Below are 56,766 nucleotides of genomic sequence, written 5' to 3'. Positions count from 1 at the left end.
CGACGTCGAGCACCCGCGCGACGCCGACGTGGTTGAACGTGCTCGCGTGCATCGCGCGTTCCAGCGTGCGGCGCGCGTTGCCGGAGGCCTCGGAGTCGGCACGATCACCGACCAGGATCGTCAGCGCGACGTCCCGGCCGAGGACACCGTCCTTCGCGCGCCAGAGCTGCGCGTCACATCTGGGATCGGTGCCGACCTTTGCGAGCAGCCGATAACGCCCATGGTCCAACACGGAACCGGGAGTGAGGCCCTGTTCTTTGGAACCCTCGCTCCCGGCGAACTCGTCGCGTTCCGGCGCTACCTGCTCGGTCGGTTTGCTGGTCACCTTCCCTCTCCCGCTCCTTCCGGTCCAGCCGGGGGCACCAGACACCCCCTCCCCCACGAAAGGAGACTTCCCGTTCGAGGGTACGTGACGCCGAACTTATCGACGACGCAGCAAACCCGTAAGCCGCCCGATCGCGGGCTGGAGTTCGGAAACCCGCAGCAAGGACATCAGTCCGAAGATCGCGACGAGACCGATAGCACTCCCGGCGACCGCCTGCATCCAGCCGGTTCCGGGCCCGGCGGCACCCGGCATGACGGCGTCGACGCCGAGCGCGACCAGCCACGCCAGCAGTCCACCGCCCGCCGAGGCGAGCAGCGTTTTGCCCAGCGTCACCATGAAACGGCGGCTGCGCAGCGGCCCGAGCCTGCTCCGCAGCCAGATCTCGCCGACCAGCCAGCCCAGCACGAAGCTCACCGAATTGATGACGCTGAGCGCGCAGAGCACCTGCAGCGGTGTCTCGAGGTTCGCCGCCAGCAACGACAGCGGAACCTTGAAGACCGTCATCAGCACCATGATCAGCGTCGGGGTGCGCGCGTCCTTCATGGCGTAGAACACGCGCATCTGCATCATCGTGACCGCGTAGGGCAGGACGCCGAACGCCGAGAGCGTCAGGGCGATGCCGATCTTGCCGACGTCGGTCGCGCTCTCGCCGAAACCGAGCAGTGCCAGCGTGATCGGAGTGCCGAGCGCGGTCATCACCGCGCTGATCGGCAGCAGGGTCACCGCCGAGAGCCGGTTGCCCAGCGACAGGTCGTCGATCACGCGCTTGTGGTCGCCGTCGGCGGCGGCGCCGCTCATCCGAGGCAGGATGGCGGTCATCACGGAGAAGCCGATCACGCCGTACGGGAGCTGGAGCAGCATCCAGACGATGTTGTACATCGCCCACGCACCGGCGCTGGTGCCCGCGCGGCTCATCGCCATCAGGCCGAGCTGGCTGATGCCGACGTAGGCGATCATCCACAGCGCGAGCCCGCCGAACTCGCTGAGCCGGGAGTCCCAGCCCCACCGCCACCGGAACCGGATGCCGGTGTGGCGCAGCGCCGGCAGCTGGATCAGCGCCTGCGCGACCACGCCGAGGGTGACGCCGATGCCCAGGGTCATCAGGTGCGCGTCGGTCATCCGCACCGGGTCGATGACGATCTCGCCCGGCAGCATCGCGTACACGCCGATGGTGGCGATGACCACCAGGTTGTTGACCACCGGGGCCCACGCGGGCGGGCTGAAGATCTCCTTGGACTGCAGGATCGCGCTGACCAGCGCGCTGACGCCGTAGAAGAAGATCTGCGGCAGCAGGAAGTAGGCGAAGGCGGTCGCCAGCTCCGGATTGCCCTTGTCCTCGCCGGAGGCGTATGCCCAGACCAGCCACGACGCGCCGACCACCGACAGCACGGTGCCGACGCCGAGCACCACGACGGACAGGCTCAGCAGCCGCTGCACGTATGCCTCGCCGCCGTCGTCGTCGGTCTTGGCGGCGCGCACCAGCACCGGCACGATGACGCTGGTCAGGATGCCGCCGATGAGGAACTCGAAGACGCTGTTCGGCAGGTTGTTGGCGACGGTGAACGAGTCGTTGACCACGCCGGTGCCGACCATCCAGGCCAGCATCACCTTCCACAGGAAGCCGGTGATGCGGCTGATCAGGGTGGCGATGGCCATCGAGCCGCTGGCCCGCAGCAGCGACGGCTTGCCCGGCGCGACCGGCCGGATGACCTGGGTCTGCTCGAGCGCCTGCTCGGCGGCCTGGTCCATGCCGGGCTCCGGCACCACCGTCGGGATCGGCTCGGTCGGCGCCGCGTGCCAGCCGCGCTGGGGCGGTCGCTGCGCGGTGGCGCCCTGCGGTGCGGGACGCTGCGGGGCTGGGACCTGCTGGGTCGGGGCCGAGTGCCCGGGACCGTGCGGTCCCGGGGCCTGCCTGCGCTGGAGCGGACGGGTCGGCTGCTCCGACGGGGGCGCGGTCGGTCGCGTGCCGGGCACGTGGCCGGGCCGGGCCGGCTCCCTGTCTCGGTTCACCAACTCAAATCCTCCGCTCACCGGGTTCACCCCTGGCTCCGAACGGGGCGTCACCCGAACAGGATGTCAGCCCGGGCTGCGGTCACTTTCGGTGGTCGTGAGCGGAGTGGTCTGCGACTCGGTACCCGTCTGCCCGTTGCTCGACTGTCCGGTACTCGACTGTTCGGTACTCGGTGATTCGGTGTCCGGCTGCTCGGAAGCCTGGGACGCGGCGTCCGGCTGGTCGGCCACGGCGGCGTTGGCCTCGGCCACCCGGTGGACGCGGTTGCGGAAGCGGCGGTAGACCCGGAACGCCGAGAGCACGATCAGCAGCGAGGCCGCGATGATCGTCAGCACCAGGATGACCGGGCCGTACGCCCCGGACTCCAGCCGCAGCCGCTTCGGCGGGCCGAGCTCGGTGCCCGACGGTGTGGCCAGCGAGATGTCGAGGGTGAACTGGCCGGAGCGGTGCACCGTGGTGGGCAGGAAGAAGCTGCGCCTGCCCTGCGCCGGGATCCGCAGCACACCGAGGTCCTTGGTCTCGAGCCCGGGCGTGCGCGGGATGCGGAACACCACCGAGACCGTGACCGGCAGGTCGTTGGCGACGGTCAGCGGGATGTAGTTGTCGGACTCGCCCCCGAGGGTGAGCTTTCCGTTGGGCTCCTCCAGCCGGACCCGCGAGAACTCCAGGTCAAGCGCCCTGTGCCCGGCGTTGACCCAGTACCGGGCCGCATCGGGGTTGCCGCGCCAGGCGCTGGACGCGCCCCGCAGCAGGGCGTTGCGCATCGGGTTGGTGACGTCGGCTTCCTGGACGTTGACCGCTGGCTCGCGGTCGGCGGCGCGGAACAGGTCGCCGACCCGGTAGTTCTGCGCCGCGAGCTCGTTGAGCACCCGGCGCGGGATCTCCCGCCCCGCGGCGTCGACCGGGTAGCTCAGGTCGACCTCGGGCAGCTTCGCCGCGTCCGGCTCCGGCAGCGACGTCGGCTGCACCAGGCCCGCGGCCGCGAGCTGGTCCATGCCGGTCAGCAGCGCGCGGACGTCCTCGCCGCTGACGTTCCACCGCCGCGGCGGCGCGACCAGCACCGAGCCGCCGGGAGCGGAGCCGGTGTTGGCGCGGAAGGCCAGCGCGCCGAGCGCGTTCTGCGCGGCGACGACGCCGTCACCGGTCTGCGGGGAGAGCTCGGTCGTCTCGCGCGCGGTGTCGCGCAGCGGGTCCAGCGCCGAGGCGACCAGCGGGTCGATGCTCAGCGCGGCGATGCCGCTGCCGCGGACCCGCGCGGGCGCCGGACCGGAGATCGCCTCGGGGCGCAGCAGAGCCGTGGTGATGCCGGGGCCGTCGGGCGCCTGGGCGGCGACCTGGCCCGCGGCGGGTTCGTCGATGGCGCCCTCGACCGGCCACAGGACGTCCTTGCGCGGCTCGACGCCGAGGGTCTCCTGCACGAGCTGCCTGCTGCTGGTGTCGAGCGCGCCCCTGATCACGTCGGGCAGTCCGGCCCGGCCCAGCGCCACCACGTCCGCGTCGCTGTAGGGCAGCGGGATCACGCAGCGGCCGGCGGTGGCCTCCTTCAGCTTGCTCAGCCACAGCCGGGCGGTACCGGCGCCGATGCCCTCCACCGTGCCGCCGCTGGGCTGCTGCACCAGGTAGCCGGTCTGCATCGCGCGAACCGTGGCGAGCAGGTCGGGGTCGATGGCGAAGCACAGCGAGTTGCCCAGCCGCGAGCCGGGCCCAGCCGTCTCGCCGACGGCGCGCACCAGCTCGTAGAGCCTGCCGCCGGGCGCGAGCGACTCCGACAGCAGGTCGTCCATGAGCACCGGTCGCGAGCCGGGCACCGGCCCGCGGGACAGGCGCGGGTAGTCGACGATCGGGACGAGCATCGTCGTAGGGGCGGGCTTGGGCGGTGCCGAGGGCGGCGCGCCGGGCGCCGCGAGGACCGGCAGCAGGAAGTGCGCCTCGTCGATGCGGGCGCGGGCGCCGCCCGCCGGCCTGCCGTTGACGTTGACCAGCAGCGGGTAGACGCCGGGCGAGGTGACCTGCAGCGAGTTGGGTCCGGTGAACGGGATCCTCAGCTCGAACGGCACCCGCTGACCTGGGGCGAGGCTGCCGGTGATCGAGGTGAAGTTCTGTTCGGCGACCGTCTGCGAGCCGTCGCGCACGGCCCGCTGAGCGGCGGCCTCGGTGGCCGCGGGCTCGCCGCGCTGGATGCGGGCCTCCACGTCGTGGATGGCGCGGGAGCTGGTGTTGGTCAGCGTGCCGCTGACGGTCACCTCCGGCGGCGCGCCCGCACCCGCGACCGAAGGTGTGATCTTCGACACTTCCAGTCGGGCGTGCGGATCGTCGTTCTGCGCGGTCGCCTGCGGTACCGGGACCGCGCCGAGCAGCAACACCGCGATCACGGCCGCTAGCACAAACCTCACGCCGGCTCCGTCCCACTGCCCCGGGCCGGTCGGGAACCGGCCGCGATGTCCGATGCGCCGTCGAGCAACGTCAGCGCCCGCCGCACCAGCCTCCGCTCGTCTGCGTAGGCCAGCACCTGCTCCAGTTCACCAAGCGGCACCCACGCCACCTCGGTGACCTCCACGTCCTCGTCGGAAAGCTCACCGCGCACCGCCTCCAGCAGGAAGTGGTGCACGGTCTTGTGCACGCGGCGGTTGCCCGCCACGAACCAGTAGTCGATCATGCCGATCGCCGAGACCACGCGGCCGGTTATGCCCGTCTCCTCGGCGACCTCCCGCACGGCGGTCTGCTCCGGGGTCTCACCCTGCTCGATGTGGCCCTTGGGCAGCGACCACAGCAGCCGGCCCTTGCGGTCCAGCCTCCCGATGATCGCAGCGAGCTCCCGGCCGTCGTCGACCACCAGCCCGCCGGCCGAGGTCTCGTCGACCGTCCGCAGCCGGCGGCGCCGGCGCCGGTTCCGACGCCCCGGCTGGGTACCGCCGGAGCGGCCGGGCGTCGGAGGCATGCCGCCGATGGTAGTGCCGACGGGGTGCGAGTCGGCGTCGTACCGCGTACGGCACGCGGGCGTGCCGACCGGTCGCGAAGGGCCCACCGCGTTGCTCCGGCAGGCACTCGCCGCGCCCCCGCTGAGCAGTCGATATCCTGGTTCGCCGTGTCCACCTCGCACCACGAACCCGCCGCCGCACCCGCCGACGACCAGGCCAGGGAGCGCGACGCACAACGCAACGCGGTCGTGGAGCTGGTGCGCACCGCACCGGTCGCCGAAGAGCTGGCCGAGCGCTTCGCCGCCGCGGGCCACCGGCTGTACCTGGTCGGCGGCAGCGTGCGCGACGCCCTGCTGGGGCGCCTTGGCACCGACCTCGACTTCACCACCGACGCCCGGCCGGAGCAGGTCCGGGTCCTGCTCGACGACTGGGCCGAGACGGTGTGGGACACCGGCATCCAGTTCGGCACGCTCGGCGCCTACCGGCATGGCACGACGGTGGAGGTCACGACGTTCCGCGCCGACACCTACGACCGGGTCACCCGCAACCCGGAGGTCGCCTTCGGCGACACCATCGAGGGTGACCTGCTGCGCCGCGACTTCACCGTGAACGCGATGGCCATCGAGCTGCCGAAGCGGGCGTTCGTCGACCTGCACGGCGGGATGGCCGACCTGGTCGCCCGGCGGCTGGACACCCCGGCCACGCCGCAGGAGTCCTTCGCCGACGACCCGCTGCGGATGCTGCGCGCCGCCCGGTTCGTCTCGCAGCTCGGCTTCACCCCCGCGCCGCGCGTGGTCGACGCGATGCGGGAGATGGCCGGTGAGCTCCTGCGGATCACCCCGGAACGGATTCAGGCCGAGCTGTCCAAGCTGCTGTGCGGGCGCCACCCGCGCGAGGGCGTCGAGCTGCTGGTGGACACCGGGCTGGCCGAGCACGTGCTGCCCGAGCTGCCCGCGATGAAGCTGGAGATCGACGAGCACCACCAGCACAAGGACGTCTACCGGCACTCGCTGGTGGTCCTGGACCAGGCCATCGACCTGGAGCGCGCCGAGGACCCCGACGGCGAGCCCGACCTGGTGCTGCGGCTCGCGGCGCTGCTGCACGACATCGGCAAGCCCGACACCCGCCGGTTCGAGCCGGGCGGCGGGGTCAGCTTCCACCACCACGAGGTGGTCGGGGCGAAGATGACCCGCAAGCGGCTGCGGGCGCTGCGCTACTCCAAGGACGTCATCAACGACGTCTCCGGGCTGGTGTACCTGCACCTGCGCTTCCACGGCTACGGCGAGGGCCAGTGGACCGACTCGGCGGTGCGCCGCTACGTCAACGACGCAGGCCACCTGCTGTCCCAGCTGCACAAGCTGGTGCGCGCCGACTGCACCACGCGCAACCGCCGCAAGGCCGCCGCGCTCCAGCGCTCCTACGACGACCTGGAAGCGCGGATCGCGCGCATCGCGGCGGAGGAGGACCTGGCCAAGGTCCGCCCGGACCTGGACGGCAACGAGATCATGCGGCTGCTCGGCGTGGACCCGGGGCCGGTGGTCGGCAAGGCGTGGAAGCACCTCAAGGACCTCCGGCTGGACCGGGGGCCGATGGACCACGACGAGGCCGTCGCCGAGCTGTTCCGGTGGGCCCGGGAACAGGGCATCGACGTGCCTGAGGACCGCTGAGCAGGCATTTCGCCGCAGCGCTATTAATAGTGGTTGTTGAACAGTGAATAGTGTTGCCGAGCAGTAACGCTCAGCGGTTGGTCTCTCGGACTACTAGTCCGTGGCCACTCCATGCGGGGGCGCCGTTCTGAGATCATGCGGATGTGGGAACGGACACCGACGTCGAACCCGGGATGCTGCTGGTGGCGGCCCCGCAGCTGCTCGACCAGAACTTCCGCCGCACGGTGGTGTACATCATCCACCACCGTGCGGAGGGCACCCTCGGAGTCGTGCTGAACCGGCCGAGCGAGGTCTCGGTCGACGACGTGCTGCCCAGGTGGGGGCCGCATGCCAGTGAGCCGCAGTCGCTGTTCGTCGGAGGCCCGGTCGAGCAGCGCACCGCCATCTGCCTGGCCGCGCTGCGCACCGGGGTCGACGTCGCATCGGTGTCGGGCATGATCGGCGTTCGCGGCCCGATAGGTCTCGTCGATCTCGACGGCGATCCCGCCGACCTGGTCCCGCGCGCGAGGGGGCTGCGCTTCTTCGCCGGTTACGCGGGCTGGGACGCGGACCAGCTGGCCGGGGAGATCGACCGCGGCGACTGGCTCGTCGTCCCCGCCCTGCCCGACGACGTCATAGCCGCGCCGGGACCCGAGCTGTGGGGCCGGGTGCTGCGCAGGCAGGGGCCGCCGCTGGCGTTCCTGGCCACGCACCCCGGGGATGTGAAGGTGAACTAGCGAATGTTCCGGCAGTGGTTCGCGTAGCGGTGCGAGCTGGGGCCCGCACCGCAAGCCGCTTGTGGAGCAGGCCCTAGCTGCTCTGCTGGAGCGCGCTGCAGCAGCCGCCCGCGCAGCCGCCGCAGCCTGCCGCCGGAGCGGGCTCGGGCATGGCCTCCGCCGCCCGGTTGCCGAAGACACCGCCCACGACCTGCAGGCCGAAGGCGCCGACGACGCCGATGACCGCGACGAGCACGACGCTGAAGGTCGTGGCCAGCGCGGGCAGCGCGGCGCCCGCGAGGACGCCGGTCGCACCGGCCGCCAGGTAGGCGGGGGCGGCGGCGCGGTTGGCGAGCTCGAACGCCTCCTCGCTGCGCAGGGTCGCGGGCGTGCGCACTCCGGCGTAGCGGTTGCGGGCGAGCTGCCCGCGCAAACCGCGCCATCCGACGAACAGCAGTGCCGCGCCACCGAGCACCAGCACCGCGCAGAGGATCACCTGAACAGCGAGCGTCACCAGAACAGGGTAAGGCTCCATCTGGTCGATACCCGCCGGACACCCGCGTCGGGTGTGCTGTAGCTCATGGTGAACAGACACGCGGTGACCGGAGTCGTGGCGGTCGCCCTGGCACTGACGGCCGCGGTGCCCGCGCACGCCGCCGATCGGGTGCGCCTGCTGGGCGAGCGCACGCTGCCGCACGCGATGGACTTCCAGGGCACCACCGTGGGCGGCCTCTCAGGCATCGACTACGACCCGCGCACCGGCGCATACGTGCTGATCAGCGACGACCGCTCGGAGCGGCAGCCTGCGCGCGGCTACCTCGCCGACATCCCGGTCACCGCCGGCGGGCTCGGTCCGGTGGCCCTGACGGCGACCCGGCCGCTTCTGCGCCCCGACGGCACGACCTACCCGGCGGGCAGCCTCGACCCCGAGGACGTCCGGTGGGATCCCCGCAGCGGTGAGGTCTGGTGGACCAGCGAGGGCGAGCGGCAGAAGGGGCTGATCGACCCGTCGGTCCGCAGCGCCACCCTCGACGGTTCGGCCACCGGTGAGCTGCCGCTCCCGCCGAACCTGGTCATGCGCCCCGACAGCGGTCCGAAGCAGAACGAGGCGCTGGAGGGCCTGACCTTCGCCGCCGACGGGTCGCTGCTGGTCAGCGCCATGGAAGGGCCGCTGGTGCAGGACGGCGAGTCGCCGACGTTCGAGCACGGCGCCCTGAGCAGACTCACCGCCCAGGACCGCTCCGGGGCCGTCGTCGCGCAGGTCGCCTACCCGCTCGACAAGGTGTTCGCGCAGTCGCCGACCGGCGGGTTCGCCAACAACGGCGTCACGGCGATCCTGGCCGACGGCGACGACCCGTTCCGCTACCTGGTGATGGAGCGCTCGTTCGTCGACGGCGTCGGCAACTCCATCCGGATCTACGAGGTCGACGCCAGGGACGCCACCGACGTCCGGGACGTCGCATCGCTGGCGGGCGCCGACGTGACCCCGGTGCGCAAGACGCTGCTGGCCGACCTGTCGGAGCTCGGGCTGAGCACCGTCGACAACGTCGAGGGCATGACCTGGGGGCCCGTCCTGCCCGGTGGCGAGCGCAGCCTGGTCCTCGTCAGCGACGACAACTTCTCCGCGCAGCAGACCACGCAGGTGATCGCGCTGGGCGTCAAGTGATCTCTGTTACTCTTGACAACGTGAGCAACGCTCGACTTCTTGCGAGACCGCGTTGAACGTCCGCTGACGACGCTTCGACGCGGTGACCCCTCACGCCCGGTAGGTCTGGGGGGTTTCGCTTTTTCCGGGGACGGCACACTTAGAGGGCACGATCCGCGCGTTCGGGCGAGAAGGCAGGGAAAGGTACGCAGACCATGAGTGGCCAGGCAGAGGGCTCGACGAACACCGAAGAGGTCCCGCGGTTCCGCTACACCGCGCAGACCGCAGCCGAGATCGAGCAGCGCTGGCAGCGGCGCTGGGAGGAGCTCGGCACCTTCCACGCGCCCAACCCGGCCGGCTCGCTGAAGGGCGAGGTCAGCGACGAGAAGCTGTTCGTCCAGGACATGTTCCCGTACCCGTCGGGGTCGGGCCTGCACGTCGGGCACCCGCTGGGCTTCATCGGCACCGACGTCTACGCCCGCTTCAACCGGATGCTGGGTAAGAACGTCCTCCACACGATGGGCTTCGACTCCTTCGGCCTGCCCGCCGAGCAGTACGCGGTGCAGACCGGGACCCACCCGCGCACCACGACCGAGAAGAACATCGAGCGGTACCTGACCCAGATCCGCAGGCTGGGGCTGGGCCACGACGAGCGCCGCCGGGTCGCCACCACCGACATCCCGTTCTACCGGTGGACGCAGTGGATCTTCCTGCAGATCTTCCACTCCTGGTACGACACCGACGCCGACCGCGCGCGCCCGATCAGCGAGCTGGAGGCGCAGTTCTCCTCCGGTGAGCGCGCGACGCCCGACGGCCGCCCGTGGGAGGAGCTGCCGCGCGCCGAGCAGCGCCGGATCATCGACTCGTACCGGCTGGTCTACCTGTCGGAGGCGCCGGTGAACTGGGCGCCGGGCCTGGGCACCGTGGTCGCCAACGAGGAGGTCACCGCCGACGGGCTGACCGAGCGCGGCAACTTCCCGGTGTTCCGCCGCAACCTAAAGCAGTGGATGATGCGGATCACCGCCTACGCCGACCGCCTGGTCGACGACCTGGACCGGCTGGACTGGCCGGACAAGGTCAAGACGATGCAGCGGAACTGGATCGGCCGCTCGCAGGGCGCCAACGTGGTGTTCCCGCTGGACGGCTCGGCGGGCAGCATCGAGGTCTTCACCACCCGGCCCGACACCCTGTTCGGCACGACCTACCTGGTGCTGGCGCCGGAGCACCCGCTGGTCGACGAGCTGACCGCGGCCCAGTGGCCGCAGGACCCGGACCTGCGCTGGACCGGCGGCGCGGCGACGCCTGCCGAGGCGGTCGCGCAGTACCGCCACGCGGCGTCGATGAAGTCCGACCTGGACCGCCAGGAGAACAAGGAGAAGACCGGCGTCTTCACCGGTGCCTGGGCCACCAACCCGGTCAACGGCGAGCAGGTGCCGGTGTTCATCGCCGACTATGTGCTGATGGGCTACGGCACCGGCGCGATCATGGCGGTGCCCGGCGAGGACCAGCGCGACTTCGACTTCGCCGAGGCGTTCGGCCTGCCGGTGGTGCGCACCGTGCAGCCATCGGAGGGCTTCGAGGGCGGGGCCTACAGCGGTGAGGGACCGCGGATCAACTCCGCGAACCCCGACGTCGGGCTGGACCTCAACGGCATGCACCTGGCCGAGGCCAAGAAGACCGTCATCGAGTGGCTGGAGTCGCACAAGCACGGCTCGGGCACCGTCCAGTACAAGCTGCGCGACTGGCTGTTCGCGCGGCAGCGCTACTGGGGCGAGCCGTTCCCGGTCGTCTACGACTCCGACGGCATCCCGCTGGGGCTGCCGGAGTCGGAGCTGCCGGTCGTGCTGCCCGACGTCGAGGACTACTCGCCGCGCACCTTCGACCCCGAGGACGCCGACAGCAGGCCCGAGCCGCCGCTGGCCAAGGCGACCGACTGGGCCGAGGTGGAGCTGGACCTGGGCGACGGGCTCAGGCAGTACCACCGCGACACCAACGTGATGCCGCAGTGGGCGGGCTCGTGCTGGTACCAGCTGCGCTACATCGACCCGGACAACGACGAGCGGTTCGTCGACCCGGAGAACGAGCGCTACTGGATGGGCAAGCGCCAGCAGCAGCACGGTCCGGACGACCCGGGCGGGCTGGACCTCTACGTCGGCGGCGTGGAGCACGCGGTGCTGCACCTGCTGTACTCGCGGTTCTGGCACAAGGTGCTCTACGACCTGGGCCACCTGTCCTCGGAGGAGCCCTACCGCCGCCTGTACAACCAGGGCTACATCCAGGCGTACGCCTACACCGACTCGCGGGGCGTCTACGTCCCGGCCGAGCACGTCGAGGAGCGCGACGGGAAGTTCTTCTTCGAGGGTGAGGAAGTCCGGCGCGAGTACGGGAAGATGGGCAAGAGCCTGAAGAACTCCGTCTCCCCGGACGAGATGGCCGACGCCTACGGCGCGGACACGCTGCGGCTGTACGAGATGGCGATGGGTCCGCTGGACACGTCGCGGCCGTGGGCGACCAAGGACGTCGTCGGCTCGCACCGGTTCCTGCAGCGGCTGTGGCGCAACGTCGTCGACGAGAACACCGGCGAGCTGCGCGTCACCGACGCCGAACCCGCCGTCGAGGTGCTGCGCGCGCTGCACAAGACGATCGCCGGGGTCCGCGAGGACTACCGCGAGCTGCGGTTCAACACCGCGGTGGCCAAGCTGATCGAGCTGAACAACCTGCTGACCAAGGAGTACTCGGCGACGGGCGCGCCGCGTCGGGTGGTCGAGCCGCTGGTGCTGATGGTCGCTCCGCTGGCGCCGCACATGGCCGAGGAGCTGTGGTCGAAGCTGGGCCACGGCGGGAGCCTGGCGCACGGTCCGTTCCCGGAGGCCGAAGAGCAGTACCTGGTCGAGGACACCGTCGAGTACCCGATCCAGTTCAACGGCAAGGTCCGCTCGCGGATCGTCGTCCCGGCCTCCGCGGGCCAGGACGAGGTGAAGGCGGCGGCGCTGGCCGACGAGAAGGTGGTCGCGGCGCTGGACGGCCGCGAGCCACGCAAGGTCATCGTGGTGCCGGGCCGGCTGGTCAACGTCGTCGGCTGAGCATCGGCCGCACAACGCCGGGTCATCCTCGGATGACCCGGCGTTGTCGTTCTTGAGCCCCTTTCGCGGTAGACAGGGGGCCGACGCTGATTGCCGCGCGGCGCGTGCGGCATCACATAGCGAGGTTACCGACGGGTAACTACGCTCGGCGGTGTCGACGCCTACCTTTGGAGGGCACATGGACGTCCCGAAGACCCCGGCCGCCTTCGACCGCGCCGAGCTCGCCGAACTGCTCGACGGGCGATGGGCGCAGGTGCGGACCCACGTGCGGCGGGCACTGGCCGGCGTCGACCTCTCCCCCGGCGACCACCTCGACACCGAGTCCCACCGCGCGCGGACGCTGGAGCAGCTGCACCTGCTGGTCGAGAGCGGGATCACCGGACTGGGCTTCCCGCTCTCGCACGGCGGCCAGGGCGACACCGGCGGTTCGGTCGTCTCGCTGGAGATGCTGTCCGGCAACCTGTCGCTCATGGTCAAGGCCGGTGTGCAGTGGGGCCTGTTCGGCGGCGCGGTCGTCGCGCTCGGCACCGACCGCCACCACGACCGCTACCTGGCCCAGATCATGAACCTGGAGCTGCCCGGCTGCTTCGCGATGACCGAGACCGGCCACGGCTCCGACGTCCAGCACCTTCGCACGACCGCCACCTACGACCCGGCGACCGAGGAGTTCGTCGTCCACACCCCGCACGAGGCGGCGCGCAAGGAGTACATCGGCAACGCCGCCCGCGACGGCCGGATGGCGGTGGTGTTCGCACAGCTGATCACCGGAGGCGACCGCCACGGCGTGCACGCGCTGCTGGTGCCGCTCCGGGACGAGCGGGGAAATCCGCTGCCGGGCGTGCACATCGAGGACTGCGGCCGCAAGGCCGGCCTCAACGGCGTCGACAACGGGCGCATCACCTTCGACCACGTGCGCGTCCCGCGCGAGGCGCTGCTCAACCGCTACGGCGACGTCGAAGCGGACGGCACCTACGCCAGCCCGATCGCCAACGAGAGCAAGCGGTTCTTCACCATGCTCGGCACCCTGATCCGCGGCCGGATCTCGGTGGCGGGCACCGCGGGCGGTGCCGCCAAGCTCGCGCTGCGAATCGCCCTGCGCTACGCCGGCGTGCGCCGCCAGTTCGAGCGGCCCGGCACCGGCGAGGAGACCGTCGTCCTGGACTACCTGGCCCACCAGCGCAAGCTGCTGCCCGCGCTGGCGAAGTCGTTCGCGCTGCACTTCGCGCAGGAGGAGCTGGTCAGCACCCTGCACGACATGCAGAGCTCCGACGACGCCCGCGCGCAGCGGGAGCTGGAGTCGCGGGCGGCCGGGCTCAAGGCGGTCACCACCTGGCACGCCACGCACACCATCCAGACCTGCCGCGAGGCCTGCGGCGGGGCAGGTTACCTGGCGGAGAACCAGCTCCCGCAGCTCAAGGCCGACACCGACGTCTTCACCACCTTCGAGGGCGACAACACGGTCCTGCTGCAACTGGTCGCCAAGGGGCTGCTCACCAACTACAAGGACCAGTTCGACGACATCGGCACGCTGGGCATGGCCCGGTTCGTCGCCGACCAGTTCGTCGGCGCGGTCATCGAGCGCACCGCGGCGCGACCGCTGGTGCAGCGGCTCGCCGACGCCGCGCCGGGCAGGGACGACGAGAACGTCATCTTCGACCGGGGCTGGCAGCTGCGGCTGTTCGACGACCGCGAGAAGCACGTGCTCGACGGACTGGCGCGCCGGCTGCGGCGGGCGACGGGCAAGGACGCCGACCCGTTCGAGGTGTTCAACAACGCCCAGGACCACGTGCTGCGGGCCGCGCGCGTGCACGTCGACCGGGTCGTGCTGGAAGCGTTCGTCGCAGGCATCGAGCGGTGCCGCGACCGCGACACGGCGGCGGTGCTGGAACGGCTCTGCGACCTGTACGTGCTGTCCACGGTCGAGGAGGACCGAGCCTGGTTCCTGGAGCACGAGCGCCTGAACTCGCGCCGGGCCAAGTCGGTCACCGAGGCGGTCAACGCGCTGTGCGGCCGGCTGCGGCCGCACGCGGTGGACCTCGTCGAGTCCTTCGGCATCCCGGAGCAGTGGCTGACCGCCCCGATCGCCACCGGCGCGGAGGCCCGCCGCCAGCAGGCGCAGCGGGCGCACGACGAGGGCTGACGCGCCGGCGGCCTGGCTACTGGAGGCCGATCTCCCGGGCGAGTTCCGACAGCATCGAGTCGAACAGCATGTCGGCGTGGTTGAGGTCGAACGGGAAGCGCCCGAACACCTCCAGCGCGACGTGCCCGTAGAGGCGGACCCACCAGCGCAGCAGCGCGTAGACGGCCTCCGGGAGCAGCGCCTCTGGCGGGACCTCGATGCCCTTGGCGGCGAACGCCTCGGCGAGTTCCCGCTGCTCGCGCGAGAAGTCGAGGTGACCTGCGTCGGGGACCGACGCCAGGCTGTCGTGCGACACGCCTTCGGCCATCAGCGGGCCCACGAACCGGAGGAAGACACCGGCGAACTGGTCCTGCCCGGAGCGGCGGTCGGTCTCGGCCGGCGGGCTGCCGAACACCAGGGAGAACTCCTGCGGGTGCTCCAGCGCCCACTGCCGGAACGCCCGGCACACCGCGAACACCCGCTCGCGGTAGTCGGCGTCGGCGGGTTCGAGGCCGGCCGAGAGCACCGCGGCCAGGTCGGTGCAGATGTCGTCGCAGAGGGTGCGCAGCAGGTCCTCGCGCGAGTCGTAGTAGCGGTAGAGCGCAGGAGCGGTGATGCCGAGCTCGCGGGCGATGGCGCGCAGGGTGACCGCGTCGCGGCCGCGGCCGACGAGAAGCGCGCGCGCGTGGTGGCGGATCTCCTGATCGGTCGCCGCCCGCATCCGCTCGCGCCGGGTGACCTCGGTCATCTGCCGCTCCATCGTCTCGGTGTCCGTGCCGGGTGGCTACAGTAGCGAACGGCCCCGGTTAACGATGTTCACAAAGTTGACGGCATTAATGGCAGGGCCGGTGCGAGCATCCCGCCCACCGGGCGCTGGAATATCCCTCTGCGCCGGGCCGTTGGCCCACCGGACGCGCAAGCAGGCAGAGAAGAGGAGAGCCGTGTCGCAGGAAGTCGTCGTCTACACCCGCCCGGGCTGCCCGTTCTGCACGTCGCTGCGCGCCGGGCTCCGGCGTGAGGGCCTGGAGTTCACCGAGGTCGACATCTGGCAGGAACCCGAAGCGGCGGCTGTGGTGCGCTCGATCGCCGACGGCAACGAGACGGTGCCGACCGTGGTGGTCGGGTCGTGGTCGGCGGTGAACCCGCAGGCGCGGGCGGTGCTGGAGGCCGTCGCGGAACACGCCCCGGAACTGCTGCCGGAGCAGAGGCCCTCGGTGGTGCGCGGAGCGCTCAACGCGCTGGGATTCTCCAAGTCCAAGGACAGCACTCACGGCTGAGAGAGCCGCGCCGCGAGCGCAATCCACTGCGGCGCCCGGAGAACTACCAGGGGCCGACCGCACGGGGGGCGTTGCGGTCGGCTCCCGGCTTTGTTGAGATCGTCGATGGCGCGATACCGACGAGCATCAACTAATAGAGTCTGACGCTCAACGGGGCCGAAAAGATGCGGGGTGCCCGCAAATTACCCTCGAACGGGTGGACGCGAACGGCTGTCCCGCGTCTCCGGAGCGAAAGGTGTCCGGTGGGTGGGACGCCCACCTCACCGGACACGATCCTCCACAGTGGTCCCCTGATGTGCTGATTCGCTCGAAACCCCCCGGTCCGAGCTACATCAGGCCATCACGAGAACGGGGCCGGTGCGGCCGTAGGAGGCGTGGAACCTCCTGCTGCGGCGGTGTTCCTCCTCGGCCTCGTGGAACGGGTCGGCGGTCTGGCGCTGGTCGGCGAAGCTCGTGTCGACCGGTTCTCCTGGAATGGGCACGTGCATCTGCGGTACCTCATCTCTGGTCGGCGGAAGTTCGTCCTGTGCGTTGGTTCTGTGCTCCCGGGTGGTTCGCGGATCCGGTCTGTCCGGCTCCGCGGAGCCCCCGGTCTGACTCATCACCGCGAGCATCGCGGTGATGCGGTCGATCTCACCGGTGATCGAGTTCGGGGTCGGTTCGGCGATCGCGGCTGGTGCTCCGTGGTGCTGTGCCATGACCCAAGATTGCTGCTTCCGGGTGGCCCCGGGGATCCGTACGGCTACTCATGCGTTACTCATCGGTAATGCATGCCTTGCTCTGTACGAGTGACGTAAGAACCACTGACGTCGTAGCGAATGCGCAGCGTGTTGGTCGCGCGCGGGCCGAACGGTTGATGCGTGCCTACGATCGTCCCAAGGTGGAACACTGGAAGGTATGGTCTAGACCATGTCTCGTTTGAGTGGTGTCGGAGTCAGCTCCGGCCGCGCCTCCGGACCGGTCGCCAGGGTGAGCGAGCCGCTGCCGGAACCCGCCTCCGGACCCGCGCCGGCGGACCCCGCGGCCGAGGCCGCCCGCATCCGCCCCGCCGCCGACGCCGTCGGCGAACGTCTCTTCCAGCGCGCTTCGCGCGTCGACGGCGACGCCAAGGCGATCCTGGAAACCACCGCCGCCATGGCGATGGACCCCGCGCTGACCAGCCAGGCCGAGCAGCTCGTCATCAACCGCTCGCTGCCCGCGGCGCGCGCGGTCCACGAAGCCGCGGGAGGCTTCGCCGACGCGCTGCGCTCGGCGGGCGGGTACATGGCCGAGCGCGCCCGCGACGTCCAGGACGTGCGCGACCGGATCGTCGCCGAGCTTCTCGGCATCACGCCTCCCGGCGTTCCGGAGCTGGAGGAGCCGAGCATCCTCCTCGCCCACGACCTCGCGCCCGCCGACACCGCCGACCTCGACCCGGCCATGGTCCTCGCGCTGGTCACCGAGGAAGGCGGGCCGACCAGCCACACCGCGATCCTCGCGCGGGCGCTGGAGATCCCCGCCGTGGTCGCCGTGCGCGGGCTGTTCGACGACACCCGGTTCGCCGGCGCGGTCGTCGACGGTGACACCGGCGAGGTCGAGACGCTCGACGAGGCGGTGCCCGCCGAAGCCGCCCAGCGGGGCGCACCCACCGAGTGGGACGGCGCCGGTGCCACCGCCGACGGCCACGTGGTGAAGATCGTGGCCAACGTCGGGTCGGTCGCAGATGCCCGCACCGCCGTCGAGGCAGGGGCGCAGGGCGTCGGCCTGTTCCGCACCGAGTTCTGCTACCTCGCTGCCGACGACGAGCCGCCGGTGGCGACCCAGCGCTCGGCCTACGCCGCGATCCTCGCACCGTTCGCGGGTAAGCCGGTCGTGGTGCGCACCCTCGACGCCGGGGCGGACAAGCCGCTGGCGTTCCTCGACATGGGCGTGGAGCCCAACCCGGCGCTCGGCGTGCGCGGTGTGCGAGTGTCCTTCGACCGCCAGGGCGTGCTCGACCGCCAGCTCGAGGCGATCGCCGGTGCCGCCGCCGACTCCGGAGCCGACGTGTCGGTGATGGCGCCGATGGTCGCCACCGCCTCGGAAGCGTCGTGGTTCGCCGGGCGGGTGCGCGCCGCCGGTCTCGGCCGGGCCGGGGTCATGATCGAGGTCCCCGCCGCCGCGCTCAGCGCGCGGGAGATCCTCGAGGTCGTCGACTTCGTCAGCATCGGCACCAACGACCTGGCCCAGTACGTCTTCGCCGCCGACCGGATGGCGGGCGCGCTGGCCGCGCTCAACGACCCGTGGCAGCCGGCGTTGCTGCGGCTCGTCGGGATGGTCGGCGAGGCAGGTGCAGAGCTGGGCAAGCCGGTCGGCGTCTGCGGGGAGGCCGCCGCCGACCCGCTGCTCGCCCGCGTGCTGGTGGGACTCGGCGTCACCAGCCTGTCGATGGTCCCGGCGGCGGTGACCGGTGTCGGAGCAGCCGTCGCCGGCGGTTCGCTGGACGCCTGCCGGCGGGCGGCCGAGGCGGCGCTGGGCGCTTCCGACCCGGCGGGCGCCCGGCAGCGGGCGCGGGCGGCGCTCGGCTGACGGGGCGGGCCGCCGGCGGCCCGCGCACCCTCACCGCTGGTCCGGGTCGGCCTCCTGGTCGAGGCCGTGCTCGATCGCGTAGCGCGCGAGCTCCACCCTGTTGTGCAGCTGGAGCTTGCGCAGCGTGGACTGCACGTGGTTCTCCACCGTCCGGTGCGAGATCACCAGCTTGTTGGCGATCTGGCGGGCGGTCAGGCCCTTGGCGACCTGCCGCAGCACCTCGGTCTCGCGGTCGGTCAGCTGCGGCGCGCGGTCGCCGGAGTCCGGGGTGACCGCCATCCGCCGGTACTCGCCCAGCACCAGGCCGGCCAGCCCCGCCGTGAACACCGCGTCCCCGGCCGCGGTCCGCTGCACCGCGTCGACCAGCTCGTCCACCGACGCGGACTTGACCAGGTAGCCCGAGGCGCCGGCCTTCACCGCCTCCAGGACGTCGCTGTGCTCGCCGCTCGCCGAGAGCACCAGCACCCTCGTACCGGGGATCTCCTGGGTGATCTGGCGGGAAGCCTCGACCCCGGAGGTGTCCCCGAGGTTGAGGTCCATGAGCACCACGTCCGGTTTCACGGTGCGCGCGATCCGCAGCGCCGAGACGGCGTCCCCGCTGGTCGCGCGCACCTCGAAGCCGCGCTCCTGGAGATCCCTCGCCACTCCGTCACGCCACATCGGGTGATCGTCGACCACCATCACGGAGACGTGCGGCTCGGTCATCGTTGTCCTCCTTCGCGGCGCTTGGCAGGGCCCGCGCCGTCGCCGCGAGGGACCCGTACCTCCCATTCCGTGCCCTCTCCAGGGGCAGTGTCGAGCGTGATCGTGCCACCGAGGCTGTGTATCCGGCCGCGGATCGACTGGGCGACACCCATCCGGCCCTCAGCGGCGGCCTCGTCGAGCCTGCCGTCCGGGATGCCGGGTCCGTCGTCGCGGATGCTGAGCACGATCTGCTCCGGCAGGTCCTCCAGCAGCACCCACGCCTTGGCGTCCTCACCGGCGTGCCGTTCGACGTTGGCCAGCGCCTCCCGCACCACGGCGTAGAGGTCGGCGCCGACCTGCTCGGGCAGCATGACCTGCGTCGCGGGCACCGACACCTGCACCTTGCCGGTGCGCAGCACCTGGAGCTGCGCGGCGAAGTCGGTCTCGCCGTCCTCGGTGGGTTCCGGGGGCGTCGTCGCGATCAGCGAACGCAGCGCGATCTCCTGCTCCCCGGCGAGCTTGCCCAGCTCGGCGGCCTCCCCGCCGAGCTCGTTGCCGCGCTTGCGAACCCGCGCGAGCACCTGCAGCACGCTGTCGTGGATGGAGCGCGCGAGCCGTTCCCGCTCGGCGGTGGCGGCCTCCGCGCGCAGCGCGCGGGCCAGCCGCTCGGTCGACCGGCGGGCGGTGTCCGACGCCATCCCGAGCAGCAGGCCGGTGCCCACCATCAGGAGGGTGTCCATCCACATCGCCGGGGTGGCGGTCCACCGGATGAGGAAGTTGCAGCCCGAGGCGACGACACCCGAGATCCCGCCGCCGACCAGGCCCCACTGGGCGGCCGCCGCGGTGATCGCCGTCGCGTGCCAGACGCTGACGACGGAGGGGTCGGCGTCCTGCATCGACTGCTCCGACATCACGAACTCGCAGAGCAGCACCAGAGCCGTGACCAGCACCTGGTCCGCGAACACCAGCGCGTTCGTGCGGCCGGAGCGCTTCCGGTAGCGCCAGATCGTGAAGATCGTCCACAGCAACATCACCGCGAGGATCGCCACCGCGAGCCAGGGCCGGACGTAGTCCCGGTACTGCACGGCGAACCACACGCACGCGTACAGGAACGTAACCACCCGAAATGCGTTGTGCGCACGCCAGATGGGTGAGCGGCCGTCGGCGACGCGGGGCTGCGGCGACGACTGCGGGTGCTCCGGCGTGGGAGATGTGTGCGCTGTGGACACGGCTTCGGCTCCTTCCAACTGCAACATCCTGCCTCACTGCGCGTGAGTACCGAGACCGCCGGAATGGGCACTCTGCGTGTTTGTGATCACCGTCCGGCTCAACCCGAATGGCCCCGGTTCGTGCCCTTCTGCCGGATGAGGTGCTGTGCCAAGCTCGCCTGGGGGGAGGTGAGACGGCTTCATGGGGGAATGGCTGTTGTGGAGACTTCGTCCACCGGCACTTGTCTACGTACTTCTCGTGCAGGCATCGGCACTCGGTCTGGTCGTCCCGGTCCTGGCCACCTCGCGGCCACCGCAGCAACGCGACCTCATCATGTTCACGATGCTGGCGATCACCGCGGGTACCGTCATCGTGGCCACCTCGGTGTCGATCACCATTCGTCACCAGGTGCGCCGCAACCCGTGGACGATCCACATCACGTACCTGGCCGCCGGTGTGCTGACGCTGCCGCCGAACCTGCTGGTCCTGCTGCTGCTCGGGCCCGCGCTGCACGGAGTGCTCGACGTCCGGCCGGAGCTGCACCGCTGGATGTTCACCACCGCCGCGACCACCATCGCGGTGTTCTCGGCCCGCTGGGTCGCGGGCTGGGAGCACCCCGGCTGGTCGCCGGTGCAGTTCGTGCTGGTCGGTGCCGTTCTGCTGGTGGTGCGGGCGCTGGTGGTGGCGATCGGGTTGCGGCTGCGCAACCCGGCGGCGCCGCGCCAGGAAGTGCTGGGGGACCCGATCGACGTGCTGCTGGGGATCGTCGCGGCGAGTCTCGGCGGGCTGCTGGCCATCGCGCTGGTCGCCGAACCGGCCAGCGCGCTGCTGGCGGGTCCGCCGCTGGCGCTGCTCGACCTGGCCAGCCAGCTGCCGCAGTGGCGGCGCTCGGCGCAGCGGGACGGCAAGACCGGGCTCGCCAACGCGATGCACTGGGACCGGCTGGCCCGCGTGGAGCTGGCCCGCGCCCGCGCGCGCTCGCACCCGACCGCGGTGCTGCTGCTCGACCTGGACCACTTCAAACGCGTCAACGACGAGATAGGCCACATGGCAGGCGACGCCGTGCTCGCGGCGGTCGCGCTGATGCTGCGGGGCAGCGTGCGGCGCGAGGACGTCGTCGGGCGGTTCGGCGGTGAGGAGTTCGTGGTCCTGCTGCCGGGCGCCAACTCCGAGATCGCGTGCACGGTCGCCAACCGGGTGCGCATCTCCACCGCGTCGCTGTCGGTACCGGCGCGCGACATCAAGGGCAACTACCGCGAGCTCAACGACCTGACCGTCAGCATCGGCGTCGCGACGACCTCGCGGTTCGGCTACGAGCTGGCGGACCTGCTGGTCGCCGCGGACGCGGCGCTGCTGGCGGCCAAGGCGGCCGGGCGCAACGCCGTCACGATGGCCTGACGAGCCACGACTTCCGCGGTCAGGACGGCTTGTCCTCGGACTCCGGCGGTTCCTCCGTGCCCTCCGGCTCGGCCTCGTCCTCGGACTCCGGCGGCGGGAGCACGCCCTCGACCTCGTCGGAGGTCAGCGACCGGATGGCGGAGTTCAGCACGGCCACCAGCGGCACGGCCAGCAGCGCGCCGATGATGCCGGAGATGACCACGCCGACGCTGATCGCCAGCACCACCGCGAGCGCGTGCAGTTGCACGGCCCGGCCGAGCAGCAGCGGCTGCAGCACGTTGCCCTCGATCTGCTGGACCGCGAGCACCACGCCCAGCACGATCAGCGCCGCGATCCAGCCCTTGGTCACCAGCGCGACGAGCACCGCGACCGCGCCGGAGGCCACCGCGCCGACGATCGGCACGAACCCGCCGAGGAACACCAGCGCGGCCAGCGGCACCGCGAGCGGCACCCCGACGGCGACCAGGCCGATCCAGATGCCCACCGCGTCGACGACGGCCACCAGCGCGGTCGCCCGCACGTAGCCGACCAGCGAGGCGAAGCCGCGGCTTCCCGCGCGGTCGACGCGGTCGCGGTTGTCCGCGGGCGCGATCCGGATGACGAACAGCCACACCCGGCGGCCGTCGTAGAGGAAGAAGATCAGCGTGAACAGCGCCAGCAGCAGGCCGGTCAGGAAGTTGCCGAAGGTGCCCGCGGTGGTGAGCACACCGCTGGTGACGCCCTGGGTCAGGGTCGCCTGGTTGTTCTTCAACCACTCCTCGGCCTGCTCGACGTAGGTCGTGATCTGCTGGTCGTTGAGGTGCAGCGGACCGGTCGACAGCCAGTCCCGGATGCCGTTGAGGCTCAGCACGACCTGCGCCTGCAGCTGCGGGAAACCCTCGATGAAGGCGTTGATCACGAAGGTGAGGACCCCGCCGACCACGCCGAGCCCGCCGACGAGGACCACCGCGGTAGACAGCGCCCGCGGCACGCGGTAGCGCGCGAGGGTGCCCACCGCCGGTGCCAGCAGCGCCGCCAACAGCAGCGCGATGGCCACCGGGATGACCACGACGAACAGCCGCGACACGATCATGCCGAGCACGTAGAGGGCGCCGAGGATCACCAGCAGCCGCCAGCTCAGCGCCGCGCCGACCCGCAGTGGGCGGGGGATCGCGCCGGCCGCGTCGTCCGGACCCGTGATCTTGAAATCGCTCACCCCGCAACCGTATCGCCGGGACGGGTCCTGCCGGAGGAGGAAAAGACGATCCGCGGTCGGTGAGCCGCGGCACTTCTCAGGCGCACGCGATCACACGATGTAGCGATGTTGTCGCGCTGCGGATGCGTAATCCGGTCCTGCTTTGGCAGGCTCGCCGTCGGCGCCCACCGGGCGCACGGGCCGAGCCGAACGGCACGCCCGTCACATGGCCGCCAGCAGCGACGCCGAGGAGGCGGAGACCAGATGCCGGAAGCCGACCGGGAACCGCGGGATGGCCGCGGCTTGCGGTTGCTCTCCCGGGTGCTGGTCGTCGCGGGCGCGGCGGTCGCAGGCTCTTCCGCGGCGTGGCTGGCGGGTTCGCCTGCCGAGGCCGTCGAGCTCGCACCGCTTCCGCCGCTGCCGTCCGTCGTGGACGTCGTCGGCGGGCAGCACCGGCTCACCCCCGCGGCCGCAGACGGCCCGTCGGACTTCGGTCTGCCCGGGCTCGACCCGGCCGCGCTGGTCGACGGGTCCGGACTGGTCGACGGTTCAGGGGCGCGCGAGCTGCTCGTCCCGGCGGAACCGGTCGCGCAGGCGCTGCACGAGACCGCCGTCGAGCCGGTGCAGCGGGTCGCGGACTCGGCGGTGACCTCCTCCGGCCACCGCGCCGAGCAGGTGTCGCACACCGTCGGCCGCGGAATCGCCGAGCTGAGCCGTCCGCTGCTGCTGCGCGGTGAGTTCCCGGTGCAGCACACCCATCCGCCTGCGCGGGCTCCGCAGCTCCCGCCGGGCACCGGCCCGGCGCTGCCGCCCGCACCACAGGCTCCGGCCATTGTGGACGTTTCGGGTGCCGCCGAGCGCAGTGCGCGACCCGGCGCCGAAAACCAGCACGGGGAATCGGCTTCGGCCGACGGTGATTCGGAAACGCCGCGTCCGCGGCAGATCCCGGCCAAGCCCCGGCCTTTCACCATTCCAGTCTCCGCACCCGGCTCGGCCGGGAGCGGCAACGCCGCCGACGGACACCACAACGGTGTCGGAATCGGTTGGCACCCCAGCGGTCCGAGCAGTGCTGCCGCGTTCACCCGCGTGTCCGCGCGCGGCGCCGCACCGGCGCTGACCGGCAGGCCGGTCCCGCAGCCCGGCATCACGCCCGACTGACATCGCCCTCCCAAGTCCGCCGACTCGGCGTGACATATGCGCGTTGTCATATTCCATTTGATTTCCGGGGAATTGAGCGTCCGGCCGCCTTTGCAGGCGAAAGCCGAGGACGGGTTCCCGGCAAGACCACCAGCCGCGCAGACGTGATCAACATCTGATGACGGCATCCCCCTGACAGTTGATTTTCATCCCCCTGGTGGGGAAATATCGTGGAGGAGAGTTACATGCAGACTTGGGCGAAGCGCGGCGTGCAGGCCGCGCTGGTCACCGGGGGCATGCTGGCCGCCGGAACGGGGGTCGCGTCGGCCGCCGAGACCTGCCCCGACCGTCCGGCCTCGTCTCTGGGAGAGTCGTTGCTGCCGCCCGCGATCGACGGCTTCGGCGAAGACACGCCCCGGCACCAAGCGTGCTTCGCGGGGGAGCTGTTCCCCGACGAATCCGCTTCCTCGGACACGGTCGTCTACAACAGGCCGCTCGTCGACCACCGCTCCGCCGATGCCCGCACCACCACCATGCTCGGCACTCTGGACCCGCTGCGCGACGTGGTGGCCGCCCTCGACGAGGCGCCCACCCAGGAGATGCCGATCATCGGCGCCCCGCACTGGGTTTCCGCGCAGCAGCCCGTCCGCCGCATGGAGCTCGCCGGCTGGGTCGCCGACACCGCCGACGCCCGCGCGGTCGACACGCAGGGCGGTCAGTCCAACGTCCTCTTCGGACTGCTGCCCACCGGCGCGCAGCCGGAGCGCGGCGGCGGCCCGGTCGGCACCCCGGCCGAGGGCTTCCACCGCTCGCTGAGCTGGACGGGCCCGATCGGTGATGTCGTGCAGAGCGGCGCGCACCACCTCCAGGAGGGTGCGTTTCGACCGGGTGCGGGCCAGGATGTCGCTCACGAGCTCGTGATCCCCACTTCGGACCCGGCCGTGGTCGAGCACTTCGAACGGGCGGACGGCATCGTCGAGCTGTGGCAGGAGGCGCGGGAGCGCAGCCACGCGCTCGCGGCACCGCTGGTGGAGCCCGAGGAGGAGCTGGACCTCACCTCCGCCGAGCTGCCCGGTGCCGACCAGCACCTGATCGACGTGCCGCACCGGCTGGTCGAGGACTCGCTCGAGGTGCTGCCGCCTGCCCCGGCCGCGTCGTCCAAGGAGATCATCCCGCTGACCGTGCCGGGCCGGCACCAGGAGGCGGCCGCCGACGTGCCGTCCCTGCCGCCGATGGCGCTGCTCAGCCTCGCCCCGCACGGCGCCACCCCCCGCAGCGGTGACCCCGTCGAGGCTCCGCTGCCCGCGCTCGGCGAGCTGCACGCCCTCGGCGGCGGCTCGACGTCGGCGCCCGCGGTCAGCCGCATCACCGATGCGCTCGCCGGCGACGCCGCTCCCCGTTCGGAGTTCGCGACCAACCCCGCGGCGTCCCCGGTCGAGGTCGTCACCGTCGACGACCTGACGGCGGCGCTGCCGGTCGAGCGCATGGTGACCGAGAACCCGTTCCGTTCCGCTCTCGCCCCCAGCGAGGTGACCGGCATGGCGCTGCCGCTGCTGGACGCCCCGTCGGACTTCGCCGCGGCGGCGGACTGGGCCACCGTGCCGAACCTGATGCCGGTGCGCACCGCCGCTACCCTCCCGGCGAGCGAGCCGCGCCGGAACGAGGACCTCGTCGACACCGTGGTGTTCAGCCGCATCTGATCCACGACGACGAAAAGCCGGGGCGGGAGTTCTCCCGCCCCGGCTTTTTCATGCCGTCTTCCCGGTCAGCCCACGGGCGTCGCACTCGCCTGCGGCTGCACCGCCGTCGCTCCGCGCCGGCCCCGCCACCAGAGCGCGGCGCCGTAGACCAGGAACGCCAGGCCGAAGTAGACGTAGGAGTTGCCGATGAGGTGCTCGAAGAAGTTCCAGCGCAGCTCCCTGCCCTGGCCCTGCGGCACCTTCCAGTGCGGGCCGAGGGTGAAGAACCCGGCCGCGAGCGTCGTGGCCAGCAGCAGTGGCCAGTCCCGCCGGGTGAACGCACCGCCCGCCAGCAGCAGCAGCGCCGGGATCGCCCACACCCAGTGGTGCGACCAGGAGATCGGTGACACCAGCAGCGCCAGCACCCCGTTGATCGTGATCGCCATCGGGAGGTCGCGCTGCCGGATCGCGTGCAGCATCCCGGCCACCGCCAGCGCCAGGACCACCGCGGCGAGCAGCACGAAGAACACCGTCGGCGCAGGCACCCCCAGCTTGGTCAGCAGCGAGCGAAGCGACTGGTTGCCCGCGTAGACCGTGGCGTCACCGGTGAACTTGGGGCCGAACGAGACGTTGCTGGTGGAGAACACCTCGCGCGTCCAGAACTCGCGGGCGTTGGCGAAGGTCACCGCGAAGCCCAGCAGCGCGGTCGCCACGAACGTCAGGGCCGCGGTGATGATCGTGCGCCCGTCCCGCCGCAGGACGAGGAACAGCAGGAACGCCGCCGGGGTCAGCTTCAGCCCGGCGGCGATCCCGATCAGCAGCCCGCGCGGGTACGGCAGCCTGCGCTCGCCGTCCACCCGCCACAGGCAGTCGACGGCCGCCAGCGCCATCAGCACGATGTTGATCTGGGCGTAGGTGAGCGTCTCCATCACCGGCTCGGTGATGGTGGCCAGCGGCAGCACCGCCGCGGTCACCAGCAGCACCTTGTCCCGGTGGGCGAGCAGGAACGTCGACGCGCTCAGCACCACGTACAGCGTGACCAGCAGCGCGAGGTGGCTGACCAGCATGATCGCCGCCGTCGAGACGACCTTGGGGACCAGCGCCAGCGGCGCGAACAGGATCGCGGCGAACGGCGGGTAGATGAACGGCAGGCTCAGCCCGGACTCGGTGGCGGGCAGGTCGCCGTAGACGTCCCGGCCCGCCAGCAGCGCCTTCGCCCCCAGCCGGTACACCTCGCCGTCGATGTGGTCGTGCGGGTTGATGGTTGACACCAGGATCACGGCGATCAGCTCGGCGACCGCGATCACCACCAGCAGTGGGCGCTGCTCGCGCAACCGCTCGCGCAGGCCGCGCTCGGCGGGTTCGGATCCAGTCACCGGCACATCTCCCCATCAGGTCTTCGCCGCTGCCGCCGCGGCTCGGCGGCCCCGACCAGGGTAGAGGCCGGGAGGTCGTGGCCGGCGCGGTATCCGGGCGCGCGGCGGCGGTGTCCGACGGGTTTTCAGCCGCGGGAAACCCGGCAGACGCGCCCGGTTCCCCGCCAAGATCGCAGGATCGGGTGAGCAAGGTCGCGCGGAGGGCTGGACGCCCACTGACACTGCGTCATGCGCGGTTTCGTAATACCACCGTTACGGGTGGTAGCTGTGCCCTTGAATTCGGACCCACCGGAAGGGGAGGCTCGAACGGACTGCTCCGTTTGGTGGGGAGGAGGGGGCCGAATGAGTGTCCTCGATGTGGCCACACCGGCTCAGCTCACGCCGGTCTGGGATGAACTCATCACCGGGCTGACCGTCGGCGTCCTGCTCACCGATCACCGCGGTCAGGTGCTGGCCACCAACGACGTGGCCGCGGAACTGCTGCAGCTGGCCAGGTCCGACGTGCTCACCGGGACCCGGCCGGAGGACTGGCAGGCCCGCGACGACACCGGTGCGCCGATGCCTGACTGGTCCGAGCTCGCAGGTCAGGTACTGCGCGCCGGGTCACCGCTGTCCATGCCCATGGTGATCGTGCGCGGCGGTCGCGCGCAGAGCCGGCTGTGGGTGGACTACCACGCGGTCCGCGTGCAGGGGCACAGCCGCGTGCTGATGCTGCTGCAACCGGTGCAGACCGACGTGCCGCACAGCCGCGGCCTGATCGACCCGCTGACCGGCCTGCCCGGCCGCATCCTGCTGCTCGACCGGCTCGAGCAGTCGCTGGTGCGCGCCCGGCTCGGCGGCACGCTGGCCACGCTGGTGCTGGTCGACGTCCACCGGCTCGCCGAGTTCAACCAGCAGCACGGCTTCGAACGCGGTGACGAGCTGCTCACCACGCTCGCGGCGCGGCTGCGCGACGGCATGAGCGACGACCGCACGGTCGCCCGCTACGGCGGCGACGAGTTCGCGGTGATCGCCGAGCACCCCAGCGGCACCGGCGAGGAGATCGCCGAGCAGATCCGCCAGACCGCCGGGTGGCCGATGCGGATCGGGCGCCGGCGCGTGCGCCCGGGCCTGCGCGTGTCGTGGGTCACCACCGACGGCCACGCCTCCGTGCACTCCGTGCTCGCCCGAGCCGAACAGCAGTTGCAGCGCTGAGCGCCGCTGAGCCCACGAACAGCGAAGACCGCCGGAGGCACGCCTCCGGCGGTCTTCGCGTGACGGGCCGGTTCCCGCGCGGGGTTCAGTTCTCGCGCTTGCCGTCGATGAAGTCCTCGACGGCCTGGTAGGCCGCGGAGTCGGAGTACTGCTCCGGCGGCGACTTCATGAAGTAGGAGGAGGCCGACAGGACCGGGCCGCCGATGCCGCGGTCCTTGGCGATCTTCGCGGCGCGGATGGCGTCGATGATGATGCCCGCCGAGTTCGGCGAGTCCCAGACCTCGAGCTTGTACTCCAGGTTCAGCGGCACGTCGCCGAAGGCGCGGCCCTCCAGCCGGATGTAGGCCCACTTGCGGTCGTCGAGCCACGGCACGTAGTCCGACGGGCCGATGTGCACGTTGCGCTTGCCGAGGTCGCGCTGGACCTGGGAGGTGACCGACTGGGTCTTGGAGGTCTTCTTCGACTCCAGCCGCTCCAGCTCCTTCATGTTGAGGAAGTCCATGTTGCCGCCGACGTTGAGCTGCATCGTGCGGTCCAGGTGCACGCCGCGGTCCTCGAACAGCTTGGTCAGCACCCGGTGCGTGATGGTGGCCCCGACCTGCGACTTGATGTCGTCGCCGACGATCGGCACCCCGGCGTCGGCGAACTTCTTCGCCCACTCCGGGTCGGAGGCGATGAACACCGGCAGCGCGTTGACGAAGGCCACGCCGGCGTCGAGGGCGGCCTGGGCGTAGAACTTGTCGGCCTCGTCCGAGCCGACCGGCAGGTAGGACACCAGCACGTCGACCTCGGCCTCGCGCAGCGCGCGGACGATGTCGGCCGGCTCCTCGTCGGACTCCTCGATCGTCTCGCGGTAGAAGCGGCCGAGACCGTCGTAGGTGTGCCCGCGCTGCACGGTCACGCCCAGCGGCGGCACGTCGGCGATCTTGATGGTGTTGTTCTCGCTGGCGACGATGGCCTCGGAGAGGTCGCGGCCGACCTTCTTGGCGTCGACGTCGAACGCGGCGACGAACTGCACGTCACGCACGTGGTAGTCGCCGAACTGCACGTGCATCAGGCCCGGGACCCGGGTGTCCGGATCGGCGTCGGCGTAGTAGTGGACACCCTGCACGAGCGACGCCGCGCAGTTGCCGACCCCGACGATCGCCACCCGCACCGCTCCTGCACCGCGGCGGTCTGCGCCCATGGCAGGGCCCTCCTTCTTGGTCATCTGTCGTGTCCTCGCGATTCCCGCCGGCCTCCCACTGGCCCGCCGGCGTCCGAGCCCGCCCGTTCGTGCTCGATGATCTCGTTGAGCCAGCGAACCTCGTGCTCGCTGTGTTCCAGGCCGAGCTCGTGCAGCGCGGTGGCGTAGTGGTCCAGCCCACCACCGGTCAGCACCGAGCGCAGCCCCTCCCGGCGCTCCTCCACCCGCCGCCTGCGCGCCTCCAGGATCCGCATCCTGACCTCGGCAGGCGTCCGCGAGAAGAACGCCACGTGCACCCCGAAGGCGTCGTCGTCGCAGGCCTGCGGACCGCAGTCCCCGACCAGGTCGGCGAACCGCTGTCCACCCGCGGCGGTGAGCCGGTACACCCTCCTGGCGCGCCTTCCCAGGCCGTTGCCCGGCCCGGACGCCTCCTCCTCGATCAGCCCGGCCCGCAGCAGCCTGCGCAACGTCGGGTACAACGTTCCGCAGGAGAAGGCGCGGAACGCTCCGAGCAGGCTGTTCAGCCGCTTCCGCAACTCGTAACCGTGCATCGGGGCGTCATGCAGCAGACCCAGCACGGCCAGCTCGAGCATGCGCACCTCCTCATGGCCGGACGATCGGCTCGCCAACGGGGCATCATATCGCGCCGATATATCGGGTGACTAATTCGGCGGTCGGGATGTGCTGTTCCCGACACACCTGGTCAGCGCGGTCGCGGTGGCTGCCCTGAACGGCGCATGGAGCGTTCGCCTCCGGCACGTACCCTGTGGTCGTGCGGACCCAACGGCAGGTGGTGGATTACGCGTTGCAGCGCAGGTCGCTGCTCGCGCAGGTCCACTCTGGCCGGGTCGGGGTGATGGAGGTCTGCGACGCCGGCCCGTACCTGCTGCGTGCCGCGAAGTTCCATGGTGAGCCCAGCGACGTGACCTGCCCGGTGTGCCGCAAGGAGCCGCTGACGTTGGTCTCGTGGGTCTTCGGCGACGAGCTCAAGCACGCTTCGGGGTCGGCGCGGGCCCCGGAGGAACTCGCCCGGATGGCGACCATGTTCGAAGAGTTCAACGTCTATGTCGTAGAGGTATGCCGCACATGTAGCTGGAACCACCTGGTGCAGTCGTACGTCCTGGGGACGGGCGGGTTGAACAACCGCCGGTCCCGGCGCAAGACTGCGGCAGAGTGAACGGGCCGTGTCCCCCGGCGCGGCCATCCGCACCCGGTGCGGCGGACCCCCGACGTGAACGCATCGCCCGGCGTCCCATGACGCCTGTCCTGGAGGCCAACTCGTGAACGACGAGCGTGACGACCGCGACCGCGGCCGCCACTCGCGGCAGCCCAACGACGGTCGAGACTTCGGCAGACCCGACGACCGAAGCGCGCCACCGGCTCCGCAACGCCCGGGACCGCCGCAGCGGCCCGGCGACCAGGCTCGCCCGCCGCAGGGTCCGCCGCAACCGCCGCGCGGGCAGGGGCGTCCCGGCGGACCGCCGGGCGCGCCCCCGGGCAGGCCGCCTGCCGGAGGGCCGCAGTGGCCTGGCGAGCCGCCCGCGGGTGGCCGCGGCGGCCCGGACCAGGGCACCCGGCAGCAGCGTCCGGCGCCGCCGCCCGGCGGTCCGGCCTGGCCGGAGGCGGAGCCCCCGCAGGAGCGGACCGGTGCCTGGGCGCCGTCGTTCGACGACGATGACGACCCCTCCTCGCTCGGTGACCGCCTGAGCGGCCGCGACCAGGGCGCGGGCCGCGGTGGCGGCAGCGGCGGCGGGGGCAATCTCGACCTGCCGACCACGTACTCGCAGCAGCCTCCGCCTCCTCCGGCGGCGGGCCGCCAGGGGCCGCCGCCACCTCCGCCCGGCGGGCAGCGCCCCGGCCAGCGGCCTCCGGCCGGCGGCCCGCAGGGCCCGGGTGGTCCCCAGGGCCCCGGCGCGCAGCAGGGTCCCGGCGGCCCGGGTCCGGAGGGGCAGGGCCCCGCGGGTCAGGGCACGCGGCGTGTACCGCCGCCACCCGGACGTCCGCCCCAGGCCCCGCCCGGCGAGCAGCCGACCGAGAACATCCCGCAGCATCCGGGCAACCGCGGTGACGCGACCCGGCGTGGTGGCGCCGCAGCGGCGGGCGCCGCGGGCGCTGCTGCCCTGGGAGCGGCGGCCGCGGGCGCCGGTGCGGCGGGAGCCGCGGGTAGCGGCGCGGCCGGTGCTGCGGGAAGCGGTGCCGCCGGTGCGGCCGGTGCAGCGGGGCAGGCGGCCGGAGGGTCGGCGCCGGAGCCCAAGCTGCTCACGCACCAGGAGTCCAGCGGCGGCTACAACTACTACGCCGACGATGTCCCCCCCGGCGACGACGTCTACGACTACGACGACCCGTACACCGCGGACGCGCACGACGACGGCTACGACGACTACCGGGACGGCGACCATGCCGACGAGGACCCCGACGGCGACTTCGACGACCCGGACGACGAGCTGATGGCCAGGAAGGCGCGCAAGCGCAAGATATGGCGGCGCATCCGGCGGTCCTGCTACGTCGCGGCCGCACTGATGATCCTGGTGCCGACTGCCGTCTTCGCCTACGGCTACTTCGCCTGGCCGGTGCCGAACCCGGAGGCGACCGCCGCGAAGACGGACCAGACGATCACGCTGAACTACGCCAACGGCGAGGTCATGACGCGGTACACGCCGAACGACGGCAAGCCGCGCAAGATGATCCGTGACCTGCGCCAAGAGGTCTCCGAGCCGATGCGCAACGCGACGCTCGCGGCCGAGGACGCCACGTTCTACCAGAACCCCGGCTTCGACATCATGGGAATCGCGCGCTCGGCCTACTTCATGGTGAGCGGCGGCGGTGTCGGCGGCGGTTCCACGCTGACCCAGCAGTACATCAAGCTGGACCAGGACCTCACCAGCAAGGAGTCGCCGTACGTCCGCAAGGTGAAGGAGGTCGTGCTCGCCCTGAAGATGACCAGGGAGCGGCCCAAGGACGAGATCCTGATGGCCTACCTCAACACGGCCTACTACGGCCGCGGCGCCTACGGCATCGACTCGGCCGCCAACGCCTACTTCGGCAAGTCACCGAAGGATCTCAACGCCGCCGAGTCCGCGGTTCTGGCGGGCATGGTGCAGCGCCCGACCGAGAACGACCCGCGCTACGACCCGGTGCAGGGCCAGGAGCGCTGGGAGTACGTGATCGGCCAGATGGTGAAGAACAACTTCGTCAGCAAGGCCGAGCGCGCCGGCATGACGCTTCCGATGACGCTGGAGCGCGACGAGTGGCGCAGCACCGGTTCGATGTCGCCCAACCAGCGCCACGTCCTCAAGCAGGCGCTGGCTGAGCTGGACAAGGCGGGCTACAACGAGAGCACGCTGTCCCGCGGGGCGTTCACGATCAACACGACCATAGATCCGGCCGCCCAGAAGGCCGCCGAGGACGCCGTCGCCGAGGGCACCAAGGGCCAGCGTCCCGAGCTGAAGCCCGCGCTGGTCGCGGTGGACCCCAAGACCGGCGCCATCAAGGCGTACCACGGCGGCACCGAGGCAGGCGGCTTCGACTACGCCGACGCGATGCAGGAGCCGGGCTCGTCGTTCAAGCCGTTCGTCGTGACGGCCGGCCTCGAGCAGGGCAAGGGCATCGGCGAGGTCTACGACGGCTCGTCACCGCGGACGATCCTCGGCACCCCGTTCGCCAACGCCCGCGGCATCAAGTGCGACGTCCCGACGTCGTGCGGTGTGCGCGAGGCCATGACCAAGTCGGTCAACACGGTGTTCGTCGACATGGCGGCCAAGTTCGGCACGCCTGAGGTCGCCAAGGCGGCCCAGCAGGCGGGGATCCCCGACAAGTACAACGGCAAGCCGAGCCTGCGCAGCTCCAACGGCGGTGTCGACGCCGGTATCGCGCTGGGCATGTACCCGGTGCGGACCATAGACATGGCCAGCGCCTACGGCACGTTCGCCAACGACGGCATGCGGGTCAAGCCTCGGTTCGTGCAGAGCATCACCAGCTCCTCGGGCGCAATCGAGCTGCACCAGGACTGGAAGCCCGAGTCGGCGTTCTCCGACGACGAGGACGAGAGCAAGAACATCGCGGCCAACGTCACCGAGACGCTGCTCAACGTGGCCAAGGAAGCCGACCTCGGGCTGAAGGGCAACCGCCCGGTCGCGTCCAAGACCGGCACCCACCAGTACCTGGACACCGAGAACAACTCGAAGGCGTGGATGGTCGGCTACACGCCGCAGATCTCCGCGGCGGTGTCGCTCGGCGCCAACGACGCCGAGCACCCGGTCCTGCCGATCAAGGAACCCAGCGGCAAGGCGATCTACGGCTCCGGTGTGCCCGGCGACATCTGGCAGCTGTTCATGAACGCCTACCTCGAGGGCAAGCCGGTGGAGAAGTTCGACAAGGCCGTCCCGATCGGCCAGTACGACACCCTGCCGCCACCGCCGCCGCCGACCTCGGCCCCGCCGACGACCTCGGCGCCGCCCACGACCTCGGCCCCGCCGACGTCGGAGACCAGCGGTTCGGAGGAGCCGTCGGAGACCCAGACCTCCGGCGAGCGGCCGTGCTCCCCGTGGTTCGGCTGCGACGACGAGGAGAACGGCGGAGGCGACCCCAACAACGGCGGACCGGGCAACGCGGTACCGCCGACGCGGGGCCGCGAGGGCGGCGGCTGACCCCGCGCGACCGGCGCGGCTGAGCAGGACGACCCCTGGGCCGAGGTGGCGTGATCCACCCGCCCAGGGGTCGTCGGCGTTCCAACGCCGTAGCATCCCGGGGCGTGTCCACCTCGCCCGAGAACGCCCGCACCGAGACGTCCGAGCCCGTGAGCGCGGCTGTGGACGGCGACTCGCTCGGTCCGGCGGACCGGGTGGCCCCGACCTGGACCGAGTCGGTCGCCATGCGCCTGAGCAGGCCGTTCGGCGGGCCGCTCGGCAGGCACGCCCAGGTCGGCAGGCAGTGGTTCTGGACACCGCTGCGGGTGGTGCTGCTGCTCGCGACGCTCACCCTCGCCGCGGGCTTCCTGTTCAAGGCGCCGTGCCTGCAGACCTACGACACCAAGAACGGCCCGCAGCTCGACTGGCGCAACAGCCGCCAGTACACGGCGATGTGCTACACCGACATCATCCCGCGCTACGGCATGGGCGACCTCGCGCCGGACGGCGTCTTCCCGTACAAGACGGCATGGCTGGAGAAGACGGGCACCCCGCAGGAGAAGGTCCGGTACATGGAGTACCCGGTGCTCACCGGGCTGTTCCAGTGGGTCAACGCCAAGATCGCCGACGGCTGGTCGACGCTGGCGAGCATGGGCTGGCTGCCGGCCATGATGATCACCGTCCTGTACTTCAACGTCAGCGTCTTCTGGCTGACCGCGGCGTGGCTGACGACGGTGTGGGCCCTGGTCGCGCTGTGCCGCAGACGGGTGTGGGACGCCGCGCTGGCCGCGGTCAGCCCGCTGGCGTTCGTGCACGTCTTCACCAACTTCGACGCCCTGGCGACCGCGTTCGGCACCGCCGGGCTGCTGGCGTGGTCGCGGCGCAGACCGGTGCTGGCGGGCGTGCTGATCGGTCTGGGCGGGGCGGCGAAGCTCTACCCGCTGTTCTTCCTCGGCCCGCTGCTGGTGCTGTGCCTGCGTTCCGGGCGGCTGCGCGAAGGGATGCGCACGCTGCTCGCGGCCGCGGTGAGCTGGCTGGCGGTGAACCTGCCGATCCTGCTGCTCTACCCGGCCGGATGGCGGGAGTTCTTCCACCTCAACGCCGAACGCCCGGCCGACCCGGACTCCCTCTACAACGCGGTGTCCTACTTCACCGGCTGGCCCGGCTTCGACGGGCCGCTGGCTTCCGGCCAGACGCCGGTCGTGCTCAACCTCGTCAGCGGGGCGCTGTTCGTGCTGGCCTGCGCCGGCATCGCCTGGCTGGCGCTGGCCGCCCCGGTGCGCCCGCGGCTCGCGCAGCTCTGCTTCCTGGTGGTCGCGGTGTTCCTGCTGACCAACAAGGTGTGGAGCCCGCAGTACTCGCTGTGGCTGGTGCCGCTGGCGGTGCTGGCGATCCCGCGCTGGCGGCTGATGCTGTCGTGGATGCTCCTCGACGCGCTGGTGTGGGCGCCGCGCATGTACTACTACCTCGGCACCGGCAACAAGGGCCTGCCCGAGGGCTGGTTCCTCGGCGCGGTGGTCCTGCGGGACGCGGTGGTCGTCGCCCTGTGCGTGCTCGTCGTCCGCGAGGTCCTCGACCCCGCCCGCGACCGCGTCCGCACCGCGCTGGCGTTGCGCGGAGGCCGCACCGCGTCCGTCGTCGACGATCCGTGCGGCGGGTTCCTTGACGGCGCGCGGGACCGCTTCACCCTGCCCGGCCTGCGCCACCGCGACGGCGCCGACCGGGTCCCGGCAGGGCAACCGTCCTAGCCGCCAGGCCGTCCACGGCCGCCGGACCTCGGCGCTCGTCGTCGTCGACCGGGCTGCGCGCCGCCAGGAACGCCGCGAACAGCCCGACCAGCAGCGCGGCGCGGCCCCAGATGCCGATCATCAGCGCCTGCGCGGTGAAGCCGTCGTGGATACCGCTGGGCTCGCCCTCCATGGCCAGGTACAGCCAGCGGAAGATGCTGATCCCCATCGCCGCGTCCGCCAGCAGGTAAGCCGCGATCCACTCCCACCGCACCGACACCAGCACGAAGAACGGCAGCAGCCACAGCGTGTACTGCGGCGAGTGCACCTTGTGCAGCAACAGGAACCCGCAGAGCATCGCCGCCGACACCTGGATCCACGGATATCGGCCGGTGCGGACGTATCCGCGCCAGCCGAGCCAGCACGCCAGCGCGAACGACAGCAGCATCAGCACGGGCGAGACCACACCCATGACCGCCTGGAACTCGTCGCTGCCGGTGTAGGCGCGAAAGCCCCAGTACCAGATCGAGTTCGTGCTGAGGTCGATCTGGCGGTCGGACTGGAACTGGAACGACGCCAGCCAGCCCCGGAACCCGGCCAGCGCGAACGGCAGGTTCGCGGCGACGACGGTGGCCGCCGCGACCCCCACGACCTGCAACGCGCCCTTGACGTCGAACCGCCTGGAACCGCTGGTGAGCACGTGCAGCGCCAATGGGAGCACGAACAGCCCCGGATAGATCTTGAACGCGAACCCCGCCCCCAGCAGCACGGCGCCGAGCATCGCCCGCCTGCGCAACGGCACCGACGTCCACCGGTGCACCACGAACACCGCCGCCACCGAACAGGCCACCGCGGGCAGGTCCCAGTTGTGGAACGCGTAGAGCACCAGCGGCGGGCCCAGCGCCCACAGCAGCGCCCGCCAGCCGCTCAACCGGCCCAGCCACCACGCGACTGCCAGCCCGAAGGGCGCCATGAGCAGCGCGGACGCCGCCAGGAACCCGGCGTCGGTATCCACGAGCAGCGCCCCGAGCCAGATCACCAGGCCCGACAGCACCGGGTACTCGACGACACCGCCGTAGAGCGAACCGTCCTCGTCGATCCCGCCGTGGACGTAGGGGAAGGTGTGCCGGTCGATGTCCCGCCCGATCCAGAGGTTCTGGATGTCGGAGTAGCAGACCTCGCCGTAGGAGCGCTCCTGGTAGGCGGGCCCGGACCGGCCCCACTCGTTGAACTCCGGCCCCGTGCAGCGCTCCTTGTTGGCGTACCCGAGGAACATGGTCGCGGCCGTGAGCAGGCACAACGCGACCAGGCCCGCCATCGTCAGCCGTCGACCGGCACCCGCAGTGCTGATGGCGACCTCCTGGGTGTGTCCGGTGCGGGGCCTCCGCGCGGTGCGGCGCGAGGCGTCACGACGGGCAGCGCTCGCGCAGGTACGCGATGTCGTCGGCCTGGCCCTCGCCCGGCGTCTCCACGACGACCGGGGCTCCGGCGCTGGAGCAGACCGCCACCAGCAGCTCCGGGTCGATCTTCCCGGCGCCGATGTTGGCGTGGCGGTCCCGCGACGAGCCGAAGCCGTCCCTGGAGTCGTTGAGGTGCACCAGGTCGATCCGGCCGGTGATCGCCTTGACCCGGTCGACGATGTCGAGCAGCTCCTCGCCCGCGGCGTGCGCGTGGCAGGTGTCCAGGCAGAACCCCGCGCCGAACTCGCCGACCGCGTCCCACAGCCGGGCCAGCGCGTCGAACTGGCGGGCCATCGCGTTGGCCCCGCCCGCGGTGTTCTCGATCAGCACCGGCACCTCGAAGCCGCCCTCGTCGGCCTGGCGCTCGAACATCTTGCGCCAGTTGGCCACGCCCTCGGCCGGGTCGTCGTCCTTGGTCACGTGCCCGCCGTGCACCACCAGGCCCTGCGCGCCGACCGTCGCCGCGGCCTTCGCCTGCTGGGTGACCAGCTTGCGGGACGGGATGCGGATCCGGTTGTTCAGCGACGCCACGTTGATCACGTACGGGGAGTGGATGAACACCGTCAGGTCGCTCTCGCGCAGCTGGTCGGCCTGCGGGTGCGGTTTCGGGGCCTTCCAGCCCTGGGGGTCGGACAGGAAGAACTGAACGACCTCGGCGCCGCGCTCGGCGGCGGCGGACAGCGGATCGTCGTCGCGGACGTGGGCACCGATGCGCATGGCTCCAGCTTAGATCGTGGGATTTCCGCCGAATTCGGCCCTGACGCATCACCTCGAGGCTGTTGCGCAGTTGATCCCTCTGAGAAGGTGAACGATGTTCGTGCGCCGGGAGTTGCAGGGGAGGTCTCGCCATGGGTGACGGATCGGCACCGGACGCGCGGGTGCGCGATGAGGGGGTCAACCCGCTGGTGCGGCGGGCGAGGCGCGGCGTCGCCGCCGGGCTGGTCGGGCTGGCGATCACCGCGAGCACGTTCCTCGGCGCGGGCAGCGCCGCCGCCGACACGCTGGTCGTCGACCGCTCGCTGGCGATCGTCGACGCCGTTGTCGGCCAGCCGATCGCGCTGTCGCCGTCGGCGATGGACTTCAAGGTCCGCGAGGCGGTGCTGCTGGCGATGCCGCTGAACTTCAGCGCTGCCGCCGACGCCACCGAGCGCTTCCGGGCGCTGCCGCCGATCCCGCTCGGCACCGCCGAGGAGGGCCGCAACTTCTACTCCGGTGGGGACATCGCCCGTGCCGCCAAGCCCCGCATCGCCCAGCTCGGCCTGCCCGAGGACAAGGTCGATGCGGTGACCTGGCACTTCGGCAACCTGGTGAGCATCGGCAACGCGGTCACCGTCAACGCGGAGGCCCCAGAGGAACCGCCTCCACCGCCGCCGCCCGCGCCCGCCCCGGATCCGCAGCCGGCGCCGCCTCCGCCGCAGCCCGCGCCGCCCGAGACGCCGACCAGCGACGATGTGCAGGCCCCTCCTCCCGGCGCGCCGCTGCCGCCCGAGGCATACGCCACGCAGGGTGCCGCCGCGCCTTACCGGGCGGTGCCCGGCAACTACTCCTACGTGCCCGGCTCGCTGCCGCCGTGGGCGCGATACGGCCAGGTGCCCGGCTTCACACCCGACGTCGGCACCCTCACCAAGCCGTGGGCCGAGCAGCAGCAGAAGCAGCGCGAGCAGGAGCAGGTCCGCGCCGTCGGCAACGCCGAGGCCCTGCCCGCCACCGGCGGCGACCGCGTGGCCCTGCCGGTGCTGCTGGCGGCCGTCTCGATCGCCGGGCTGACCGCCGCGCTCGTGCGCACGTGGGTCCTGCGGAGGCAGTGACCAGGCTCCGCCGGTACGGCCTCGGACCGGGCGTGACCTGCGGCGTGAGGCCCCCGGTGAGGTCCGCCGGGCGCGCTTGCTACCTTTGAACGGTTCGTCGACGCGACGACCCTCCTGCCACGGAAAGCCCGTGGCCGTGAGTCCACAGGAGGTGAGTGGTCTTCATGCGTCATTACGAGCTCATGGTCATCCTCGACCCGAGCCTGGACGAGCGCACTGTCGCTCCGTCACTGGAAAACTTCCTCAACGTCATCCGCAACGACGGTGGCAGCGTCGAGAAGGTCGACGTCTGGGGCCGCCGCCGGCTCGCCTACGAGATCGACAAGCAGGCCGAGGGCATCTACGTGGTCCTCGACCTCAACAGCGAGCCGGCCTCCGTCAAGGAGCTGGACCGCCAGCTGAACCTCAACGAGACGGTGCTGCGGACCAAGGTCCTGCGCCGGGTTGTCGAGCCGCGCAAGGCGGCCCGCGTGGCCCGCGCCGCGGCCAAGGCGGCCAAGCCCCGCACCGAGGCGCCCGCCTGACCGGCGGACAGCGCAGCAGGCGAACCCGCATCTAGGAGACTGGAGTCCCCAGGCGATGGCTGGTGAAACGGTAATCACGGTGGTCGGCAACCTGACCGCCGACCCGGAACTGCGCTTCACCCCGTCCGGCGCCGCGGTGGCGAACTTCACGGTCGCCTCCACGCCCCGGACGTTCGACCGCCAGAGCGGCGAGTGGAAGGACGGCGAGGCGCTGTTCCTGCGCTGCAACATCTGGCGGCAGGCGGCGGAGAACGTCGCGGAGTCGCTCACCCGCGGCATGCGGGTGGTCGTGCAGGGCCGGCTGCGCCAGCGTTCCTTCGAGACGAAGGAAGGCGAGAAGCGCACCGTCGTCGAGCTGGAGGTCGACGAGATCGGCCCCTCGCTGCGCTACGCGACCGCGAAGGTCAACAAGGTCAGCCGCAGCGGTGGCGGGTTCGGCGGCCCCAGTGGGGGCGCCCCGCCCGCGGACGACCCGTGGGGTTCGGCCCCGCCTGCCGGTTCCGGCGGCGGGTTCAGCGACGAGCCGCCGTTCTAACGGCGCCACCCCGCACCAAAGACAGAAGTTTTCGCTCAGGAGGAAGACCGATGGCCAAGGCGCCCGTGCGCAAGCCGAAGAAGAAGGTCTGCGTGTTCTGCAAGGACAAGGCCGCGCAGAGCATCGACTACAAGGACACGACGCTGCTGCGGAAGTACATCTCCGACCGCGGCAAGATCCGTGCCCGTCGCGTGACCGGCAACTGCAGCCAGCACCAGCGCGACGTCGCCATCGCGGTGAAGAACGCCCGCGAGATGGCGCTGCTGCCCTACACCTCGACCGCTCGCTGATCGCTGGAAGGAGACACGTCGTGAAGATCATCCTCACCGCTGACGTGACCGGCCTCGGCGAGTCCGGCGACATCGTCGAGGTCAAGGACGGCTACGCCCGCAACCTGCTCCTGCCCCGCGGCCTGGCGATCGTGGCCACCAAGGGCGCGCAGAAGCAGGTCGAGACGATCCGCCGCACCCAGGAGGCCAAGCGGGTCCGCAACCTGGAGCACGCCCAGGAGCTCAAGCAGCAGCTGCAGGGCCTGGGCCTGGTCAACCTGACCGCCAAGGTCTCCAAGCAGGGCAAGCTGTTCGGTTCGATCACCGCCGCCGACATCGTCTCCGCGGTGCGCAAGGCCGGTGGCCCGAACATCGACAAGCGCTCGGTCGACACCCGCGGGCACATCAAGTCCCTGGGCAAGCACGCCGTCGACGTGCGACTGCACCCCGACGTCAAGGCGTCGGTCAGCGTTCAGATCTCCGCCGCGAGCTGAACGGACGCCGCCGGCAACCGCTGGCGGCGATCGAGCGGATGATGCCGGTCCCTCGGGCTCCGACCGGACCGGCATCCCGTGGCTTTTCGCGGATGGCGCCCCCGTTCTGGTCCTTCTTGATCCATCCGGGGGCGTCGTCACCCTGATGACGTAGTCGTGGTCACTCCCGACCTGGTAGACGAATCGCGTTCCGACACGCCGAAGAACCAACTCGCCCGCGACACGCCGAGAGTTTTCCCCGGATTTCTTCCACAGCTTGCACACAGCCGATGAGCTGGGGGTTCTGGTCGATCTTGACCGGTTGTCCCCAGGTTGTCCCCAGCGGTGCGGCGGCCTGGGGGACAGTTGTCCCCAGGCTTCCACAAGCTGTCCACAGGTTGTCCCGGGGTTTGTCCACAGCTCGGCTTGCCTGCTCCAAGCGGGCGATCTAGCTTCTCCGCGCGTGTGGTGACGCAACTGCGAGTGATCTTGAGCGCTCGCGCGCCAGACTGCGTCCGACGGCTGCACGGGTCGGCATGGGCGTCGTGCCCGGGCACATGACCTGTCGTGCGCACAGGTCGCCTCATCGCGTCGCGCCCGGCGCGGTGGTCCTCGAGGAGGTGTCAGGTACCGGTGACGTTGGCCGACGAACGAGGAGCCGAACCTTCCCCCGGCGGCGGCGGATCCGCGAACTACGACGGGTCGTTCGAACGGCAGCCCCCGCAGGACATCGCCGCCGAGCAGTCCGTCCTCGGCGGCATGATGCTGAGCAAGGACGCCATCGCCGACGTCGTGGAAGTGCTGCGGCCCAACGACTTCTACCGCCCGGCCCACCAGGCCATCTACGACTGCGTCCTCGACCTGTACGGGCGCGGTGAGCCCGCCGACGCGATCACCGTGTCCGCCGAGCTCGACCGCAGGCAGGAACTGCTGCGCGTCGGCGGCGCCCCGTACATGCACACCCTCATCGCGACGGTGCCGACCGCCGCGAACGCCGGCTACTACGCCGAGATCGTCGCCGAGAAGGCGCTGCTGCGGCGGCTGGTCGAGGCAGGCACGCGCATCGTGCAGCTCGGCTACCACGGCTCGGAGGGCTCACCGATCGAGGAGGTCGTCGACCGCGCGCAGGCCGCGATCTACGACGTCACCGAGCGCAGGACCAGCGAGGACTACGCCGCCCTCGAGGACCTCCTGCAGCCCACGATGGACGAGATCGACGCCATCGCCTCCCGCGGCGGCGAGTCCCTGGGCATCCCGACCGGCTTCAGCGACCTCGACGCAGTCACCAACGGCCTGCACCCCGGACAGATGATCATCGTCGCGGCCAGGCCCGGTGTCGGCAAGGCTTTGGCATTGGACACGCCGCTGCCTACGCCATACGGCTGGACGACGATGGGCGGGGTCCAGGTCGGTGACGAGTTGCTGGGTTCAGACGGGACCCCCACCACCGTTGTCGCCGCTACCGAGGTCATGGACGACCGACCGTGCTATGAAGTCGAGTTCTCCGATGGCTCTGTGATCGTCGCCGACGCCGAACACCAGTGGAAGGTCACCACCCGAGCCCGCCGCCGCCAGATCACCGAGAACAAGACGTCCCTGTACTGGGAGCAATCGGCCATCGCGCGAGTCCAGGCCGTCTATGAGCAATCCTTGGCCGAGCAGGACCAGCTCATCAGCTCCAGGGAAGCCCTTGCGCTGATTGGCGAGGAGTTCCGGAACACGCTCCACCGCATCGTTACCAAGGTGTGGCGCGGAACCAAGGAGCTTCGCCCCTTCTCTGGCCAGATGCGTAGTGGAACCGTTCCCACCCCGGTGTTCTCCAGGCAGGAGTTCCTGGGCGAGCTGTACGACTGGATCACTCGCCCGATGAACGCCTCCACCAAGGCGACGCACAGCGAGATCGCCACGACCAAGGACATCTTCGATCAACTGCGATGCTCGGACGGCCGGCTGAACTTCGCCGTGCCCACCACTGCTCCCCTGTCGCTGCCGGACAGTGAAGTGCTCGTTCCGCCCTACACGCTGGGCGCCTGGCTCGGTGACGGTCACTCGCGGGGTGCTCGGATCACGACAGAAGACCCGCAGATCCTCGTCAACATCGAAGATGAAGGGCTCATCGTCAAGCAGCAGGGAGAGACCGTCACCTACGGGCTCAGCCTCCCGGAAGTGCCGGGCACGCGGGAGTGCATTGTCTGCGGTGCGACCTTCCACCCGAGTTACCGGAGCGTGCGGGCTTGCTCCTACGCGTGCGCCGGGAAGGGGCGCTCTCTGGGGGTTCAGCCGGAACCGTTGACGTGCATCGATTGCGACAACCCGCGGAGGGGTTCGGGTGCGCGATGCAACGAGTGCCACGCCCACCACGGAACGGCCGTTGGCGCCCTGCGTTCGCTGGGCGTGCTGGGGAACAAGCACATCCCGGCTGAATACCTCCGGGCTTCTGAGCGACAGCGCCGGGCTTTGCTGGCTGGACTGCTGGATACGGACGGCACCGTAGGGGCCGGGGGATCAGTTCAGTTCGGGGTCGTGGATGAGCGGCTCGCACGGGACGTGCAAGAGCTCATCGCCAGCTTGGGCTACCGGTGTTCGTTGAGCACCAAGCAGGTGAAGGGGCGAACCGAGGATTCGTCGACCTTCTACCAACTGACCTTCACGACCGAGGACGAGGTGTTCCGACTCGAGCGCAAGAACTTGCTGCACAAGCAGCGGAGGAACGCGACGAACACGCGGCGCTCCGAGTCTCGTTACATCACGGATGTGCGGCCAGTCCCGAGTGTGCCGGTCAGGTGCGTGCAGGTAGACGCGCACGACCACCTTTACCTCGCGAGCCGGTCGATGATCCCGACGCACAACTCCACCCTCGGGCTGGACTTCGCCCGGTCGGTGTCGATCAAGCACGGCATGGCCAGCGTCATCTTCTCCCTGGAGATGGGCAAGACCGAGATCGTGATGCGCATGCTCTCCGCCGAGGCCCGCATCCGGCTCGGCGACATGCGCGGCGGCCGGATGACCGACGACGACTGGACGCGGCTGGCGCGGCGGATGAGCGAGATCAGCGAGGCGCCGCTGTTCGTCGACGACTCACCGAACCTGACCATGATGGAGATCCGCGCGAAGGCCCGAAGGCTCAAGCAGCGCAACGACATCCAGCTCGTCGTGGTCGACTACATGCAGCTGATGACCTCGGGCAAGCGCGTCGAGTCGCGTCAGCAGGAGGTCTCGGAGTTCTCCCGGAACCTCAAGCTGCTGGCCAAGGAGCTTGAGGTTCCGGTGGTGGCGATCTCGCAGCTCAACCGAGGTCCCGAACAGCGCACGGACAAGAGGCCGCAGCTGTCGGACCTGCGCGAGTCGGGTTCGCTGGAGCAGGATGCCGACATGGTCATCCTCATCCACCGCCCCGACGCCTTCGAACGCGACGACCCGCGCATGGGCGAGGCGGACCTGATCCTGGCCAAGCACCGCGCCGGCCCGACCTCCACCATCACCGTGGCCCACCAGCTGCACTACAGCCGTTTCGTGGACATGGCCCAGGAATAGCGGCGCAGTTGTAGGGGTGCCGTTATGCCGAGGTCGAGTCCGCGTGATGTGGCACGCGTTGGGTGAGCACCTGGGGGCCGTCTTCTGTGATCGCGACCGTGTGCTCGGAGTGGGCGGTGCGCGAGCCATCGGCCGAGCGGATGGTCCAGCCATCGGGGTCGAAGACGATCCGGTCGGTGGTGCGGGCGAACCAGGGTTCGAGTGCCAGGGTCATGCCCGCTCGGAGCTTGAGGCCGCGGCCCGCGCGGCCCTTGTTGGGGACATGGGGGTCCTCGTGCATGGTCCGTCCGAGCCCGTGGCCGCCGAACTCGGTGTTGATCGGGTAGCCATAGCCGGTGGCGACCGCCCCGATCGCCGCTGAGACATCGCCCAGCCGGTTGCCTGGTCTCGCGGCCTCGATGCCGGCACTGAGCGCTTCCTCGGTCGCGCGGAGGAGTCGCAGGTCGTCGTCGGCTGGGGTGCCCACGATGATGGTTCGGGCGGAGTCGGCGACCCAGCCGTCGATCCCGACCGCGAGGTCCATGGTGAGGACGTCGCCGTCGCGCAGCGCGTAGTCGTGGGGCAGTCCGTGCAGCACCGCGTCGTTGACCGACAGGCAGATGACGTTGCGGAACGGGCCTTTGCCGAATGACGGGGCGTAGTCCCAGTAGCAGGATTGCGCCCCGCGTTGGCGGATCAGGCTGCGCGCGTGGTGTTCCAGGTCGAGGAGGTTGACGCCCACGTCGGCGAGTTCGCCGAGCTCGGACAGGATCTGGGCGACGAACTGCCCAGTGGTGCGCATCCGCTCGATCTCTGCGGGCGACTTCAACTCGATCACGGGTAACCTCACTACGTCGGTATTTTAATACCAACGTAGCGCTCGCGGTATTAAAATACCAGTCGTACTCTGGTGCCGTGGTTCGCAATCCGCTCACGCCCGAACAGATCGAGGCCGGCAGGCGTCTGGGGATACTGCTGCGTGAAGCGCGAGCAAACCGGGATCTCGGCGACGTGGCGCACGCGGCCGGCATGTCGCCGGAGACGTTGCGCAAGATCGAGACCGGCCGGCTCCCGACCCCCGCGTTCGGCACGATCGCCTGCCTCAGCGAGGTACTCGACCTGCCGATACAAGACCTGGCCGCCGCGTGGCGCAATGGCGCGCGGCTTGAAGTGGCGTCGTGACGACTGCCCCAGGCCAGGTGGGACCCTGCGAACGCCGCAGGGTCCCGGCATCCTCGGTCCGTGATGCGACGGCCTGAATCTCAGTCGAGCACGGCGAACGCCTCGACCTCGACGAGCACGTCGGGCTCGAAAAGGTAGTCGACGCCGATCGCCGACACGGGTGGCAACGGCCGCGGTATCCCGAGCTCGTCCGCGACGCGCTCGATGCCCGCGATGAAGTCGTCGTACTTGTCCGGGCTCCAGTGCGTGACGAAGAACCGGAGGCGTACGACGTCGCCGAAGCTCGCTCCGGCCCCGGCCAGGCCGCGTGCCGTGTTGCGCAGCGCGTGCGCGACCTGCCCGGCGAGGTCGCCTGTCGCGACGGGATTGCCCTCGGCGTCGCGCGCGATCTGGCCGGCCACGTGCACCTGGCGAGTACCCGTGTTGATCGAGACGTGGTGATACGGAACGGGAGCGAACATGCCTTCCGGGGTCAGCAGCTGCACGGCCATGAGGTGGGTGTCCCCTTCGCTCTCGGAGTAGGTATCCGATGTCTACCTGGTATTACAAGGGAACTTCAACGAGACTAGGTGTCATGCCGGAAACCGCCCCACCGCATTCGGAAAGCCCTCAGCTCACCGAGCAACACCGCGAGCTGCTCGACCAGGTCCTCGACAAGTGGTCACTGCAGGTCCTCGACGCACTGTGCGAGGGGCCGTTGCGCTTCAACGGGCTCCGTCGGGCAATCCCGGTCGTGACGCAGAAGTCGCTCACGGCCGCGCTTCGGCGCCTGGAGCGCAACGGGATGGTCGAGCGCATCGTCACGAACACGCGTCCCGTCGCCGTCGAGTACCGCATCACGCCGCTCGGAAGGTCTTTGCAGGACCTCATCGACGCACTCCTGCACTGGACCACCGTCACGTTGCCGGACGTCGAACTCGCCCGAGCGCGCTTCGACGCCCAGGCCCGAGCCGAAGAACAGCCATCACTGTGAGGCTGCGGGCAGTGGCGGCGTGAGATCAGTAGAGGGGAAAGGCCCAGCCGCCTGGGTAGAACGGTTCTCGGACGCCGCGGAAGGCGGCTGATGCCTGAGCCAGCGCGCCCGGCCGCAGTTCCCGGACCAGGCCCGCGGCTGCGAGCGACGTCAGCGTCGTGCCGCCCAGGAATGCCGCGCCCAGCTCGGCCACGCCGAGCTGCAGGTCAGCGGACGCCTTGGTGCGCTCGCAACTGACGGCGTCGCCGTCCGCTCGTAGGTGGTGGCGACCGGCGTTCCACGGGCAGAAGGCGTCGTCGACGTCCAGCACGATGTCGAGTGGAGCCGAGTACCGGCGTGCCGGCAGCGCGCGGTCGACGTCGGCCAGCCGCACCCAAAGCCGGTCGACCGCGGACGAGCGCACCGAGCGCGGGTCCGTCAGCATGTGCGGCAACGGCTCGTCCACGGCGCCCTCGTACTCGATCCACCGCACCAGGTCGATTCCGGCGAGGAAACGCCACAGCGCGGCGTAGGCGGAACGCGAGACCGCTGCCAGCTCGTCGACCAGCACCGCGCTGGTGTCGTTGCCCAGAGCGTCCAGTCCGCCCTTGTGTCGGTAGCAGACATAGCCGGTGGCCTGACCGTCCGGCTCCCGGTGCAGGGCGAATCGCTGCAAGGTCGCGCCGCCGCGCGCGTGTGGCTCGTCGGAGAGACGAACGTTCCAATGACAGTCGGCTCGGTCCGGCCAACCGACCGAGGCTGCCCCGACCTCGTCGTAGATCTTCTCGATCAAGGGTCGTGCCTGAGCACGATCGACGAGCCGGACGGACCCGTCGCCGAAGTCCGTTCCGGGGCGGAAGGACATGGAGCGCTTCTCGCACCGGATTCGGTTCCCCCGGGTGGCGGGGCCGTAGCCGTATCGGCCGTAGATCGCGGCTTCGGACGGACGTAGCACGGCAATCGGTTCGCGCCCCTGCTCGTGCAGGTCGGCGAGCTGCCGACGCATCATCGCGGTGAGGATTCCACGACGCCGATGCGTCGGCGCGACGCCGACCGAAGCGACACCCGCGACGGGCACGTGTGCGCCGGGGACGGTCAGGGTCCGGGGGTAGAGGGAAACGCCTCCAACGGGGACCTCCTGGTCGAAAGCGGCGATGGTGCGACTCAGATCGGTGGCGGCGCGCTGGTTGGCGATCTCCTCGCCGGAGCGGTCCATGCCGTAGGTGTCGGCGATCATCCGAGCCCAGGCTTCGAACTCGTCGTCGGTGATGGGACGAAGCGGGTGATGATCGACCATCCGCCCTGTGTAGTACGCACCGAACGCCGATGCGAGCGATTTTGCCCTCGCGGATGCCCCGGCCATGAAGCCGATGCGTCGGTCAGGCTCGTCGGTGGCGGGCTCTGATGTGGAAGCGTTCGCCCTGCGGGCCGAGGATGCTCAGGTACTCGACCGGCCGGGTGTCGGCGTTGCCGAACCAGTGCGGGAGGTGGGTGTCGAACTCGGCCACCTCACCGGCGGTGAGCACGAGGTCCTGATCGCCGAGAACCAGGCGCAGCCGCCCGTTGAGGGCGTAAAGCCAGTGGTAACCCTCGTGCGAGCGGGGATCGGGTTCGGCGTCGGTGGGTCCGGCCGGGAGGATCTGCTTGAACGCCTGCAACCCGCCGGGTTTGCGGTGCCCGGACTCCAGCCGCGAAAGCGTGCTGACCGGAATGCCGGTGGTCTCCGACAGGGCGGTCAGGGTCGCTCCGCGGCGGCGGCGCAGCGCACGGAGTCGCGGGCCGACGGCGCTGAGCACGGCGTCGAACTCGTCGCTCATGCCTCCACCGTGCCCGCGTTTTGCAATTTCAGCAAAGAACTTTGCCGGGCCGCCACCGGCGGGGGCATGTTGTTGCCGGAGGCGGTCGCGATGGCCCAGGAGGCCCGGAACAGCAGATATGGCGCGGTGATCGTCGGCGCCGACCTCATCGCCGAGGACACCCGCCGCGCAGTTCGGGCCCGGCGCGATCTTTTCTCTCCGGAATCGGAAGCGCGCATCTGCGCACAGGTCGTCGGCGAACGGCGGCACGGCGTGCTCGACAACCACTGACCAGCGAGGCGAGGAAAAATGGACGCACAGTTCTGGGACGACCTGTATCGCGGCCGCGACCAGCTCTTCAGCGGCAACCCCAACGGAGTGCTCGTCACCGAGATCGCGGGCACAACACCGGGACAGGCACTCGACGTGGGCTGCGGTGAAGGCGCCGACGCGCTATGGCTGGCCCGCCGCGGCTGGCAGGTCACCGCGGTCGACGTCTCCCGCGTCGCCCTGCAACGCGCTGCCGCGGCCGGCGCGGACGTCACCGGGCGTGTGGCGTGGACGCATGGCGACCTGACCACCACGCCGCCCCCGACCGGCGCGTTCGACCTGGTCTCCGTCCAGTACTTCCCGCTCCGGCACCAACCGGACCACACCGCGCTCCGCGGCCTGCTGGCCTCGGTCGCCCCCGGCGGCACCCTGATCTTCGCTAGCCACGACCCCGCCGACGTGCCCCCGGACAACGAGCACGGCTTCGACCCCGGCGACTACTACCAGCCCGACGAGATCGTCAAGATCCTCGACTACGGCTGGAGCGTGCTGGTCAACGAAACCCGTCCACGAACCGCCTCGGCACCCGCGGGCACGCAGCACACCAACGACGTCGTCCTGCGAGCACGTCGCCTGCGGTAAACGCTCCTGCGATGTGTGGATGATCGAGTACCAGGCGACGGTGCCGCCGGCCACCGTTGGCCAGCTCCAGCTCGGTCATCGACCCCGCGTCGAACCGCAGGTCTGGGTGCAGCCGCCGTGCGTTCTCGACGTCTTCGGCGACAGGTCCACGCCGAAGACGTCGAGCGAGTTCAGGCCGCCCTGGTGATGCTCACGGGCGACAACGCTATTCGTCGTCGCGGACCACGAGTACCAGTTTCCCGGTCGTGCGGCCGGTTTCTCCCGCCTCGTGCGCCTTGCGGATCTCCGGCATGGTGAACGTCGCCTCGACCCTCGGGCGCAGCGCGCCCTGCTCGACCAGGTCGGCGATCGCGTTCATACCGGCGTGGTCGGCCTCGACGAGCAGCAGTTCCGCGCGGACCCCGAGCCGTTCCGCTTCGGCGTCCAGTTCCTCCTTCCCGTACGGAAGGATGGACACCAGCAGGCCGCCGGGACGCAGGGTGCGCAGCGACCGGGTGCGGGTGTCGCCCGCGATGGTGTCGAGCACGACGTCGACGTCCCGGACGACGTCGGCGAAGTCGACTTCGCGGTAGTCGACCAGCTCGTCGGCGCCGAGGGCGCGCAGGAACTCGTGCTTACCCTCGCTGGCCGTGCCGATGACGTAGGCCCCGCGGGCCTTGGCGATCTGCACCGCCATGTGCCCGACACCGCCCGCGGCGGCGTGGACGAGGACCCGCTGCCCGGGCTGCACCTGCGCGGTGTCGACGAGGGCCTGCCAGGCGGTCAGCGCCGCGAGCGGCACCGCCGCCGCCTGCACGTGGTCGAGCTGCGAGGGCTTGCGCGTGAACGCGCGAGCCGGCCCGGTGACGTACTCGGCGTGGGAGCCGACGCCGTGCGGGTAGGGCAGCATGCCGAACACCTCGTCGCCCGGCTTGAACAGCGTGACCCCGGTGCCGGTCTCCTCGACCACGCCGGAGACGTCCCAGCCGAGGACGAACGGCGGCGGCCCGAGGAACAGCTTGTGGCCGCGGTGCTTCCAGTCGGTCGGGTTCAGGCCCGCCGCGTGCACCCGCACCAGCACCTCGCTGGGCCCCGGTTCGGGCCGCGGGAGCTCCACTTCCTTCAGGACCTCGGGACCGCCGAGGGTGTCCTGGCTGATCGCCCGCATCGTTGTGCTCATGGCCCCAGACTGCCCGGCTACCGGTAGGTGCGAAAACTGGCAGGAAGGTCATTGATCGATAGGATCGTGCCATGCATCGCGTCGTCGTCCTCGCACTGGAGGGCGTGTACCCGTTCGAGCTCGGCATCCCCAAGCGGATCTTCGGGGCCGCCGACGGCCGCTACGAGGTGCTCACCTGCACCGTCGACGGGCGGCCGGTGCGCAGCGACGCGGACTTCGACATCGCGGTCCGGCACGGCCCCGAGGTCCTGAGCACGGCCGGCACCGTCGTGATCCCGCCGTTCGACACGGCGTTGGCCAACGGGGAGCTGAGCGCTGCGCTGGCCGGCGCGCTCGCTCTTGTCCGCCCCGGCACCCGCATCGTCTCGATCTGCACCGGCGCGTTCGTCCTCGCCGCGGCCGGGCTGCTCGACGGCCGTCCGGCGACGACGCACTGGGCGCTGGCCGAGCGCTTCCGGAGCCTGTTCCCGCAGGTAGCGCTCGACCCGGACGTGCTGTTCATCGACGACGGCGACGTGCTGACCTCCGCGGGCGCCGCCTCCGGTGTGGACGTCTGCCTGCACGTCCTGCGCAGCGACCACGGCAGCGAGGTGGCCAACTGGGTCGCGCGGGTCTGCGTGGTGCCGCCGTGGCGTGACGGCGGTCAGGCGCAGTACATCGAGCAACCGGTGCCCGAGCCTTCCGGCACCGGCACGGCGGCGACCCGGCAGTGGGCGCTGGAACACCTGCACTCGCCGCTGGTGCTGGCCGACCTCGCCGCGCACGCGCGGATGAGCATGCGCACGTTCGCCCGCCGCTTCCGCCACGAGGTCGGCGTCAGCCCCGGCCGGTGGCTGATCCAGCAGCGCGTCGCCAAGGCCCGCCACCTGCTCGAGTCCAGCGACCTCGGGATCGACCAGGTCGCCGAGCAGGTCGGCTTCGCCACCGCCACCTCGCTGCGCCAGCACATGCACGCCGCCATCGGAGTCTCGCCGCTGGCCTACCGCCGGACCTTCCGCGCCACCCGGTAGCGCTTGCCGATGTAGGACCGTTCCCGGCCCAGATGCCTGGCATGCTCGTCGGCATGACCGACACGCCCGGACGTCTCCTGAGTCTGCTGTCCCTCCTGCAGACCCCGCGCGAGTGGCCGGGCAGCGAGCTCGCCGAGCGCCTCGGCGTCAGCCCGCGCACGATCCGCCGCGACGTCGACCGGCTGCGCGACCTCGGCTACCCGGTGGAGGCGACGATGGGTGCGGCAGGCGGATACCGCCTGGTCGCGGGGTCGGCGATGCCGCCGCTGCTGCTCGACGACGAGGAGGCGGTGGCCATCGCGGTCGGGCTGCGCACCGCGGCCGGGCAGGCCGTCGCCGGGATCGAGGAGGCGTCCGTGCGGGCGCTGGCCAAGCTGGAGCAGGTGCTGCCGTCGCGGCTGCGCTACCGCGTGAGCGCGTTGAACAAGGCGACGCTGCGGGTGCCGGGGTACGGGCCGACCGTCGAGCCGGGCGGCCTGGCGGTGCTCGCGGCGACGATCGCCAACCGGGAGAAGCTGCGATTCGCCTACCGGACCGGTGACGGCACCGAGAGCAACCGCCTGGTGGAGCCGCACCGCCTGGTGTCCTACGGCCACCGCTGGTACCTGGTCGCCTACGACAACGGCCGCGACGACTGGCGGATCTTCCGCGTCGACCGCGTCGAACGGCCGGTGGCGACCGGCGCCCGGACCGCCCCGCGCGAACTGCCCGCCGACGACGCCGCCACGTACGTTAAGAACAAGCTGCGCAGACTCGCGGAGACCTACCACGCCGTGGTGACGCTGCACGCGCCCGCCGAGCAGCTCGGCGGCTACTTCGGCGACGTGACCGCGATCGACGAGAACTCCTGTCTGCTGCGCAGCAACGCCGACACCCTGGAGTGGCTGGCGTTCCGGCTGACGATGCTCGGCTGCGAGTTCGAGGTGCACGAACCGCCGGAGCTGGTCGAGTACCTGCGCGCGATGGCCGACCGGGTCCACCGGGCCACGGGCGCGTAATTCGGTTTCCACGCGGCTGATCGCGCGACTAAGCTCGCGGCTCATGACTGCTCCGCGCCACGCCTCGGTGGTGTTCTAGCGGCATTCCGCTCCGCTTTCCGCGCGTGCGCACCAAAGCTCACGCGCTGCCCACTCACGCCCGGAAAACCCGGGCGTTCGAGAAGGAACGGACTTGATGAGCAGTCACCACCGCGACGTCCTGCGCTGGAGCGAGGACGGCGAACCACGTTGCGCCCGTTGGGTTTCCGAGAGCGGCGCGGCCGCGCCCCGGCGCGTGGTCGTGGCCGACGACCGCATGCCGGCGTCCACCGCGCACCGCCACGCCCGTGCCGGCACGGCGATCCTCTGGCGAGGGGACTACCACAACGCCCGCAACCTCATGCACGCCTTGCGAAGGCGCGCAGACGCTCGTCGGCCGGAGGACTTTTCCTTCCAGGAGCACCGGAAACGGCAGGCCGTGCGGGCCCGCCTGCTGGGAATGCTGCTGGTGCCGGTCGACGCCGGCCACGTCGTCCCGCTTCGGCGAGCACCGGACGTGCGGGCGGCGTGCCTGGACGTCCACGGCCCGGCGCCGGAACCGTACGTGATGTCGTTGCGGGAGCTCCTCGGCGTCATCGGTGCGCGCGAATGGCGGCGAAAGGGCGTCGAGGTCCCGGCGCTGGGAGCGAGAATCCACCCGCACTACGGGGTGTTCGCGCCGGTGCGCGGCGAGTACGTCGACCTGGTCGCCGCCGCCGCGCTGCCCACCGGCGACGTCGCCTTCGACATCGGCACCGGAACCGGTGTCCTGGCGGCGGTTCTGGCGCACCGCGGTGTGGCTCGGGTCGTCGCGACCGACCAGGACCCGCGCGCGTTGGCGTGCGCGCGGGAGAACATCGCGCGCCTGGGCTTCGCGGACCGCGTCTCGGTCGAAGCAGCCGACCTCTTCCCCGCCGGACGTGCCGCGCTCGTCGTCTGCAACCCGCCGTGGATCCCGGCTGAGCCGACCACGCCGATCGAGAACGCGGTGTACGACCCGGGCAGCCGCATGCTGCGAGGTTTCCTCGCGGGCCTGGCCGGCCACCTGGAACCGGGCGGCGAAGGCTGGCTCGTGCTGTCGGACCTGGCCGAACACCTCGGCCTGCGTTCGCGGGCTCGGTTGTCGGCCTGGATCCGGGAGTCGGGCCTCGAAGTCGCCGGTCGGCTCGAGGTACCCGCCAGGCACCGGAGGGCCGGGGACTCCGGCGATCCGCTGCACGCGGCGCGCTCCGCCGAGGTGACCTCGCTCTGGCGCCTGAGACCTGCCTGACCCGGCAGTCGCGTCCGGGCCGCCAGTACTCGCGTCAGGCCGACTTCTCGTGGCGGCCGCGAACGGGCTGGTGGTCGCGAGGCACCAGCGTCGGGTTGACGTGGTCGAGGACGAACTCGCGGTCCACCACCACCTCGGTCACGTCATCCCGGCTGGGCACCTCGTACATCAGGTCCAGCAGGACCTCCTCCAGGATCGCCCTGGTCGCCCTGGCGCCGGTGCCGCGCAGCATCGCCTGTTCGGCGATCGCCTCCACGGCGTCGTCGGTGAAGCTCAGCTCGACGTCGTCCATCCGGAAAAGCTTCTGGTACTGCTTGACCAGCGCGTTGCGCGGTTCGGTGAGGATGCGGACGAGTGTGTCGCGGTCCAGCGGCTGCAACGTCGAGATGACCGGCACCCGGCCGACGAGCTCCGGGATCAGCCCGAACTTCACCAGGTCGTCGGGCCGGGCGTCGGTCAGGGCGGCCTCGGACTGGCGCTGCTGGCGGCTGCGCACCTCGGCGCCGAAGCCGATGCCGCTGCGTCCGGTGCGCTGCTCGACGATCTTCTCCAGCCCGGCGAACGCGCCGCCGAGGACGAACAGCACGTTGGTGGTGTCGATCTGGATGAATTCCTGGTGCGGGTGCTTGCGCCCGCCCTGCGGCGGCACCGAGACGGTCGTGCCCTCCAGGATCTTCAGCAGGGCCTGCTGCACGCCCTCGCCGGAGACGTCGCGGGTGATCGAGGGGTTGTCGCTCTTGCGGGAGACCTTGTCGACCTCGTCGATGTAGAGGATGCCGGTCTGCGCCCGGGCGATGTCGTAGTCGGCGGCCTGGATCAGCTTGAGCAGGATGTTCTCGACGTCCTCGCCGACGTAGCCCGCCTCGGTCAGCGCCGTCGCGTCGGCGATGGCGAAGGGCACGTCCAGCATCCTGGCCAGGGTCTGGGCCAGGTGCGTCTTGCCGCAGCCGGTGGGGCCGATCAGCAGGATGTTGGACTTGCCGAGCTCGACCGGTTCCTCCTTGGTCGCGTGCCGTCCGCGCCCTGTCGTCTCCGGCTGGATCCGCTTGTAGTGGTTGTAGACCGCGACCGAGAGGGCCTGCTTGGCGGCCTGCTGCCCCACCACGTACTGGTCGAGGAAGGCGTCGATCTCGCGCGGCTTGGGCAGCTCGCGCGGCGCCTCGGCGGCGGCCTGCTGGGCCAGCTCCTCCTCGACGAGCTCGTTGCACAGCTCGACGCACTCGTCGCAGATGTAGACTCCCGCCGGGCCCGCGATGACCTTGCGGACCTGCTGCTGGGTCTTACCGCAGAACGAGCAGCGAACCCGGTCGCCGCGCTCGCCGAAGTGTGCCACTCGGGGATCTCCTCAAGGGGGCCTGGACGGCTCGGACGCGTCGCTAGCATTGCGTCGGCCACGGATTCCTCCGCGATGTTAGCAACATCCCGATGATGCGAACATCCAGATGCGCGGGGTATTCTGCGCCGCGGGGGAGCCGGAGGCCGCGGCGAGGAGAGTGATGGGTCGGCTGACCAGGGCGGAGACGCAGGAGCGAAACCGGGCGAAGGTGCTCGCCGCGGCGCGGGACGAGTTCGCCGAACGCGGTTTCCGCGACGCCAAGGTCGACGACATCGCTGATCGCGCCGAGCTGACGCGGGGTGCGGTCTACTCCAACTTCCCCGGCAAGCGCGCCCTGTACCTGGCCGTGCTGGCCCACCTCGCCGAGACCGAACCGGCGCCGTCGCACCCGGAGCTGGGGCGCACCGCGCGCGAGGCGCTGGGCGCACTGGCCCGCGCCTGGGTGGCGCGGCTGCCTCCGGGCGGGGTCGAGTCGCCCCGCATCGGCGCCGCGCTGGTGCCCGAGATCCTCGCCGACGACCGGATCCGGCAGCCCTTCGCGCAGCTCATGAAGCTCAACGCGCTCCTGGTCGGGCTGGCCCTGGAGCGGCTGCGACCGCTGGACTCACCTGCGGCGGCGCCCCCGCGACGCTCGGTGCGGCTCGCCGAGACGGTGCTCACCACGCTGCACGGCGCCACCCAGATGACGGCCGCGGCACCCGGTTTCGTCGAGCCCTTCGACATCGTCAGCGCCTGCGAGCAGCTCGCCGAGCTCGAACTGGGCGACTGGTGGGCACCACCGCCGGCGCACCCCCCGGTGCGGCGGTCCGACCAGCCGTGGGATCCGCCGTCGGCGACCGACGTGGTGCGCGGCGAGCACGCCTCGCTGGCCGACGACGGCGTGGTGGCGGTGCTCGGGCTGCACCGCGTCGCGGCCGTGGAGGAAGCGGTGCGGGCGGCTCCCGCGGGCACCGAGATCACCGCCGTCCTGGTGACCGGTGACCCGGGTGAGCTCGTCCCGCTGGCGCGGCTGGCCGTCGCCGAGGTGTGCGGTTGCCTGCGCCAGGCCTTCCCGCCGCCGACGTGGCCGGGCGTGCGGGTCGTGTGCGACGAGTCCGGCGATCTCGCGGCGGCGGTCGGCGCCCCGGTCGTCGACGACACGACCGAGACCGCCGTCCACGTCCGGTCCGGCCGGATCACCGCCCGCGCGGACGGCCCCGGCGCTTGCCACGCGGTAGCGCTCGCCGAGACCGCGCAGCCCGCGTAGCCGGTTCCGCGCCGAACCTGGTCGAACGACCAGTACGCACCCCTCCTGACCAGCGATTTCTGACCTACACTGGCCTTTCCGGTGATGTGCGGAGAACGCGGTGGGCCGCCGTGAAGACCAAGCGTGTGGGGAGACTGCCCGACGACCTGACCAGCTTCGTCGGTCGTCGCGGTGCGAGCGCGCAGATAAAGAAACTATTCACGACGTCACGGCTGGTCACGCTCACCGGCGTCGGCGGGGTCGGCAAGTCGCGGCTGGCCATCCACGTCGCACGCGGTCTGCGCCGGGCGTTCCCCGACGGCGTTTGGCTGGTGGAGCTGGGCCGCGTCACCGAACCCGGGCTGCTCGACCGCGCGGTCGTGGCCGACCTCGGCCTCGGCGACCCGCCCGCCAGCCTCGAAACGCTGGTGACACGGCTCGCCGACCGGCGCATGCTGATCGTGCTCGACGGCTGCGAGCACCTGCTCGACGAGTGCGGACCGCTGGTCGGCGCGATCCTCTCCGGCGCACCCGAGGTGCGGCTGCTGGTCACCAGCCGCTCACCGCTGGGCGTGGCCGGTGAACGCGTCTGGCCGGTGCCGCCGATGACGGTGTCGGCGCGGGGGTCGCGCGAGTCCGACGCCGTCGTG

51 protein-coding genes (2 of these 51 cut by a window edge) are annotated in these 56,766 nt (G+C 71.0%); 30 read left to right on the top strand and 21 right to left on the bottom strand.

Annotation, left to right across the window (positions count from 1 at the left end):
- From HUO13_RS37115 to HUO13_RS37100, 4 genes are all read right to left on the bottom strand, one after another.
- On the bottom strand, positions 1–325 hold the 5' portion of the coding sequence (locus HUO13_RS37115; protein ID WP_211899471.1) for a protein kinase family protein. It extends 1,244 nt beyond the left edge of the window; the window shows 325 of its 1,569 coding nt (coding positions 1–325); the start codon lies at positions 323–325; its stop codon lies off the left edge, out of view.
- Positions 326–421: 96 nt separating this feature from the next.
- Entirely contained in the window at positions 422–2,335 is a 1,914-nt protein-coding gene (gene murJ, locus HUO13_RS37110; RefSeq protein ID WP_249124350.1) for a murein biosynthesis integral membrane protein MurJ, read from the bottom strand.
- 66 nt (positions 2,336–2,401) lie between these two features.
- Entirely contained in the window at positions 2,402–4,729 is a 2,328-nt protein-coding gene (locus tag HUO13_RS37105; RefSeq protein WP_249124349.1) for a DUF6049 family protein, read from the bottom strand.
- The gene (locus HUO13_RS37100) at positions 4,726–5,274 is read right to left on the bottom strand and encodes an NUDIX hydrolase (RefSeq protein ID WP_211899469.1); all 549 of its coding nucleotides are present in this window, start codon (positions 5,272–5,274) and stop codon (positions 4,726–4,728) included. Before HUO13_RS37100 ends, HUO13_RS37105 begins: the two co-directional genes overlap by 4 nt.
- A gap of 147 nt (positions 5,275–5,421) precedes the next feature.
- Here HUO13_RS37100 and HUO13_RS37095 point away from each other — a divergent pair, with 147 nt between their 5' ends.
- Entirely contained in the window at positions 5,422–6,921 is a 1,500-nt protein-coding gene (locus tag HUO13_RS37095; protein WP_211899468.1) for a CCA tRNA nucleotidyltransferase, read from the top strand.
- Between the two features lie 143 nt (positions 6,922–7,064).
- On the top strand, positions 7,065–7,637 hold the full coding sequence (locus tag HUO13_RS37090; RefSeq protein ID WP_211899467.1) for a YqgE/AlgH family protein: 573 nt from the start codon (positions 7,065–7,067) through the stop codon (positions 7,635–7,637).
- Positions 7,638–7,710: 73 nt separating this feature from the next.
- On the opposite strand, the gene HUO13_RS37085 is transcribed toward HUO13_RS37090, so the two are convergent.
- Entirely contained in the window at positions 7,711–8,151 is a 441-nt protein-coding gene (locus HUO13_RS37085) for an SdpI family protein (RefSeq protein ID WP_211899466.1), read from the bottom strand.
- A gap of 45 nt (positions 8,152–8,196) precedes the next feature.
- On the opposite strand from HUO13_RS37085, the gene HUO13_RS37080 reads away from it, so the two are divergent.
- The 3 genes from HUO13_RS37080 to HUO13_RS37070 all read left to right on the top strand — a co-directional run bounded on the left by HUO13_RS37080 (position 8,197) and on the right by HUO13_RS37070 (position 14,484).
- Positions 8,197–9,282 carry an esterase-like activity of phytase family protein gene (locus HUO13_RS37080; protein ID WP_211899465.1) on the top strand — a complete coding sequence of 362 codons (1,086 nt, stop codon included), beginning with the start codon at positions 8,197–8,199 and terminating at the stop codon, positions 9,280–9,282.
- A gap of 194 nt (positions 9,283–9,476) precedes the next feature.
- Complete coding sequence (gene leuS, locus HUO13_RS37075; protein WP_211899464.1) at positions 9,477–12,344, top strand: leucine--tRNA ligase; 2,868 nt, start codon at positions 9,477–9,479, stop codon at positions 12,342–12,344.
- A gap of 178 nt (positions 12,345–12,522) precedes the next feature.
- Positions 12,523–14,484, top strand: coding sequence for an acyl-CoA dehydrogenase (locus tag HUO13_RS37070; RefSeq protein ID WP_211899463.1), 1,962 nt, complete (start codon positions 12,523–12,525; stop codon positions 14,482–14,484).
- A 16-nt stretch (positions 14,485–14,500) separates the two neighbouring features.
- On the opposite strand, the gene HUO13_RS37065 is transcribed toward HUO13_RS37070, so the two are convergent.
- Positions 14,501–15,211, bottom strand: coding sequence for a TetR/AcrR family transcriptional regulator (locus tag HUO13_RS37065; protein ID WP_211899462.1), 711 nt, complete (start codon positions 15,209–15,211; stop codon positions 14,501–14,503).
- A gap of 193 nt (positions 15,212–15,404) precedes the next feature.
- Between HUO13_RS37065 and HUO13_RS37060 the strand changes: the two genes are divergently transcribed.
- Entirely contained in the window at positions 15,405–15,740 is a 336-nt protein-coding gene (locus HUO13_RS37060) for a glutaredoxin domain-containing protein (RefSeq protein WP_211899461.1), read from the top strand.
- Between the two features lie 332 nt (positions 15,741–16,072).
- Here HUO13_RS37060 and HUO13_RS37055 read toward each other — a convergent pair whose 3' ends face one another.
- A complete protein-coding gene (locus HUO13_RS37055; RefSeq protein WP_211899460.1) occupies positions 16,073–16,438 on the bottom strand; it encodes a hypothetical protein in 366 nt (121 codons plus the stop codon).
- Between the two features lie 211 nt (positions 16,439–16,649).
- Between HUO13_RS37055 and ptsP the strand changes: the two genes are divergently transcribed.
- Complete coding sequence (gene ptsP / locus HUO13_RS37050; RefSeq protein ID WP_211899459.1) at positions 16,650–18,287, top strand: phosphoenolpyruvate--protein phosphotransferase; 1,638 nt, start codon at positions 16,650–16,652, stop codon at positions 18,285–18,287.
- Positions 18,288–18,317: 30 nt separating this feature from the next.
- Here the strand turns inward: ptsP and HUO13_RS37045 are convergent, their stop codons facing one another.
- Both HUO13_RS37045 and macS read right to left on the bottom strand, forming a co-directional pair.
- A complete protein-coding gene (locus HUO13_RS37045; RefSeq protein ID WP_009945764.1) occupies positions 18,318–18,992 on the bottom strand; it encodes a response regulator in 675 nt (224 codons plus the stop codon).
- A complete protein-coding gene (gene macS / locus HUO13_RS37040) occupies positions 18,989–20,227 on the bottom strand; it encodes a MacS family sensor histidine kinase (protein WP_432757808.1) in 1,239 nt (412 codons plus the stop codon). Before macS ends, HUO13_RS37045 begins: the two co-directional genes overlap by 4 nt.
- A gap of 211 nt (positions 20,228–20,438) precedes the next feature.
- On the opposite strand from macS, the gene HUO13_RS37035 reads away from it, so the two are divergent.
- Entirely contained in the window at positions 20,439–21,578 is a 1,140-nt protein-coding gene (locus HUO13_RS37035; protein ID WP_349253354.1) for a diguanylate cyclase, read from the top strand.
- 19 nt (positions 21,579–21,597) lie between these two features.
- Here HUO13_RS37035 and HUO13_RS37030 read toward each other — a convergent pair whose 3' ends face one another.
- The gene (locus tag HUO13_RS37030) at positions 21,598–22,773 is read right to left on the bottom strand and encodes an AI-2E family transporter (protein ID WP_211899457.1); all 1,176 of its coding nucleotides are present in this window, start codon (positions 22,771–22,773) and stop codon (positions 21,598–21,600) included.
- 243 nt (positions 22,774–23,016) lie between these two features.
- Here HUO13_RS37030 and HUO13_RS37025 point away from each other — a divergent pair, with 243 nt between their 5' ends.
- Positions 23,017–23,910 carry a hypothetical protein gene (locus HUO13_RS37025; protein WP_211899456.1) on the top strand — a complete coding sequence of 298 codons (894 nt, stop codon included), beginning with the start codon at positions 23,017–23,019 and terminating at the stop codon, positions 23,908–23,910.
- 224 nt (positions 23,911–24,134) lie between these two features.
- The gene (locus tag HUO13_RS37020) at positions 24,135–25,589 is read left to right on the top strand and encodes a hypothetical protein (protein ID WP_211899455.1); all 1,455 of its coding nucleotides are present in this window, start codon (positions 24,135–24,137) and stop codon (positions 25,587–25,589) included.
- A gap of 65 nt (positions 25,590–25,654) precedes the next feature.
- On the opposite strand, the gene HUO13_RS37015 is transcribed toward HUO13_RS37020, so the two are convergent.
- On the bottom strand, positions 25,655–26,944 hold the full coding sequence (locus HUO13_RS37015; RefSeq protein WP_249124347.1) for a glycosyltransferase 87 family protein: 1,290 nt from the start codon (positions 26,942–26,944) through the stop codon (positions 25,655–25,657).
- Positions 26,945–27,286: 342 nt separating this feature from the next.
- Between HUO13_RS37015 and HUO13_RS37010 the strand changes: the two genes are divergently transcribed.
- Complete coding sequence (locus HUO13_RS37010; RefSeq protein ID WP_211899453.1) at positions 27,287–28,138, top strand: sensor domain-containing diguanylate cyclase; 852 nt, start codon at positions 27,287–27,289, stop codon at positions 28,136–28,138.
- An 85-nt stretch (positions 28,139–28,223) separates the two neighbouring features.
- On the opposite strand, the gene HUO13_RS37005 is transcribed toward HUO13_RS37010, so the two are convergent.
- Entirely contained in the window at positions 28,224–29,324 is a 1,101-nt protein-coding gene (locus HUO13_RS37005) for an inositol-3-phosphate synthase (RefSeq protein WP_211903412.1), read from the bottom strand.
- A 20-nt stretch (positions 29,325–29,344) separates the two neighbouring features.
- On the bottom strand, positions 29,345–29,917 hold the full coding sequence (locus HUO13_RS37000; RefSeq protein WP_211899452.1) for a PadR family transcriptional regulator: 573 nt from the start codon (positions 29,915–29,917) through the stop codon (positions 29,345–29,347).
- 179 nt (positions 29,918–30,096) lie between these two features.
- On the opposite strand from HUO13_RS37000, the gene HUO13_RS36995 reads away from it, so the two are divergent.
- From HUO13_RS36995 to HUO13_RS36985, 3 genes are all read left to right on the top strand, one after another.
- A complete protein-coding gene (locus tag HUO13_RS36995) occupies positions 30,097–30,501 on the top strand; it encodes a DUF5318 domain-containing protein (RefSeq protein WP_029621532.1) in 405 nt (134 codons plus the stop codon).
- 103 nt (positions 30,502–30,604) lie between these two features.
- Positions 30,605–33,970 carry a transglycosylase domain-containing protein gene (locus HUO13_RS38235; protein ID WP_211899451.1) on the top strand — a complete coding sequence of 1,122 codons (3,366 nt, stop codon included), beginning with the start codon at positions 30,605–30,607 and terminating at the stop codon, positions 33,968–33,970.
- Between the two features lie 104 nt (positions 33,971–34,074).
- Positions 34,075–35,697 (top strand): glycosyltransferase family 87 protein, encoded by a 1,623-nt coding sequence (locus HUO13_RS36985; protein WP_211899450.1) that lies wholly within the window; start codon positions 34,075–34,077, stop codon positions 35,695–35,697.
- Here the strand turns inward: HUO13_RS36985 and HUO13_RS36980 are convergent.
- Both HUO13_RS36980 and HUO13_RS36975 read right to left on the bottom strand, forming a co-directional pair.
- On the bottom strand, positions 35,633–36,994 hold the full coding sequence (locus tag HUO13_RS36980) for a glycosyltransferase family 87 protein (protein WP_249124346.1): 1,362 nt from the start codon (positions 36,992–36,994) through the stop codon (positions 35,633–35,635). The two genes, HUO13_RS36985 and HUO13_RS36980, sit on opposite strands and share 65 nt — an antisense overlap.
- An 88-nt stretch (positions 36,995–37,082) precedes the next feature.
- Positions 37,083–37,853, bottom strand: coding sequence for a deoxyribonuclease IV (locus HUO13_RS36975; RefSeq protein ID WP_211899449.1), 771 nt, complete (start codon positions 37,851–37,853; stop codon positions 37,083–37,085).
- A 131-nt stretch (positions 37,854–37,984) separates the two neighbouring features.
- Here HUO13_RS36975 and HUO13_RS36970 point away from each other — a divergent pair, with 131 nt between their 5' ends.
- The 6 genes from HUO13_RS36970 to dnaB all read left to right on the top strand — a co-directional run bounded on the left by HUO13_RS36970 (position 37,985) and on the right by dnaB (position 44,279).
- Positions 37,985–38,944, top strand: coding sequence for a hypothetical protein (locus HUO13_RS36970; protein ID WP_211899448.1), 960 nt, complete (start codon positions 37,985–37,987; stop codon positions 38,942–38,944).
- A 164-nt stretch (positions 38,945–39,108) separates the two neighbouring features.
- A complete protein-coding gene (gene rpsF, locus HUO13_RS36965) occupies positions 39,109–39,468 on the top strand; it encodes a 30S ribosomal protein S6 (protein WP_211899447.1) in 360 nt (119 codons plus the stop codon).
- Between the two features lie 55 nt (positions 39,469–39,523).
- Positions 39,524–40,003 (top strand): single-stranded DNA-binding protein, encoded by a 480-nt coding sequence (locus HUO13_RS36960; RefSeq protein WP_211899446.1) that lies wholly within the window; start codon positions 39,524–39,526, stop codon positions 40,001–40,003.
- A 50-nt stretch (positions 40,004–40,053) separates the two neighbouring features.
- Positions 40,054–40,293, top strand: coding sequence for a 30S ribosomal protein S18 (gene rpsR / locus HUO13_RS36955; RefSeq protein ID WP_009948341.1), 240 nt, complete (start codon positions 40,054–40,056; stop codon positions 40,291–40,293).
- A 20-nt stretch (positions 40,294–40,313) separates the two neighbouring features.
- The gene (gene rplI / locus HUO13_RS36950) at positions 40,314–40,766 is read left to right on the top strand and encodes a 50S ribosomal protein L9 (protein WP_211899445.1); all 453 of its coding nucleotides are present in this window, start codon (positions 40,314–40,316) and stop codon (positions 40,764–40,766) included.
- 618 nt (positions 40,767–41,384) lie between these two features.
- On the top strand, positions 41,385–44,279 hold the full coding sequence (gene dnaB, locus HUO13_RS36945; RefSeq protein ID WP_432757873.1) for a replicative DNA helicase: 2,895 nt from the start codon (positions 41,385–41,387) through the stop codon (positions 44,277–44,279).
- Between the two features lie 22 nt (positions 44,280–44,301).
- On the opposite strand, the gene map is transcribed toward dnaB, so the two are convergent.
- Complete coding sequence (gene map / locus HUO13_RS36940; RefSeq protein WP_211899443.1) at positions 44,302–45,096, bottom strand: type I methionyl aminopeptidase; 795 nt, start codon at positions 45,094–45,096, stop codon at positions 44,302–44,304.
- A 77-nt stretch (positions 45,097–45,173) separates the two neighbouring features.
- Between map and HUO13_RS36935 the strand changes: the two genes are divergently transcribed.
- Positions 45,174–45,440, top strand: coding sequence for a helix-turn-helix transcriptional regulator (locus HUO13_RS36935; protein WP_211899442.1), 267 nt, complete (start codon positions 45,174–45,176; stop codon positions 45,438–45,440).
- Positions 45,441–45,520: 80 nt separating this feature from the next.
- Here HUO13_RS36935 and HUO13_RS36930 read toward each other — a convergent pair whose 3' ends face one another.
- Entirely contained in the window at positions 45,521–45,931 is a 411-nt protein-coding gene (locus HUO13_RS36930; RefSeq protein ID WP_211899441.1) for a RidA family protein, read from the bottom strand.
- 83 nt (positions 45,932–46,014) lie between these two features.
- On the opposite strand from HUO13_RS36930, the gene HUO13_RS36925 reads away from it, so the two are divergent.
- Complete coding sequence (locus tag HUO13_RS36925; RefSeq protein ID WP_211899440.1) at positions 46,015–46,413, top strand: winged helix-turn-helix transcriptional regulator; 399 nt, start codon at positions 46,015–46,017, stop codon at positions 46,411–46,413.
- A gap of 25 nt (positions 46,414–46,438) precedes the next feature.
- Here the strand turns inward: HUO13_RS36925 and HUO13_RS36920 are convergent, their stop codons facing one another.
- Together HUO13_RS36920 and HUO13_RS36915 are read right to left on the bottom strand one after the other, a co-directional pair.
- Positions 46,439–47,689, bottom strand: a complete 1,251-nt coding sequence (locus HUO13_RS36920; RefSeq protein ID WP_211899439.1) for a GNAT family N-acetyltransferase — start codon at positions 47,687–47,689, stop codon at positions 46,439–46,441.
- A gap of 82 nt (positions 47,690–47,771) precedes the next feature.
- On the bottom strand, positions 47,772–48,209 hold the full coding sequence (locus HUO13_RS36915) for an XRE family transcriptional regulator (protein WP_211899438.1): 438 nt from the start codon (positions 48,207–48,209) through the stop codon (positions 47,772–47,774).
- Between the two features lie 66 nt (positions 48,210–48,275).
- On the opposite strand from HUO13_RS36915, the gene HUO13_RS36910 reads away from it, so the two are divergent.
- Genes HUO13_RS36910 through HUO13_RS36900 form a run of 3 tightly spaced genes read left to right on the top strand, consistent with a single transcriptional unit; the run spans position 48,276 to position 49,287 of the window.
- Positions 48,276–48,479, top strand: coding sequence for a hypothetical protein (locus tag HUO13_RS36910; RefSeq protein ID WP_211899437.1), 204 nt, complete (start codon positions 48,276–48,278; stop codon positions 48,477–48,479).
- Positions 48,480–48,497: 18 nt separating this feature from the next.
- Positions 48,498–49,100, top strand: a complete 603-nt coding sequence (locus HUO13_RS36905) for a class I SAM-dependent methyltransferase (protein WP_211899436.1) — start codon at positions 48,498–48,500, stop codon at positions 49,098–49,100.
- Between the two features lie 19 nt (positions 49,101–49,119).
- Complete coding sequence (locus HUO13_RS36900) at positions 49,120–49,287, top strand: hypothetical protein (protein ID WP_211899435.1); 168 nt, start codon at positions 49,120–49,122, stop codon at positions 49,285–49,287.
- An 18-nt stretch (positions 49,288–49,305) separates the two neighbouring features.
- On the opposite strand, the gene HUO13_RS36895 is transcribed toward HUO13_RS36900, so the two are convergent.
- Positions 49,306–50,247 carry an NADP-dependent oxidoreductase gene (locus HUO13_RS36895; RefSeq protein ID WP_211903411.1) on the bottom strand — a complete coding sequence of 314 codons (942 nt, stop codon included), beginning with the start codon at positions 50,245–50,247 and terminating at the stop codon, positions 49,306–49,308.
- 83 nt (positions 50,248–50,330) lie between these two features.
- Between HUO13_RS36895 and HUO13_RS36890 the strand changes: the two genes are divergently transcribed.
- The 3 genes from HUO13_RS36890 to HUO13_RS36880 all read left to right on the top strand — a co-directional run bounded on the left by HUO13_RS36890 (position 50,331) and on the right by HUO13_RS36880 (position 53,555).
- Complete coding sequence (locus HUO13_RS36890; RefSeq protein ID WP_211899434.1) at positions 50,331–51,269, top strand: GlxA family transcriptional regulator; 939 nt, start codon at positions 50,331–50,333, stop codon at positions 51,267–51,269.
- Between the two features lie 53 nt (positions 51,270–51,322).
- Positions 51,323–52,267, top strand: coding sequence for a helix-turn-helix transcriptional regulator (locus tag HUO13_RS36885; RefSeq protein ID WP_211899433.1), 945 nt, complete (start codon positions 51,323–51,325; stop codon positions 52,265–52,267).
- Between the two features lie 175 nt (positions 52,268–52,442).
- A complete protein-coding gene (locus HUO13_RS36880) occupies positions 52,443–53,555 on the top strand; it encodes a N5-glutamine methyltransferase family protein (protein WP_211899432.1) in 1,113 nt (370 codons plus the stop codon).
- A 34-nt stretch (positions 53,556–53,589) separates the two neighbouring features.
- Here the strand turns inward: HUO13_RS36880 and clpX are convergent, their stop codons facing one another.
- On the bottom strand, positions 53,590–54,888 hold the full coding sequence (gene clpX, locus HUO13_RS36875; protein ID WP_211899431.1) for an ATP-dependent Clp protease ATP-binding subunit ClpX: 1,299 nt from the start codon (positions 54,886–54,888) through the stop codon (positions 53,590–53,592).
- Between the two features lie 163 nt (positions 54,889–55,051).
- Between clpX and HUO13_RS36870 the strand changes: the two genes are divergently transcribed.
- Positions 55,052–56,137, top strand: coding sequence for a TetR/AcrR family transcriptional regulator (locus HUO13_RS36870; RefSeq protein WP_211899430.1), 1,086 nt, complete (start codon positions 55,052–55,054; stop codon positions 56,135–56,137).
- 110 nt (positions 56,138–56,247) lie between these two features.
- On the top strand, positions 56,248–56,766 hold the 5' portion of the coding sequence (locus HUO13_RS36865) for an ATP-binding protein (protein ID WP_249124345.1). 1,734 nt of this gene lie beyond the right edge of the window; 519 of the gene's 2,253 nt are visible here — the first part of the coding sequence; the start codon lies at positions 56,248–56,250; its stop codon lies off the right edge, out of view.

Source organism: Saccharopolyspora erythraea (genome assembly GCF_018141105.1).
GTDB lineage: Bacteria > Actinomycetota > Actinomycetes > Mycobacteriales > Pseudonocardiaceae > Saccharopolyspora_D > Saccharopolyspora_D erythraea_A.
Note: the sequence above shows the minus strand (reverse complement) of the source record. Positions and strands in the feature narration are given on the sequence as shown.

Bases quoted from the DNA above. Each gene is read 5' to 3' on its own strand.
- HUO13_RS37080 (WP_211899465.1), top strand. From the start codon at position 8,197: ATGGTGAACAGACACGCGGTGACCGGAGTCGTGGCGGTCGCCCTGGCA.
- HUO13_RS36960 (WP_211899446.1), top strand. From the start codon at position 39,524: ATGGCTGGTGAAACGGTAATCACGGTGGTCGGCAACCTGACCGCCGAC.
- ptsP (WP_211899459.1), top strand. From the start codon at position 16,650: ATGTCTCGTTTGAGTGGTGTCGGAGTCAGCTCCGGCCGCGCCTCCGGA.
- HUO13_RS36980 (WP_249124346.1), bottom strand. From the start codon at position 36,994: ATGGCGGGCCTGGTCGCGTTGTGCCTGCTCACGGCCGCGACCATGTTC.
- HUO13_RS36905 (WP_211899436.1), top strand. From the start codon at position 48,498: ATGGACGCACAGTTCTGGGACGACCTGTATCGCGGCCGCGACCAGCTC.
- HUO13_RS37010 (WP_211899453.1), top strand. From the start codon at position 27,287: ATGAGTGTCCTCGATGTGGCCACACCGGCTCAGCTCACGCCGGTCTGG.
- HUO13_RS37045 (WP_009945764.1), bottom strand. From the start codon at position 18,992: ATGACCGAGCCGCACGTCTCCGTGATGGTGGTCGACGATCACCCGATG.
- HUO13_RS37000 (WP_211899452.1), bottom strand. From the start codon at position 29,917: ATGCTCGAGCTGGCCGTGCTGGGTCTGCTGCATGACGCCCCGATGCAC.
- HUO13_RS37100 (WP_211899469.1), bottom strand. From the start codon at position 5,274: ATGCCTCCGACGCCCGGCCGCTCCGGCGGTACCCAGCCGGGGCGTCGG.
- macS (WP_432757808.1), bottom strand. From the start codon at position 20,227: ATGTTGCAGTTGGAAGGAGCCGAAGCCGTGTCCACAGCGCACACATCT.
- HUO13_RS36920 (WP_211899439.1), bottom strand. From the start codon at position 47,689: ATGGTCGATCATCACCCGCTTCGTCCCATCACCGACGACGAGTTCGAA.
- HUO13_RS36900 (WP_211899435.1), top strand. From the start codon at position 49,120: ATGATCGAGTACCAGGCGACGGTGCCGCCGGCCACCGTTGGCCAGCTC.
- HUO13_RS36870 (WP_211899430.1), top strand. From the start codon at position 55,052: ATGGGTCGGCTGACCAGGGCGGAGACGCAGGAGCGAAACCGGGCGAAG.
- HUO13_RS37025 (WP_211899456.1), top strand. From the start codon at position 23,017: ATGCCGGAAGCCGACCGGGAACCGCGGGATGGCCGCGGCTTGCGGTTG.
- HUO13_RS37005 (WP_211903412.1), bottom strand. From the start codon at position 29,324: ATGGGCGCAGACCGCCGCGGTGCAGGAGCGGTGCGGGTGGCGATCGTC.
- leuS (WP_211899464.1), top strand. From the start codon at position 9,477: ATGAGTGGCCAGGCAGAGGGCTCGACGAACACCGAAGAGGTCCCGCGG.
- HUO13_RS36890 (WP_211899434.1), top strand. From the start codon at position 50,331: ATGCATCGCGTCGTCGTCCTCGCACTGGAGGGCGTGTACCCGTTCGAG.
- HUO13_RS37055 (WP_211899460.1), bottom strand. From the start codon at position 16,438: ATGGCACAGCACCACGGAGCACCAGCCGCGATCGCCGAACCGACCCCG.
- HUO13_RS37020 (WP_211899455.1), top strand. From the start codon at position 24,135: ATGCAGACTTGGGCGAAGCGCGGCGTGCAGGCCGCGCTGGTCACCGGG.
- rpsR (WP_009948341.1), top strand. From the start codon at position 40,054: ATGGCCAAGGCGCCCGTGCGCAAGCCGAAGAAGAAGGTCTGCGTGTTC.
- HUO13_RS36915 (WP_211899438.1), bottom strand. From the start codon at position 48,209: ATGAGCGACGAGTTCGACGCCGTGCTCAGCGCCGTCGGCCCGCGACTC.
- HUO13_RS37070 (WP_211899463.1), top strand. From the start codon at position 12,523: ATGGACGTCCCGAAGACCCCGGCCGCCTTCGACCGCGCCGAGCTCGCC.
- HUO13_RS36970 (WP_211899448.1), top strand. From the start codon at position 37,985: ATGGGTGACGGATCGGCACCGGACGCGCGGGTGCGCGATGAGGGGGTC.
- HUO13_RS36925 (WP_211899440.1), top strand. From the start codon at position 46,015: ATGCCGGAAACCGCCCCACCGCATTCGGAAAGCCCTCAGCTCACCGAG.
- HUO13_RS37085 (WP_211899466.1), bottom strand. From the start codon at position 8,151: ATGGAGCCTTACCCTGTTCTGGTGACGCTCGCTGTTCAGGTGATCCTC.
- HUO13_RS36895 (WP_211903411.1), bottom strand. From the start codon at position 50,247: ATGCGGGCGATCAGCCAGGACACCCTCGGCGGTCCCGAGGTCCTGAAG.
- HUO13_RS36930 (WP_211899441.1), bottom strand. From the start codon at position 45,931: ATGGCCGTGCAGCTGCTGACCCCGGAAGGCATGTTCGCTCCCGTTCCG.
- rpsF (WP_211899447.1), top strand. From the start codon at position 39,109: ATGCGTCATTACGAGCTCATGGTCATCCTCGACCCGAGCCTGGACGAG.
- HUO13_RS36910 (WP_211899437.1), top strand. From the start codon at position 48,276: ATGTTGTTGCCGGAGGCGGTCGCGATGGCCCAGGAGGCCCGGAACAGC.
- HUO13_RS36885 (WP_211899433.1), top strand. From the start codon at position 51,323: ATGACCGACACGCCCGGACGTCTCCTGAGTCTGCTGTCCCTCCTGCAG.
- HUO13_RS37065 (WP_211899462.1), bottom strand. From the start codon at position 15,211: ATGACCGAGGTCACCCGGCGCGAGCGGATGCGGGCGGCGACCGATCAG.
- HUO13_RS36975 (WP_211899449.1), bottom strand. From the start codon at position 37,853: ATGCGCATCGGTGCCCACGTCCGCGACGACGATCCGCTGTCCGCCGCC.
- HUO13_RS36880 (WP_211899432.1), top strand. From the start codon at position 52,443: ATGAGCAGTCACCACCGCGACGTCCTGCGCTGGAGCGAGGACGGCGAA.